The following is a 57,671-nucleotide window of genomic DNA, read 5'->3' on the forward strand; positions in this document are numbered from 1 at the left end:
GAGTGTTTGCGTCCGACTTCCTTCAGATTCCACTTCGCAATGGACACCCTTGTCTTTCGCTAACAGTTCCTACTACCAAGCCTGTAACGGACTTTCACCGTCAAGATGTTACCCATGCCGGGCGCACTAATAAAGAGATCTGAATGCTGCACCATCCAGATCTCTACTAAAGGGAGTCAAAAATACCTTCGTCGTATATATTTAAGGGGTATACTGAATTTAATTAAGAGATGTATTAATTATCGAAGGTATCTCTATTATAACGTACTTTGTGAAAAAATAAACAGATACAAGACGTTGTAAGTGAAGAATTGATGACCATTTATTGACAATACTATGAACATACACGCGATAAAGGAGTGAATATCATGAAAAACTATTTAATCAGTGGTGGCACAGGCATGGTCGGTCGTGCGTTAGTTGAACAACTTACACATACCACAGATGCAATCATCTATATCCTGACAAGAAGTGATAAAACCTCTCAACAGGAAAATGTCCATTATATTAATTGGCATAAAGACGGTTGGGAAGCACAAGTACCTCACATTGATGTCGTGATTAATTTAGCAGGCGCCACATTGAACAAAAGATGGACTTCAAAGCATCAGCAGCTCATGATGACAAGCCGTATTCAATCTACACGTGCATTATTCGACCTTTTTGAACAACGCGAGCAAAAACCTGATGTTTTGTTTAACGCAAGTGCCATGGGGTATTATCCGCCCTCACAGACTGCTGTTTACACAGAAACTTATCAGACGACACCCCATGATTTATTATCAGAAATTGTTTATCAGTGGGAAAAACAGGCCACACTATTTGAAAAGCTAGGGACACGGGTTATTTGTGGGCGCTTTGGTCTTATCCTCTCTCTGAATGGTGGTGCACTTCCAATGATGTCACTGCCCTATCGTTTCTTCGTAGGTGGACGCATCGGCAATGGACGACAATGGTATTCATGGATCCACGTATCAGACTTAGTCCGTGCGATTCAATTTCTCATTCACTCACCTGAGGCTTCAGGACCATTTAACTTATCTGCACCCGCACCCGAAACACAACAACAATTCGGGAAGGTTTTAGGCAATGTCATGCACCGACCTCATTATACTTGGGTGCCTGCGTGGTTTCTACGGCTTGTACTCGGTAAAATGTCGACATTGATACTCGACACACAATACATGTTGCCACAAAAAATATCAGATTTAGGATTTCAATTCGACTATCCGACACTTTCATCAGCTTTAAAAGAATTATATTCAAAGTAAAAACCACTCTGGATGGTAGGAATACACAAAAATTTTTGACGCTATTGATGAAGTGTTTTGTTTAACTTGCCCTTTCTCTGTGAATTGTGTTTTTGATTGCCCGCATGGCTTCGCGTTCTTCCTAGGGACTGGTCCTTCGACTAACTATCGCTTGATTAAACTGTTACATTTGTTGAGGCGCTAGTGGATTCTGGGAGCAGTACAGAAATCTCATGTGCAACAAAGATTTCGTAGTACTGCCCCCGCAAGGCTGACTAGACTTCTCAAAAGTGATCGCATTGAGAAGTCAGACAGCTACTGCGATAAACAGCAACCATGATTAAACATTAGAACTCGCATTAAGCCCTTGTATTATCCCTCAGGAGTCTCAGCCTTCTGGCAATCTTATATCAAATGCAGTCACTTAGGGCAAGTTGATGAAATGAGGACAACCCATAGCATCCAATTATTACGTCCAATTCATCCTCATTTGTGGCTGTTTTATCATCATTAATGGATATAAGTCCTTCAATTGATATGGGTTGGGATAACATAATGTCCCGGCCCCATCTTTTTAGTGGTCTCCATTCACTTTTAAAAGCGTGCGATTCATTTTTCTGTTGACTTTAACTGTTTTTGATAAAATGCAAGATTTAACCAACGTTCAAATTTATAACCGACTTTTTCTAACGTTCCCATATGGTTGAACCCCATTTTTTCATGCAGTTTCAAACTTCCTTCATTGCTATCATCAATACCGGCTACAATCGTTTGATAGCCATTCTCCGTAGCATTTTCAATCACTCCTATTAACAACTGAGAAGCAATCCCTTGTCTCCTTGCGCTAGGACTGACATAGATAGAATGTTCAATGGTGTATTGATAAGCGGGCCAATTTCTAAAAGGACCATAAGTCGCAAAACCTAACACTTCCCCTTCATTTTCATAAACAAAAACAGGATAGCCCTCACGTTGCTTTTGTGCCAACCATTGACACCGCTCTTCCATATGCGTCGGTTCGTATGTATAAACTGCAGTGGTATGTAATATGGCGTGATTATAAATGTCCATGATTGCTTGTAAATCATCAGACGTTGCGAATCTTATATGTTGATGCATCGTCATTCCTCCCTCAATACACATCTTCAATTGTTTCCCATATACCAAAAAAGAGGTGAAACAGTTGTTCCACCTCTCACTTTTCGCATCACTTGATTAAGCTTTTTCTGGTTCCATCACTTCATCGATCAAACCATATTCTTTTGCTTCTTCAGCAGTTAAGAAGTTATCACGGTCTGTATCTTTTTCAATTTTTTCAATCGGTTGACCTGTACGTTCTGATAAGATTTTATTTAATCTTTCACGTGTTCTTAAAATGTGTTTCGCTGCGATTTCAATTTCAGTCGCTTGACCTTGTGCACCGCCGAGTGGTTGGTGAATCATCACTTCTGCGTTTGGTAATGCGAAACGTTTTCCTTTTGCACCTGCAGCTAATAAGAATGATCCCATAGATGCTGCCATACCGATACAAATTGTTTGTACATCAGGTTTAATGTGTTGAATGGTATCGTAAATCGCAAAACCAGCTGTGACACTACCACCTGGTGAATTAATATATAAATAAATGTCTTTCTCCGCGTCTTGCGCTTGTAGGAATAACAATTGTGATACGATTGAGTTTGCCACGTTATCATCAATTGCTGAACCTAACATGATAATACGGTCTTTCAATAAACGTGAATAAATATCGTATGCGCGTTCACCGCGGTTTGTCGTTTCAATAACTGTAGGAATTAAATTCATTGGATGATTCCTCCTAAATTGTTTAATTTATGTTTATTCTAACGCAAAAGTCAAAAATGGTCAAAAACAACGCATTCACGAACGAATTTGCGTTAGGAGTTGACCCTTGAATGCCCGAACGGTACAATGGTGAATAGACTTACGCAATTAACCCCTCGTAGTGTAATGGATAACACATAAGATTCCGGTTCTTACGATAGAGGTTCGATTCCTCTCGAGGGGGCTACTTTTAAACTTCAAATCGTTCCCCACTTCTAATTTTATCAGCCATTTCATTCAATTTTCTCAAACGATGATTAATACCTGATTTGGAAATTGTACCTGTACTGACCATTTCACCTAACTCTTTTAACGAGACATCTTGATGCTCAATACGCAATCTCGCTACTTCTCTTAAACGATCTGGCAGGTTATCAATGCCGATTTCTTGGTCAATCAATTGAATGCTTTCCACTTGTTTCATCGCTGCACTCACTGTCTTATTCAAGTTCGCTGTCTCACAATTGACGAGACGATTCACCGAGTTACGCATATCTCGCACAATTCTCACGTCTTCAAACTTTAATAGCGCTTGGTAACCACCAATTAAACTTAAAAATTCAGCAATACGTTCAGCTTCTTTGAGATATGTAATCCATCCCTTTTTGCGTTCTAAACTTTTCGCATTTAACTCATACGTATTCATCAATTGCGTCAAGCCAGCTGAATGCCCTTCATAAAGCGAGAAAATTTCTAAATGATATGACGATGTTTCTGGATTATTCACGGAGCCACCTGCTAAAAATGCACCACGTAAATAGCTCCGTCTCATTTCATCATCTTTCACCATTTCAGGATCAATTTCATGACTGAACATGCCATTTTTCAAAATACCGAGTTCATCTAGAATTTCTTTCGTCTTCATTTTGATTCGACAAATATAAATATTATTTTTCTTCAACTTCATTTTTTTACGCACTAATATTTCAACTTCTACTTTGAATACAAATTTGATGAGCGAATAAATACGTCGCGCCGTCGTTGCATTCTCAGTTTGAATATTAATCACAAATTGCTGATTGGACAGGCTTAAAGCACCATTCATCCGAATCAACGCACTCAGTTCTGCTTTAGCGTTCTCATGGTCAACTTCAATTCGTGTCAGTTCATTTTTCATTTCAGATGCAAAGCTCATATTGAATCTTTCCCTTTCTATTTGCTATGAATCAAAATGGCTACCATTAGGATTTGAATTGATCAGGATCAAACTGAATTGTACTAATTTCTTGTAGTGCAATTTCATAAATCATTTCTGCTAAAACTTCTGTACGATGTCGGACGTAATCATGTTCAGAAATTTCTACAAGATGTTCCCCGGTCACCAGTTGTACACCGAGATGGTTCAACTCATCCTTATCATAATAAACAGGCTTCGCGCCCTTCGCTTCATATTTTTCAATAATCTGAGGTGAAAATTCTAGCTGATTCGCAATCACAAAGTCAAGCACGTGACCACCGAGTTGTTGATGAATGGCATCGATATGATCCATCACCGTGTATTGATCCGTTTCTCCCGGTTGTGTCATGATATTAGAAACATATAATTTTTTCGCATCACTTTCTACAATCGCTTGGGCAATTCCCTTTACACACAAATTCGAAATGACACTTGTATATAAAGAGCCTGGACCTAACACAATCAAATCCGCTTCACGCAATGCTTCAACCGCTTCGTCCATTGGCTGTACATCGGCTGGTTCTAAAAATACACGCTTAATCTTTTTTTGTTTTCTTGGAATATTAGACTCACCTGTGACAATTTCTCCATCTTCCATTTCAGCATTTAAAGATACACTCGAAATCGTTGACGGAATCACACGTCCTTTAATATTTAAAATTTTACTCAATTCTTTCACAGCATGACCGAAATCGTGTGTAATGTTCGTCAAAGCCGCAATCAGTAGATTCCCCAGAGAGTGTCCGCTAATTTGGTCTTCTTTAAATCGATATTGAAACAGTTGCTCGAGCGTTGGTTCTACATCACTTAAAGCAGCCAAAACGTTACGCACATCTCCTGGTGCCGGAATATCCATTTCATCTCTTATTTTACCCGTGCTGCCCCCATCGTCTGCTACTGTCACAATTGCTGTAATATCTATCGGAAAAGATTTTAATCCTCTTGCCAAAACGGATAAACCAGTACCTCCACCAATCAGTACTAATTTAAGTTGTTTCATTTTACTCGCCACTTTCTATATGTGCATCACGATGATGAACATATACATTATAATCATAAATCTGCTTTAGTTCTTCAGCTAAACGTTGTGCTAGTGCGACTGAGCGATGTTGACCGCCTGTACATCCAATTGCGATAACGAGTTGTGATTTACCTTCTTTTTTATAACCCGGAATCATAAACAACAATAAATCTAATAATTTTTCATAAAATGTATTTGTTTCTTTCCACTTCATGACATATTTATAAACCTCTTCATCCATACCTGTGAGCGGTCTCAATTCAGCCACATAATATGGATTGGGTAAAAAGCGGACATCAAACACTAAATCCGCATCAATTTGAATCCCATGTTTAAATCCAAAACTAGAAACATTGATTGTAAATGTTGATTTATTTTCTTTATTAAAATATTCGTAAACACGTTTTCTTAATGCTTTAGGCGATAATTTCGTTGTATCTAATGTATAATTGGCCAAACTTCTTACTTCTGAAAGTAATTTGCGTTCTTCATTAATCGCTTTGACTAGTGGTAATTCCGTATGTTCTTGTAAAGGATGTTTACGACGTGTTTCTTTATAGCGTGAAATGAGTTTTTCAGTATCCGCATCAACGAATAACACATCGACAATCACATCTTTACGACTCTGTACGGCATCGATTTCGCGTACTAAATATTGGAAAAATTCGCGTCCTCTTAAGTCGATGCCTACCGCGACTTTTTGCATCGAAGGATTACCTTGCTCCATCAACTCTACAAATTTCGGTAGTAAAATCGGCGGTAAATTGTCGACACAAAAATAGCCTAAGTCTTCCAAGCTTTGAATGACTAATGATTTCCCTGCACCAGAAAGACCTGTGACAATAAGGAGTTCGCTTTTTACAATTTCGTTATTTTCTTCATGTTGCATTATTGACCACCATCCAATCATATTCTCTATTAGTTTACATGAAATCAGTCTAAAGTTATAGAGGGATGATACGCATATCTATGTTTTTGGAATAATTGCGATGTGCTAGCCACATTGACCACTTATTCTATATCTAATTTTGTTGAGTTACGGTTAATGCATCCGCGATGAAATTCAATCAACAAATATTTCAGGAATAATTCAGCGCTACAGACACGCCTTTAAATGCTATAAAAAAGGAACTGGAAACGGTGTCCAGCTCCTGTTGATTCAATGTCATCTGTTTAATATTTAGTCATGTAAGCTTTCGATATATTCTTGTGCACTTTGCGCAGCGATACTGCCGTCACTTGTTGCTGTAACGATTTGACGTAAACCTTTTTCACGAACGTCTCCTGCTACAAAAATCCCTTTAATCGCAGTACTCATATCATCGTTTGCAACAATATATCCTGCTTCGTTTGTGATACCTAAATTTTCAAATGGTTGTGTTAGTGGTTTCATACCTACATATACGAATAAACCATCTGCTTCAACTGTTTGTTCAGTTCCATCAACTGTTGAAACAAGTGTTAATGAACCGACTTTACCGTCTTTTTCATTAACAGATTTAAGTGTGTGATTCCAAATAAAATCAATTTTATCATTTTTAAAGGCACGATCTTGTAGGATTTTTTGTGCTCTTAGTTGATCACGACGGTGTACGATTGTGACTTTGCTAGCAAATTTAGTCAAGAATGTTCCTTCTTCCACTGCTGAATCGCCGCCACCGATAACATAAATATTTTTGTTTTTAAAGAAAGCACCATCACATACAGCACAATAGCTGACACCGCGGCCTCCGAGCTGTTCTTCTCCAGGTACGCCAACTTTTTTATATTCCGCACCCGTTGCAATAATAACAGCCGTCGCTTCAAGTGTACTAGAACCAAAATCAATGACTTTATAATCGCCTTTATCTTCGATGCCTTTAATATCGCCATATTTGTACTCAGCGCCGAATTTTTTGGCATGATCAAACATCTTACTTGAAAGGTCAGGTCCTGAAATCATTTCGAAACCTGGGAAGTTTTCGACTTCTTCAGTGTTCGCCATTTGCCCACCAGGCATACCGCGTTCAATCATTACTGTATTTAAATTCGCACGTGAGGCATAAACAGCAGCTGTCATGCCTGCTGGTCCTGCACCAATAATCGCAACATCATATCTTACTTGTTCTGACATGATCTGTTCCTCCTTTAATTTCATCATACGCATTTTACAACATTTAATTCAAGGACTCAAATTTAAATGCTCAACAGATGCTGTAGTGCATGTTCAAAAGCGTCAGTTGCCACATCAAAATGTTCAATAATTTGCGGTTGTGTCATCTCTTCGTCTTCTTTTTGATTGAAAAAGAGATACGCGACAGCAGCAACATAAGCTTCTACTTGTTCGTGGTCGACTTGATCGGCCAATAAACTTTCTGCATAACTAATCCAACTTAAAAATAACGCTGAGTAGGGTTGTGTTTCAGGGAGGCGATAGAGTATCTCCATACCTTGATGAATAAAGTGTAGTTTTGTGAGTTGAAGATTTTGAATGAGATATGAGAGGTACAGTTTTTCATAATCTCCCATTGATTCTAAAATATTCCAAACTTCTTTCGTCATCAAAATTTCTTTACCATTGAGTTGGTTTAATAAAAAGAGTCCATACAAACGTTCATGTTGATCATCACTCAGCAGTAAAGGTTCCACATGTTGATTAAAATAAGTCGCACTTTCTTCAATGACCCATGGCGGAAAACCACGATTCGCTTTTGAAAATTGCGTCAACACTTGCCAAAAGTGCTGACTCTGCTCAATATTTCCTAGGTAATAATAATTAAAAGCTAATGCATGAAATAATTGGAACGTCTGAAATTTCCCTTTTCGGTGTAGAGGTATTAATAACTGTTGAGAAGCTTCATACTGTTTCAAATAACTTAACACGATACCGAGTTTAAAAGACTCTTCATCATTCATCGGCCTAATTTTATTTAATATTTTCACATAATGTTGGAAGCGCGTTTGTCGATTCATGTTGTAAAGCAGTAAAGTGTAATGACATAACGCATGTACATCGGAAGGATCTTCTTTCAACAAGCGCTCGAACATTTCTTGTGCAATTTTGTTTTCATTTAAATAAAGGTAACACATTGCGAGTAAATTGCGGATAATCCGATTGTCTTGAATCTCTTCATCTTGCCTCAACAAATATTCACGGGCTTCTAACAAACGACCCTGACCGAATAAATATTGAAAAATGACCTGTGCGACAAACAATTGACTCTCCTCTTCAAGCGCATGTTCACCATTAAAAGCCACTTCAAACATGTCTTCCAACTCTTCTCGGTATTCTTCATCTTCAGCTAAAAATGCATAACTTAAACCAAACAAATACGCTTTATTCGGTTCGTTAATGTCAATGTTCAACTGACTTAATTCATAGTAAGAAGCTTCCAACTCTGTGCCTTTGCTAATTTCTTCATAATAAATTGCTTCAGCGCGTCGAGGTGCATTTAACTTGATATAGCACGTAGCGAGTTGTTGTTTCGCCTCAAAACAATCTGGTGACAACGCTAACACTTTTTCTAAATAGCGTTGTGCTTTCACATAATCTTGTTGTTGTATTTTTTGTTTTGCTAGACGTTCATAAAGTGCCACATCATCGCTGAATTGTATAATATTTCTTTTTTGTGTCATTCATTGTCACCTCACTTTTTTAATGTTTTGAGTTAATTTGTATCGGATTGCCATACGCCACAGTATGATCAGGAATATCTTTGGAAACAACACTCCCTGCTCCGATTTGCACATAGCTTCCAATTTTCACACCTGGTAAAACGGTCACATTCGCACCAATCATTGTATGGTCCCCTATTTCAATTTCACCGACTCTCATCGATTCTGTTAAAAATTCATGGGTTAACAATGTCGTATTATAACCAATAATAACGTTATGACCAATCTTTATTTTTTCTGGATATAATAAATCCGGCACCGCTTTAAAAGCAAATGCAGTCTGTTCACCAATCGTCATTTTTAATAGATGTCGGTAAATCCACCGCTTCAGCCCCACATGCGGGATGTATCTTGCTATCTCAATAACCAATGTGTTTTTAAATAATCGCGTCACACGGATATAACGATAGAGATAATGTAATGCATTATAACGCGATGTCGGATAAACTTTGAGTCGTCGTTTCAACTTAACGCTTTCCTTTCTTATCAAACGGCCAACTTAACACTTTCGCCTCACGATATAACGGAATGTCTTTTTTAAATCGACGCCATACAATAAAGACAACACCTATGATAATGCATAGAATTGACACCGCCTGCGCAATTCGAATCGTTTCAGTTAACATTAAACTATCTGTACGCAATCCTTCTATGTAAAAACGTCCAATTGAATACCAAATTAAATATACGAAAAATGTTTCGCCAATTCTTAAACGGCGACGTAAAGTAATTAAAATAATAAATCCTATAACATTCCATATCGATTCATATAAAAATGTCGGTTGATAATAAACCCCGTTCACTTGCATGTTTTCAATAATAAATTCAGGTAAGTGGAGAGACTCTAAAAACGAACGACTCACTGGACCACCATGTGCTTCGTGGTTCATAAAGTTACCCCAACGGCCAATCCCTTGTGCTAAAATAATACTTGGCGCTACAATATCACCTAATTGAAACGGATGCCAGTTTTTTCGATAACAGTAGTAAATACCCACTGCAAACGCTCCTATAAGTCCACCATGTATCGCTATACCGCCATGCCAGATCATCGGAATTTCTAGCGGATTTTGGACATAATAATCCAGTTGGAAAGCCACGAAATATAAACGTGCAGTAATAATAGCGACGAATACACAAACTAATAAAATATTCACAAGATCATCTTCGCGGAATCCTACCGACTGAGCACTTTTTTGTGCTATCCAATATCCAATAAGTATCGCACTCGCTATGATAATACCGTACCATTTCACTTCTAAGCCACCTAATGAAAAGGCGACGGGGTCAATGTATCCTATCATCATTCTGTGTCTCCTTTATTTTGTTGACTATTTTTTAATATTTCAGCATTTAAACGTTCGTTAAATTCTTCTGCCGTATTAATGCCCATAATGTTCAAGCGGTAGTTCATTGCCGCCACTTCAATAATGACAGCTACATTTCGACCAGGACGAACGGGAATCGTCTTTTTCGTGATTTCCGTATCTAAAATTTTAAGCGTTTCGTGATTTAAACCGACACGATCGTATAACTTATCTTGATGCCAAGTTTCTAAATTAATATTCAAGCGAATTCTTTTTTGCGTTAAAATCGAACCCGCACCGAACAATGTCATTACATTAATAATGCCCAGGCCTCTAATTTCTAACAAATGTTCGATAATTTTAGGCGCCTTACCGATTAATTGATCTTTCGTAATCTCTTTAATCTCTACATTATCATCTGCGACAAGACGGTGTCCTCGCTTAACAAGTTCTAGAGCCGTCTCACTTTTACCTATACCAGAATCCCCTGTAATTAACACGCCGACACCATATACATCGACAAGGACGCCATGTAACGAAGTCGAATTGGCAAGCTCATGTTCAAGGTACGTCGTTAAACGTCCCATGACACGTGTTGTTGCTTCGTCGACATAAATCAGTGGCGTATCCAACTCCTTTGCCGCCTCTAACAACTCATCCGGTGCATCATGTCCACGCGTAATAATAATTGCTGGTGTTTCTGGACGACAAAGTTTACGCATGCGCCCTTGACGTTCAGCATCTGGTAATAAATTATAGAATGACAGTTCCGTCGTTCCTAAAAGTTGGATACGGTTGGAAGCATAGTGAGAAAAATACCCTGCCATCTCCAAACCGGGTCTAGAAATATCTGTATTATGTATCGGACGATTTAACCCCGCTTCTCCAGCGACAACATTCATATTAAATCGCTTCACTAAATCTTCAGTCGTTAGCATCTAATCACCTCAGTTTTACTGTTTATTTCAAATCGCATTTCATCACACAATCACTTTTTGTGTCTGATTACGCTTTTCATTATACATGAATCTCCGCATTTGAAACACAATTCAACATGTCTGACATTCATCTAAAATCCACATCATCCTACTTTTATCGTGATGTGTAAATCAGGTACAACACTTGACTGTTCCTATTTTACATATCGCGCATTGTAATAATACACATCAAACCATTTTCAAACTATTTTAGATTTAAAAGTATACCACTAAAAAGCGACAAGAGATACTCAACTTTAGTATGAAACCAAAAATAAAATGCCATTTATAATTGTCTTTGGATAATCACTCACTAAAACATTTTAGGAAGCATCATGAACTCACTGCTACAAACGTCTCGATTCAATCTCATATGCGCACAGTGATAGAAATGCAGCACTTGGAAAACAGAACCTATTCAGTTCCCTCGTACTCCTTACATCCACTCATTCAACTAAAAAAGTGAATAGAATCGATGGAGCGTTGAATGGGACTTACACTTTTTATGTATAAATAGCACGTAAGGTGTGATGCTCTTTTGGTTTGCAAGAACCGCACGAGACTCCTGAGCGATAAAGTTAAAAATCAAATTGATAATTTTTAACTTTGACTGTGGTTGCTATTTATCGCAGTAGCTGTCTGACTTCTCAACGCGCCCGCTTTTGAAAAGTCTAGTCAGTCTTGCGGGGGCAGTATTACGAAATCTTGTTTCCACATGAGATTTCTGTACTGCTCCCAAAATCCGCCAACGCTTCAACCATGTTCAGTTCAATCTACTGTTGGCGAGTTGAGACAAGTCGTCAACTTTTATACCTTCTCATTCAATAAGGAAAGCATGCGCGAAAGACAGCGTATAGTGAATGGTACGCTCATTTTTCTGCATGACTCATATTACAGGTGAAGCCACTCCACCTTGATTGCCAAAGCCGTGCAATACTCCTGAGGGATAGAGTTAAAAACAAAATGTCGTCTTTTAACTCTGATAGTGGCTACTGTTTATCGCAGTAGCTGTCTGACTTCTCAATGCTCATGCTTTTGAGAAGTCTAGTCAGCCTTGCGGGGGCAGTACGACGAAATCTTTGTTACTCATAAGATTTCTGTACTGCTCCCAAAATCCAATTCAGCTTCCTTCAATTACGATATAGCTGAATTTAGTCGAAGGTTCAGCCCCTTGGAACGCGCAGCACGGTTAGGCAATCTATGTATTACGACAACCTACTCTATGTTAGTCACATGTCCTAAAAACTAAAGGAAGTGTACCATTCACAGCACACTTCCTCTACACATTAATCTTTCTTCATTTTCTCTCTCACTTCATTCAACGTCTCTTCCACTTTCTTCAAAGCCGCTTGACGCTCACTTTCGCTCATCTCTTTCACTTTATCACGATTCACACTAATAAACTTTTGTCCATGTTTCAAAAGACTCGCTACACTATCTAACGTGCTATTCACAAATCCTTCTACCGTTTCTTCAAAATCACGCGTAGTTTTTTCAGAACGATCGCTTTTATCTTTTTTTGTTGAATGTTCTACTTTTTCTTCCGTTGTCATCGCGTCCAATAATGTCGTTGCTTCTTCTACAGAAATTTTGCCAGCTTGTAACAATTCAAGTACTTTTACTTTAGCTTCTTCCATGGGTTAGCCCTCCATTCGTTCCTTATCACGCGCTAATACAGTTTTGAGATAACGACCGGTATAAGATTCTGGGATAGCGGCAATTTCTTCAGGTGTCCCTGTCGCAAGAATTGTACCACCGCCGTCACCACCTTCAGGACCTAAATCAATTAAGTTATCTGCTGTTTTGATGACATCTAAATTGTGTTCGATAATCACCACTGTGTCACCATTTTCAACGAGTCGATTGAGCACTTTTAATAATCGACTAATATCATCAACGTGTAATCCTGTCGTAGGTTCATCGAGAATATAAATTGAACGCCCAGTCGCACGTTTGTGTAGTTCTGATGCAAGTTTGACACGTTGCGCTTCACCACCTGAAAGTGTCGTTGCAGGTTGTCCAAGCGTGATGTAACCTAATCCAACATCAACTAAAGTTTGTAGTTTGCGCTTGATTTTAGGAATATTTTCAAAAAATTGAGTCGCATCTTCTACAGTCATTTCTAATACGTCAGCAATATTTTTACCTTTATATGTCACTTCTAACGTCTCACGATTGTAACGTTTACCATGACACACTTCACAAGGTACATAAACATCAGGTAGAAAATGCATCTCTATTTTAATAATACCATCACCTTTACACGCTTCACAACGACCACCTTTAACATTGAAACTAAATCGTCCCTTTTGATAACCGCGCACTTTCGCTTCATTTGTTGAGGCAAAGACATCACGAATATCATCAAATACACCTGTATACGTAGCAGGGTTAGAACGCGGTGTACGGCCAATCGGTGACTGATCGATATCAATAATTTTGTCGATTTTATCCATTCCTGTAATTTCATCATGCTCGCCAGGTTTCACTTTCGACTTGTTGATAGCTTTTGCAAGTGACTTATAAAGCACTTCATTTACGAGTGAACTTTTCCCTGAACCAGATACCCCTGTCACCACATTCATGACAGAAAGCGGAAAATCAACATCGACATTTTTAAGGTTATTGCTACGTGCACCTTTGATTGAAATTTTGCGATCTGTCACAGGACGACGATGTTCAGGAACTGGAATGAATTTTTTACCGCTCAAATATTGCCCTGTGAGTGACTTTTTATTACGCATCACTTGTTTCGGCGTACCACTTGCAATCACTTCACCACCATGCTCACCCGCACCAGGACCAATATCAACAAGATAATCCGCCGCAATCATCGTATCTTCGTCGTGTTCTACAACAATTAATGTATTACCTAAATCACGCATTTCTTGTAATGTATGAATTAAACGGTCATTATCTCGTTGATGCAAACCAATAGAAGGCTCATCAAGTACATACAATACGCCCGATAAACGTGACCCAATTTGTGTCGCGAGTCGAATACGTTGCGCCTCACCACCTGACAATGTGCCAGACGAACGATTGAGTGTTAAATAATCGAGTCCTACATTATTTAAAAAGGCTAAACGTGACGTAATTTCTTTTAAAATTAAATGTGCAATTTGTGCATCTTGTTCAGACAACTCGATATTCTCGTAATATGTCAATGCTTCTTTAATGGATTGTTCCACCACTTCACCGACATTTTTACCTGCTACATAAACAGACAATGCTTCACGACTCAAACGTTGACCATGACACGTTTCACACACTTGTTCACCCATATATTTTTGCATCATTTCACGCACATATTCAGAAGGTGATTCGTGGTAACGACGTTCAATATTAGGCACCACTCCTTCAAATGGCATCGTGCGTTTACGTTCTTGACCGAATTTCGATTTGAATGTAAAGTCAATTTCTTTGTCACCTGAACCATATAAAATGATATTTTTTTGGCGTTCAGTCAATTTTTTAAATGGTTTATCCATATTGATTTTGTACACTTCACAAACACGTTTTAACATAGAGGGATAAAAGTCAGAACTTGTCGGCTCCCAAGGTAAAATCGCGCCTTCATTGAGGGTCTTATCTTTATCAGGAACGACTAAATCTAAATCTACAGTTAACTTTTGTCCTAAACCATCACACGTTGGACACGCACCGAATGGACTGTTAAAACTGAACATTCTCGGTTCTAATTCCCCAATTGAAAAGCCACAAATAGGACACGCATGCTTTTCAGAAAACTCTAGCTTATCCCCATCAATAATATCTACGACGAGTCGTCCATCCGCTAATTCGAGTACAGTCTCGATAGAATCTGCTAAACGTGTTTCGATGCCAGGCTTCACTACTAAGCGATCAACTACAATTTCAATCGTATGGTTTTTATTTTTATCGAGCTCCGGCACTTGTGTCACGTCCATAATTTCACCATCAACACGTACACGCACATAACCTTTTTTGCTAATATCCGTTAATAATTTTTCATGTGTCCCTTTACGATGGTTCACAACGGGTGCTAACAATTGAATTTTCGTACGCTCTTCTAGTTCCATAATACGATCAACCATTTGTTGTACTGTTTGTGATTCAATTTCAATACCATGATTTGGACAAAATGGTTTGCCGATACGTGCATATAGAAGACGAATGTAATCGTAAATTTCCGTTACCGTTGCCACAGTTGAACGCGGATTTTTACTCGTCGTCTTTTGATCAATCGATATCGCTGGAGACAAACCTTCAATAGTATCGACGTCTGGTTTATCCATTTGGCCTAAAAACTGACGTGCATATGCGCTTAAAGACTCCACATATCTCCGTTGCCCTTCAGCATAAATCGTATCAAATGCTAATGAAGACTTCCCTGAACCAGATAGCCCCGTCATAACAATGAGTTGATTTTTTGGCAATTCGATATCAACATTTTTTAAATTGTGGGCACGTGCCCCTTTCACTACGATTGATGGTTCTTTCATGCATTTCACCCTTTTGATTTTAGTTCAAATAATAAATCTCTTAATTCGGTTGCTTTTTCGAAATCTAATGCTTTTGCAGCTTCCTTCATTTCTTTTTCTACATTTTCAATCGTTTTCTCACGTTCTTTTTTCGTCATTTTCTTCGGTACTTCTTTGCGTTGATCTTCATTTGTTTCATCCGTTTCAACCGTCGCACTAATGACATCATGAATTTGTTTATTAATCGTTTTTGGTGTAATACCGTGTTTTTCATTGTAAGCCATTTGAATTTCACGACGGCGTTCCGTTTCATCAATTGCGACTTGCATTGAATCTGTTATTTTATCAGCATACATAATCACTTGACCTTTATCGTTACGCGCTGCACGACCTATCGTTTGGATTAATGAACGCTCAGAACGTAAGAACCCTTCTTTATCCGCATCAAGGATTACGACCAATGAGACCTCTGGAATATCAAGACCTTCTCTAAGCAAGTTAATGCCGATGAGTACATCATAAGTGCCCATTCGTAAATCTCGAATAATTTCAATCCGTTCTAACGTTTTAATTTCAGAATGCAAGTAATTAACCTTTACACCCGCTTCTTTCAAATAGGTTGTTAAATCTTCACTCATTTTTTTCGTTAATGTCGTAATGAGCACACGGTCACCTTGTTCAGTACGTTCTTGAATTTCACTGAGTAAATCGTCAATTTGATTTTTCGTAGGGCGGACTTCGATTTTCGGATCTAATAAGCCGGTTGGTCGAATGATTTGTTCGATCATTTCGTCTGTATGTTCGATTTCATATGGACCTGGTGTCGCCGATACATAGACCAGTTGTTTCGCTTTTTGTTCGAACTCTTCAAATTTTAACGGTCTATTGTCTAAAGCACTCGGCAAACGGAAGCCATGCTCGACCAACACTTTCTTACGTGCTTGGTCTCCATTATACATCCCGCGAATTTGAGGTAACGTCACATGAGATTCATCAATCATTACGAGCCAATCATCACCAAAATAATCTAACAAAGTATACGGTGTAGAGCCGAGTGGACGTAACGTGAGATGAACCGAATAGTTTTCAATACCAGAAGTAAAGCCCATTTCACGCATCATCTCTAAATCATAATTCGTCCGTTGTTCTAAACGTTGTGCTTCGAGTAATTTATTTTCACTTCTTAAATGTTCAAGTTGTTCCTCTAATTCTTTTTCAATGCGTTCGATAGCGATTTTCATTTTTTCTTCGCGGGTAACGAAGTGAGAAGCTGGGAATAGCGCAAAGTGTTCGCGTTCTTTTAATACTTCCCCAGTTAAATAATTAATTTCACTAATACGGTCTACTTCATCACCAAAAAATTCCACACGAATACATAACTCTTCACGTGAAGCTGGGAAAATTTCAACGACGTCACCGCGCACTCTAAATGTTCCACGTCTAAAATCAATGTCATTTCGTGTATATTGCACGTCGACGAGCTTTCTTAATAATTCACTTCGGTCCATTTCCATTCCCACACGGATACTCACGACTAAGTCACGATATTCGTCTGGATTACCTAAGCCATATATACAACTCACGCTGGCAATAATAATGACATCATCTCTCTCAAATAGTGCGCTCGTTGCTGAGTGTCTCAATTGGTCAATTTCATCATTAATCGATGCATCTTTTTCAATAAACGTATCGGTAGACGGAACATACGCTTCTGGTTGGTAATAATCGTAGTAACTTACAAAATATTCCACTCTATTTTCAGGAAAGAAGGTTTTGAACTCACTGTACAATTGCCCTGCTAACGTTTTGTTATGTGCAATAATGAGTGTCGGTTTGCCCACTTCTTTAATGACATTACTCATCGTAAACGTTTTACCTGTACCCGTTGCACCGAGTAATGTTTGATGACGTTTCCCTTCTCGTATCCCTTTCGCCAGTGCTTTTATCGCTTGAGGTTGGTCCCCTTGTGGCTCAAAATTTGAAGCAATTTTAAAATCATGATGCTCCATTCACTGTCCGCCTCCTATCTACTTAGTATTCATATTTTAACAGAACACCTCTATAAAATACAAACATTTGTTCGTAATCCAACACAAAGAGGAGTGCTTCTGATAACATTCAAACTGTGTCAGATTCACTCCTGGTGTGACTATGGTCGCTATTTCTAAGCAAGGGGCATACGTGATGTTTGTCACAACAAAACGTTTACATGCCTCCTTCTTTATCATGTTCAATATGATGAATTTTAAGTTCTTCTACAATAGTATAACCTGCTAACAATGATACTACATCAAGGAAAATAATCCATTCATTATGGAAAAAACCTTTATAAACTGAAGCACCAATCACGATTAATGTAATGAGCGTACCCATCCATTTACTTCTCGTTATTGCGCTGAAAATAACCACAAGGACACAAGGAAAAAAAGCGGCCAATAGATACCAAATCAACCCTATCACATCTTTCTTTTATTTAGGATTTGCATCGTCATTTCTTTTAATTCAGTGCGTGGTATAAATCTTTCAGTTAACATTTCTGGAATAATATTTTCAATAAAATCCTGTACAGAAGCCAAGTGATCAAACTGCATAATCGTTTCGAGACTCATCTCATATATTTCAAAAAATAGAGGTTCAGGATTACGCTTTTGGATTTCACCAAATGTTTCATATAATAAATCAATTTTATCAGCGACCGATAGAATTTGTCCTTCTAACGAATCGTCTTTACCTTCTTGTAAGCGGCGGCGATAAATATCCTGGTACTGTTCTGGAATTTCTTCCTTAATGAATGTATCAACCATTTCTTCTTCCACTTGTGAGAACAGTTTTTTCAATTCACCACTTGCATACTTCACAGGCGTTTTGATATCACCGGTGAACACTTCAGCAAAGTCGTGGTTCAATGCTTTTTCGTATAAACTTTTCCAGTCTACAGTCTTACCATGATATTCTTCAACCGTACCTAAATATTGAGCAATTTTCGTAACTTTGAAAGAGTGCGCGGCTACATTATGCTCGAAATATTTAAATTTCCCGGGTAATCGAATAAGTTTTTCTAAATCTGATAATCTTTTAAAATATTGATGAATGCCCATAATCAACCTCCTCTTGTTCATGTTTACATTTGATGTCCATTTGTTGATTATATTAACACATTTATTCTGAAAATATCACTTGTTTCTTAAGCTTATAAAAAATAAATTGGATATCATTCCGAAGTCTATCGGTATCCTGTCCAGGTTAATAGCAAGACCTAGTGTTTCAATCTTGGATAAGCTTTTTTAATTCCGTCATCATCATATAAACAGAGCACTTTCTTCTAATAAAATACACTTCAGGGCTCGGACAATTCCATGCCCCAGCCCTCACTTTGTTATTTTTCTTTTATTGCATTTGATGTCTTAAATACGCTTCGATAAACGGACCGATTTCGCCGTCCATTACCGCATTGACGTTACCTGTTTCTTCATTCGTACGGTGGTCTTTCACCATAGAATAAGGATGGAACACGTAAGAACGAATTTGACTACCCCAGCCAATCTCTTTTTGCTCACCACGAATAGCAGCTAACTCTTGTTCTTTTTGCTCTAACTCAAGTTGATAAAGTTTCGCTTTCAACATTTTCATCGCTGCTTCTCTGTTTTTAATCTGTGAACGCTCATTTTGGTTATTCACAACAATACCCGTCGGATGGTGTGTAATACGGATGGCTGATTCAGTTTTATTGATATGCTGCCCCCCCGCACCAGAAGCACGGAAAGTATCCACAGTAATATCGTCTGGGTTGATTTCAATTTCAATCTTTTCGTTGTTAAATTCAGGAATCACGTCGCATGACGCAAATGACGTATGGCGACGACCTGAAGAATCAAACGGTGAAATACGCACGAGACGATGGACGCCTTTTTCTGCTTTTAAGTAACCATAAGCATTGTGACCTTTGACGAGCATTGTCACACTTTTAACACCTGCTTCATCACCTGCTTGGTAGTCCACGATCTCTACTTTAAAACCTTGTTGTTCACAGTAACGTTGGTACATACGTAACAACATATTTGTCCAGTCTTGAGATTCCGTTCCACCTGCACCAGGATGTAGCTCGAGAATAGCATTGTTCGCATCATGCTCACCATCAAGTAACAGTTGCAACTCGAATTGATCCACTTTCGCTTGGAATCCGATGACTTCTTGTTCTAAGTCATCTTTCATTTCCTCATCGTACTCTTCTTGTAACAATTCATGCGTTGCAACCATCTCTTCAAGTGTTTCAGCCACATTATAGTAACTGTTCACAACAGATTTTAATGCATTGTTTTGGTCGATAATCGTTTGTGCACGATCTTGATCATCCCAAAACTGCGGATCCGCCATCATTTCTTCATATTCTTGGATGTTCGTCTCTTTGTTTTCTAAGTCAAAGAGACCCCCTAAGTTGTTCTAATTTTGTAGCAAAACTATCCATATTGCGTTTAAGTTCGGACAATTCCATCATGTATCGCTCCTTTTAAATATTCAACTATTGCCACTGCTATTTACCGTGACAATTTTTATATTTTTTGCCGCTTCCACATGGACATGGTTCATTACGTCCGACCTCTTGTTCTTTTACAATTGGCTGCGGTTTCACTTTTTCTTTACCATCTTCAGCAGAAACATGTTTGCCTTCTAATTCTTTCGTTTTCTCACGTTCAACATCTTCTTCTACTGTGATGACAGATTTTAAAATGTATTTGCTGACATCTTCTTCAATACTTTGCATCATGATATCAAATAATTGATGTCCTTCATTTTGATAGTCGCGTAATGGATTTTGTTGACCATACGAACGTAAATGAATCCCTTGACGAAGTTGATCCATCGTATCGATATGCGATGTCCAATGATTATCAATAGAGCGTAATAAAATCATACGTTCAAATTCTGGCATACGGTCACCAAGTTGATCTTTTTGACGATTGTATGCAGCTTCAATTTTCGCCCAAATCACTTCAAAAATGTCTTCTCTATCTTTACCATTGATTTCACTTTCTGTTAAGTCACCTTCATGTAAAAAGATGTCTTGAGCATAGTGAATCAGTGGCTCATAATCCATTTTTTCTTCATCTTCATTCACATAATAAAGCAATGCACGGTTTAATGTTGATTTCATCATTTGCATCACAAGTTCCGTGCTATGATCTTCGTCTATAATTTGATTACGTTCTTCATACATGATTTCACGTTGTTTACGTAAGACTTCATCATATTCCAAAATACGTTTACGCGCATCAAAGTTGTTACCTTCTACACGTTTTTGTGCTGATTCAACTGCACGAGAAACCATTTTAGATTCAATCGGCGTCGAATCATCCATTCCTAAACGACTCATCATCGCTTGCATACGCTCTGAACCAAATCGTACCATCAAATCATCTTGTAATGATAAATAGAAACGACTGTCCCCTTTATCACCTTGACGACCTGAACGACCACGCAACTGATCATCAATACGACGTGATTCGTGACGCTCTGTACCAATAACCGCTAGACCGCCTAGCTCTTCAACACCTTCACCCAGTTTAATGTCTGTACCACGTCCGGCCATGTTTGTCGCAATCGTTACGGCACCTCTTTGGCCAGCGCCTGATACGATTTCCGCTTCTCTTTCATGGTTTTTCGCGTTGAGGACACTATGACGAATACCGCGTTTTTTCAATAAATTCGAGATATACTCTGACGTTTCTACTGCCACAGTACCCAATAATACTGGCTGCCCTTTGCGATGTTTTTCAATAACTTCTTCAACTACCGCATCAAATTTACCTTTTTGACTCACATAAATTAAATCTGAACGGTCCACACGCTGTACAGGTCGGTTTGTCGGAATTTGAGTCACTGTCATGTTATAAATATTGCGGAATTCTTCTTCTTCTGTTTTTGCTGTACCTGTCATTCCCGCTAATTTATTGTACATTCTGAAATAGTTCTGGAATGTAATCGAAGCCATTGTCTTAGATTCGTTTTGAATTTGAACATTCTCTTTTGCTTCAATCGCTTGGTGTAAGCCTTCTGAAAAACGACGACCTGGCATCGTACGACCTGTAAATTGGTCGACGATTAAAATTTCGCCACCTGTTACCATGTAGTCTACGTCGCGTTGCATTGTATAGTGTGCGCGTAAAGCAAGGTTAATGTGATGAATAACATCCACATGTTTCACATCGTATAAGTTATCGATTTTAAACATACGTTCTGCTTTATCAATACCTTGCTCTGTCAATTGAATACTCTTCGTTTGCACATCATAGTTATAATCTTCTTCAGCTTTAAGCATTTTAGAAAATACATTCGCTTGTGTATATAAAGACGTTGATTTTTCCGCTTCACCTGAAATGATTAACGGCGTACGGGCCTCATCAATTAAAATAGAGTCCACCTCGTCAATAATCGCAAAATGTAACGGACGCATAACGCGGTCTTCTTTATAATTCACCATATTGTCACGTAAATAGTCAAAACCTAGCTCGTTATTTGTACTGTATGTGATGTCTTTGCTATAGGCTTCACGTTTTTCTACTGTACTTAAACTATTAAGGTTCAAGCCTACTGACAGACCTAAGAAATTGTACAGTTCTGCCATTTCTTCACTTTGAACACTAGATAAATATTCATTCACCGTAATAACGTGTACACCGCGACCAGTTAATGCATTTAAATAGGTTGGCATTGTTGCAGTTAATGTTTTACCTTCACCGGTTCTCATTTCTGCAATATCACCTTTATGAATGGCAATCCCACCCATGATTTGTACTTTATATGGTGTCATATTAAACACACGTTTTGAAGCTTCACGTACAAGCGCAAAGGCTTCTGGTAAAATTTCATCTAATTTATTATTTTGTTTTTTAATATCTTCTATTTGTTGAACTTCTTCTTGAAAAGCTTTCGTCTTCGCTCTCATTTCATCATCAGTTAGCAACGCAATATCTTCTTCTAATGCGATGACTTTATCTGCTAACTTACTTAAACGTTTGACTTCTCGCTTATTACCGTCAATCATTTTAGTTATCAAACCCATTTTGTTCGCTCCTTTAGCCATAAAACTGTGCCGCTTACAACTATCCATCATATCATTTTTCGGTATAAATTTATACTCAAACCACTTATATATGCTCGTATCATTTAACAACTTTATTATAATACTTCATACAGTAAAATAACAATGTACGATACGTCTTCACGCGTCACTTTTAAAATTAAAATCAAATTTCTACTTTATAACCATTCATATTACTCATCAAGTCATCCGCTTTAAGTCAGACATTTGAACGATACACTCAGGATGGTTTCTCTTATTATAAAAGAAGGGACAAGCTAAAAATCTAATTCAACACATTAGACTTTTAACACTTGCCCCATAGATTATTGCACGCATCACAGCGCGTTCAATCAAGATTATTACTTATTGAATTGTGCCGCTATGAACGTGACCACTTTATGTTTAAAGTAGTTATTCCGTTTCAATTAAACCGTATTTACCATCTTTACGACGATAAACAATGCTAGTGCCGTCAGTTTCACGATCATTAAACACGAAGAAGTCATGACCTAATAAGTTCATTTGAAGTACAGCTTCTTCTGAGTCCATTGGTTTTAAGCTAAATGTTTTAGAACGAATAATTTCGATATCAGATGCTGTTGCCTCTTGTTCAGCTTCTGGTTCAACAGCTTCAACATCTGTGAAAACATCTTCTTCATAACCACGGTCTCTGTTTTTACGGTTGACGCGTGTTTTATACTTACGAACTTGACGTTCAAGTTTATTGTTAATTAAATCAATTCCTGCATATAAATCATCGTGTCTTTCTTCTGCACGAAGCGTTACATTTTTCAATGGAATTGTCACTTCGATTTTAGTGCTAGAATTTTGATAAGTTTTGACTTTAACATGCGCTGTTGCATTCGGTACATTAGTGAAGTAGCGCTCTAACTTACCAATTTTCTCCTCAATATAATTTCTAATAGCATCTGTGATTGTGAGGTTGTCTCCATGAATTTCAAAGTTAATCATAGTGCTCGCTCCTTTCAACCTCTTTTTATAATATATTCCTTACTTATATTTTAACATGTTTACGCTATCTCGCAAACGTTAACATACTTAATTTTCTGACTTTTTGTTGTAATAATACATTTCCAGCACAGTGGGCAGTGTGACCAGTCGTGTAAATATCATCAATAAGGAGAATCGTTTTGTTTTCTAGACAAATATCACCATCAAAATAAATGGGGTTATCACTTTCATATCGTTCTGCACGTGATAATGTATATTGTTTCGAGCGAGAGTACATTTTCAAACAGGTGACATAGGGTATTTTCATATGGTTGAGTATTGTTTGAACCGGGTTAAATGTGCGTTGTAAATCATGCTCTGGACTTGAAGGCATCGGTACAATGATTTCATTCGGTTTACGTTGAATACGTATATAGCTGGCAAAAATTTCTGCAATCGCAACATCATTTAAAAATTTATATTGATGCATTAAGGTTTTTACAAAGTGATCATAGTGAAATTGTGCTTCAATGGTATCAAAATGGACACTGCTATCTTTTCGGTTTCGACAATTTTGGCATACCCCAGAATAGTCGAGGTTTCCTTTACAATATGAACATCTATTCGTCTCATCAAAACGACAATGCTCTATCAATGCGCGACATTTCGAACATAACGTATGACTTCGTGAAAATAAATGGGCGATTAAAATATCTTCACGCATTGTATTCATACAAAATAGACATCGCTTCATATGATCCATCCTCGTTTCCTTGCTTGTTGATTCATTTCCATAATTTCACGTCGCGCTTGATACATCGCTTTTGTACGCCCTTCATGCAAAAACAGAACTTCTCCATCTGGACAAACTACTTTTCGTCCCACACGTCCTGCTATTTGTATTAAGGCCGTTGAGGTATAGCGATGACTGTCAACGACCCACACATCTAAATATGGCATCGTAAATCCTCTTTCTAATATTGTAGTCGTGAGCATCACATCATACACCCCATTTCTTAAATCCTCTACTTTCTGTAATCGTTCAGGGTCTTCACTATAAACAAATCCTAATCGTGCCACTAAGGTCGTGTAGGTTTTAAAAAATTGCTTCATTTCACAAATATCACTAAAAAATATTAATGTCGTACGTTGTTGGCGTTGTTGTTCTTTCATGCGCTTTAATAAATAGAACTGTACTTTGTTCACACGGAGCTTAAAGTATTTAAAAATGGGTGTCACTAATGGATGTTGATGGAATCTTGCTGGTAATGTTAGTGTATGCGCATCATCAAATTGCGCTTTTAAAGTAACGGGTGGTGTTGCTGTCATATATATGAGCGCTTTTTCTGTTTTCGCTGCATTTTCTATCGTTTGCATTAAAGAAGGATCCATAGCGAGAGGAAAAGCATCGACTTCATCAATAAAAATGACATGAAAGTGCCGTTTAAACCGATACAATTGATGCACCGTTGAAATGACAAAATGCGCATCAAATTGTTGACGACTCGCTTGATGTAAAATATCAATCGTTTCATTTAAAAAAGTCTGCTTGATACGCGCACTCACTTCAATCACAACATCTAGCCGTGGTGAAACGACCGCGACATTGTAGCCTTGGCGTCGTGCTTCTGCAATGGCTTCAAACATCATTTCAGTTTTACCCGCGCCAGTCACCGCATGGAGTAATAAAGATTCCTTGTGCAACACTGCTTGGACAATGTGATTAGAGGCATATTGCTGCTGTTCTGACAGTTGAAAAGGTAAATGGTATTCTGCTTCTGAACGACAACTTAAGCTCTTCATCGTATAAACGTTCGTAACACTGTCCATCCGCCCCATTTGAATACAATGACGACAGTAAGTGATTGTGTCATCCACATGACTTTGATATTGATAAAAATGATAAGGCGCTTCCGTTGCACATCGCGTACATTTCATTCCTGTTCGCGTTTGTATCACACCTTTTTCAACCTTAATAATTTGTTCTTGAGAAAATGAAGTTGCATCTGTGATGAGTTGACCATTAGGGTACATTGTTAAGCTCCTTTCATTAAGGTACACGTTCCAAACGATGATTTTACTTTTTTTATTTCAACTTTTTTTGCTACACGTATACATATGAAAAATACGCTGGCAAAAAGCCCACACACTAGATTTCTCCAAATAAAAAAACAGCCTCCTTTTCTAGCTAGGAAACTGTTTTAAAATCATTCGCGCTTTATCGTTCAACATTGACTGAGTCAGGGACATCGATATGGCGGTTGACGACACCAATCCCAAATCCACCTAATCCTAAATGTGAAGTAATTACTGGTCCGAGTTCTGAAAAGGCTAAATTTTTGTCCGGATACTTCTCTTTAAGGCCTTGATAAACACTTTGAGATTCTTCTCTATCATCGCCACCAATAACCATAATCGTTGACGCCTCATATTGATTCGATAACTCAACGGCTTTATCTTCAATTAACTTTAATGCTCTTTTTTTCGTACGTACTTTTTCGTAAGGGACAATCAAGCCATCTTCAAACGTCAGCACAGGTTTCATTTTTAATAAATTTCCAATCCATGCTTGTGCACCTGTAATCCGACCACTTTTATGTAAGTTTTTCAAATCATCCACAACTAAAAATGCACCCACATGTTGGACCATATCGTCTAAATCTGATAATATCGCTTCAACGTCTAATCCTTGCTTAATTAAATCTAAAGCACGGAGTACAAGCGAACCTTCAGGTAGACATGCAATTTTTGAATCGACTGGGTGAACACGAATCCCGTCTACCATTGTTGAAGCTTGTACAGCAGTTTGATATGCACCACTGATGCCACTTGAAAGATGTACAGCGATAACATCTGTATAGCCTTCATCTCTGTACGCTTCATAAGCACTAATCATTTCACCGATTGCCGGTTGACTTGTTGTTGGAATAGTTGTCGAAGTTCTTAAGATTTCATGAAATTCGTCTGCAAAGATTGAAATGTTTTCTTTGTAGTTTTCACCGTTTTCTAATGTCACACTTAACGGCACAACACGAATATTATTTTTTTCTAATATATGTTGAGGGATATAGCTTGTTGAATCAGTCATTACAGCTATTTTCATGTTTTCTTCCTCCTCTAAAGCAAACACTAAATTTTAATCATGAATATGTGCAAAACCATTCACCAATGAAAATCATCACACTTGGATATGAATGTTTCTTGATAGTCTATTATATAACAAATTTCGTCATTGAACGCTATCTTTTCGTGCTTTCTTTTATCGTGAAATTCTTTATATTCACATATGCTACTATGATACTACATTTTGCAAAATCATGTCGCATACTTTCTCATCTTTATGTTACATCTAAATATAGTATAATGAATTAAGCAATTATTACAATAAAGGGTGACCTGTATGACAGATTCAGTAATTACAATTAAAGAGGAACATATTATAGAAAACGTCATTAGTAAATCTCGTTTCATTGCTCATATCAAACCGGTTCACGATGAGGATGAGGCAAAAGCATTTATCGAAGCGAAGAAAAAAGAACATCGAGAGGCAACACACAATTGTTCAGCATATACAATTGGCGATACGATGTTAATTCAAAAGGCACATGATGATGGGGAGCCTAGTGGGACGGCGGGTGTTCCAATGTTAGAAATGTTAAAAAAGCTTGATGTCCATGATGTGGCAGTCGTTGTTACACGATATTTCGGTGGCATTAAGTTAGGCACAGGCGGTCTCATACGTGCATATGGCGGCGCTGTACGCGATGTGATTCAAGATGTTGGTCGTGTGGCATTACGCCCTGCCATTCCTGTACGCATTTCGATGTCTTATGATTTAACTGGAAAATTTGAATACGAACTTCAATCAACAACTTTTATGCTACGCGATACAACATATACAGACCAAGTAACGTATCGTATCGATGTGCTTGAAGAAGAATATGAATCATTCGTTCAATTTGCGAACCAACATACGCAAGGTAAATATACGTTAGAAGCGGATCCTGTCATGCGCTTACCTTTTGATATAGACTAGATCTTGTTTCTAAAAACGGCAATCTTGAGCGACACTTTCTCCCTATGACTGTTAGTGTTTTGTTCAAGATTGCGTTTCAATTAAACATATAATCATGTAACTCGCTACTACGTCTCAGCCACTGACAACCACCATTACACTTAAAATGTTGCTCCATTGATAAATGGGCTGGGAGATTGAGTCTTCCCAGCCCATTTCCTACTCATGATTCTTATAAACATTTGTACTGACTATTTCTTACTTCTTAATCGCTTCCGTTTCGCTATGAAATCAAGTAACGGGCGATAATCATCATCTATTAAACCGGTAAATTCAACAATCAATTCAATCGTAATGACAATGAGTATAACCATTAAAAAGACGCCCCATGGCTGAGACAGGTACAAAATAATGCTCACGACACTAAACATAAACGCGATGGAATAGATTAAAATAACGGTTTGTCGATGTGTATAACCGAGATCTAACAATTTATGATGTAAGTGAGATTTATCTGCTTGCATAATATGTTGTCCTTTTTTGACACGGCGAATCATCGCAAAGAGTGTATCAATAAATGGAACAGCTAAAATAACAATTGGGAAAAACAAAGAAATAAAAGTAATGTTTTTAAAGCCGAGTAGCGATACAAATCCGATAATAAAACCGATACACAATGCACCGCTGTCTCCCAAAAAGATTTTAGCCGGATGAAAATTAAAAGCAAGAAATCCAAAAAGTGAACCAATCAGAACACTACAAATCATAATAATAAAAATATTGCCTTGCAAAATCGCAATAAACGCAATGGTCACAAGCGCAATCACAGAGACGCCTGCTGCAAGTCCATCTAAGCCATCAATTAAGTTAATCGCATTAGTAATGGCTACAATCCAAAATATGGTAATTGGAATACTCAACCATCCAAAGTAAATTGTTGGGCCAATAGGAATGGAAATAAAATCAATGGTCACACCATATGAAACAACGACTAACGCTGCTGCAATTTGACCTATTAATTTAAGTATCGGTTTTAAATCGTATAAATCATCTATTAATCCAACAAAATACATAACAATCGCACCAAGTAATAGTGGCTTAATTTCTCGTTCAATCGGATGTCCAAGCCAAATTCCTATTAAGAAAGATAATAATATTGCCGTTCCCCCAAGCATTGAAATGGGTTTAGTATGTATTTTACGGAAGTTAGGCTTATCTACAATATCCAGCTTTTTAGAAACTGCTATTACAATTGGTGTAATTATTAAACTGACTATCATTGAGACGCCAATGAGTGTTAAAGTATACATCAGTTCACCTACATTACACGGAAATTTTCTTCATAAGTCGTTCAACAATGGCAAAGTTCATTTAAAATATAGAGATGGGACATAAAAGTTTTTTGTGCTATTGATGCAGTATTTTATTTAACTTGCCCTCTTCCTACGATTTGTGTTTTGGGAGCAGTATGTACTATTTCCCTTAGGAGTGTCAGCCTTCTGGGCAATCTTATATCGCATACAGGAAACTGAAAGCAAGTTTTTGAAATGAAAAAATCAATAGCATCTAATTTGCATGTCAAACTCATTCTCATTTTCCAACTGCTTTATAGTTGTCTATGTATAATAAAACCATAAGCACGCAAAAAGATGAGAAAACTTAATGTCTCAGCCCCACATAACAACAAATCACCTATTGATTAAACAACTTTAGCGCATTCATTAAATACAAGACAACACATAATAAGTGATTCTACACTAACTATTTTTTATTATATAAGCATTGTCAATATATTTATTTTACATTAAATTCGAGTCACATTAAACCCATCAATTAAATTGAATGATGTATGTATATTTCAATAAAATAAGCTCGTTGATAAGGTTCAAACACATGTCTATCTTATCACATCTTGGCACTCAAATTCCTTTAAAAACATTTCTCATCTCATAAATCTTTACTCGTTATAAAAATTGATGACAAATTGTAACATTTCACATACAATAACTAATGGTAAAGAAAAGGAGTCGCTTAATTATGATTGAAGCTATTATTTATAATATTTCAGTAACTATCGCTGGAATATATTTATTTCACCGTCTTCAATATGCCGAATCTCATGACTTTAGATTCTCAAAAAGTTACATTACAGTATTGATGACTATCGTTGGATTGTTACTTGCATTTCAACCTATTCCAATTGAAAGCTATACGATTCAACTTTCTTTCGTCCCTTTACTCTTTTTAGGCAGATATACGAATTCATTTTACACAGTATTCGCTGCAGTCATTATCGCTTTAGTCGGTTACTTTGTACTATCTACTACATTAACTTACGCCGTGTCATTGTTGGTCATTGCGGCCATTGTAAGTACAATTGGACCGTTTCTTAAGCAAAATCATGTCGTTGCGATTCAAATCTTAAATATATTAAGCATTATTATTTTAGCGATTATTGCAATGATTATGCCGTCATTTGATATCGTAGAAGTGCTCTATTTAATCCCTATTTCTATGATTGCAACATTAGTCACAGCTGTATTTTATGTGGACTTACTTAGATTTTTCTCGCTCATTGAACGTTACGAAAATGAGGATACTGTGGATTACTTAACTGGTTTAGGAAATGTAAAAGAATTTGATCGTCATTTAAATGAGATGGCACGTCTAGCAGAAAATGAGCAACAAAGTTTAGCGTTACTATTAATTGATATTGATGGTTTTAAAGACGTTAATGATGCTTATACACATCACGCTGGCGATGCCGTATTAAAGCAAATGTCTCACCTTTTACAAAATTATGTGCCTAAAAAAACACGCATTTTCCGTAACGGTGGCGAAGAGTTTTCTATCGTCTTACGTGATCATTCTTTAGACGAATGTGTGAAACTCGCTGAAAGTATTCGTAAAGCCGTAGAAAAATCAAATTTCCACTTACCTGAAAAAATTGTGATTAAACTTTCCGTGTCTATTGGTGTCGGTTATTTAACAAGCGAAAGCCATAAATCACAACGAAAATTATTTAAAGATGCTGATGATATGCTACATGTCGCTAAAAATGAAGGTCGTAACAAAGTCATGTTCAGCCCAATTATCAGCCCACAATAACAATTAAAAGTCACCTTTCTCAAATTTACAGAGAGGTGACTTTCCTTTTATGCTTTAATTCAATATTTTATTGGTTTTAGGGTCTAGGATAACGTTCCAATCACCCACGCCTTCACAAAAACAAATGCGTGAAATAGCCTGTAATATCAATGTATTGAAGCACCATGCTAAAGATTGCAAAAATCGGGCAAGACTTCTGAGGGATAAAACAAAAGCTAAAATACCGTTTCCGATGTTTAATAGTAACTCATGTTTATCACAATCTGGGTCTAACTTCTCAATGCGCCCGATTTTGAGAAGCCTAGTTAGCCTAGCGGGGAGCAGTAATACGAAATCTTAGTTTTGTGATAACTTCTAACTTATCTTTCACCTCTCACTTCATTCCCATTCATTTCTTAAATCATACTTTTGAAAGTTTCATAAAAACTAAGTATTAAGTATTGCAAGTGTTATTATTCCCATGTAGACTGACTATTGATTGAGATGAAAGGAGACAGAGCCATGGCAGAAGCACTCACGATTATTGATGAAAACAAAGTCATCGATGTCGTCTTACTTGCTGGTAAAGTTTTGTTAGAAAGTGGCGCAGAAACATATCGTGTAGAAGATACTATGGGCCGTATTGCAGCGAGCTTTGGTCTGGACGATACATATGCGTTTGTAACATCAACAGCGATTATCTTTTCACTTAATGACCGGACAAACACACGCCTGGTTCGGGTGCGTGAACGGACGACCGACTTAGAAAAGATTGCACTCGCCAACAATATTTCAAGAAAAATCTCTCGTAATGCATTAACGTTAGATGAAGCAAAAGCAGAACTCATTCATTTAGAACATGCTTCATTACAATATTCATCAATTATTAAGTTTTTAGCTGCATCTATCGCATGTGGTTTCTTTTTATTTATGTTCGGTGGTGTACGACACGATTTTATTTATGCTGTTATTGCAGGAGGCGCTGCATTTTTAACATTCGATATCATACAACGATTTATTCAAATTAAATTTTTCTCAGAATTTATTAGTGCGACAGTGGTGATTGCAGTGGCCGCCTTTTTCACTAAAATTGGATGGGCGACGAATCAAGATATTATTACCATCGCTGGTGTCATGCCACTTGTACCAGGGATTTTAATTACTAATGCCATTCGTGATTTAATGGCTGGCGAACTTTTAGCCGGTATGTCACGTGGTGTAGAAGCTGCCCTTACCGCATTTGCTATCGGGGCCGGTGTTGCGATTGTATTACTCATTTTTTAGAAAGGTGTGTGGACATTGACTTTTATTTTTCACTATGTTGCTCAGTTTTTAATCAGCTTTGTTTCAACAATGTTATTTTCAATCATTTTCAATGCACCGAAACGCCTTTTAGTCGCATCAGGCTTTGTCGGTGCAATGGGATGGTCAATTTATAAATTCACAGTGGATATGAACTATGGGATTGTCATGGCTGCTTTTTTAGGAAGCTTCATCCTTGCGATAATGAGTCATGCGATGAGCCGTCGTTATAAGCGACCAGTCATCATTTTTATTGTACCGGGTATCATTCCGTTAGTGCCTGGTGGTGCAGCCTATGAAGCCACTCGTCTACTCGTAACAAATGCTTATACGCCTGCCGTCAACCAATTTTTAGAGGTGACTTTAACATCTGGTGCCATTGCATTTGGTATTCTTTGTGCCGAAATCTTCTACTACATCTATACACGACTTAAACATGCCTATGGTAAACTTAAAGGAAAGCATTATCGTAAAGGATACCATATGAATAATCGTATCTAATAGATAAAGAAGGAGTGTTAATATGAAAGAACAAATTATCGAAAGACTCTCACGTTATGTCAAAATCAACACACAATCTGATCCTAATAGCGAGACAACCCCTTCAACTGAACGTCAATGGGATTTGCTTCATCTTTTGGAAGAAGAATTAAAAGCAATGGGTCTCGCTACTGATATAGATAACAACGGTTACCTTTTCGCAACATTAGAAGCGAATATTGAAACGGATGCGCCGACGCTTGGATTTTTAGCACACGTGGATACATCACCTGATTTCAATGCTGCAAATGTTAATCCTCAGATTATAGACTCATATGATGGCGGCATCATTACTTTAGGTACATCTGGTCGCGAAATAAATCCTGAAGTCTTCCCTGATATCGTTAAAGTAAAAGGTCATACACTCATGACAACAGATGGGACTTCATTACTCGGCGCTGATGATAAAGCAGGTGTCGTTGAAATTATGGAAGCACTCCAATATTTGATTGAACATCCAGAAATTAAACATGGCCGTATTCGTGTCGGCTTTACACCAGATGAAGAAATTGGTCGTGGCCCTCATAAATTCGACGTCGAACGCTTTGATGCGGATTTCGCGTATACTATGGACGGCAGTCAATTGGGCGAATTACAATTTGAAAGTTTTAACGCTGCTGAAGCTAAAATTACTTTTGAAGGTGTGAATGTTCATCCTGGTTCTGCCAAAGATAAAATGGTCAATGCATTGAATTTAGCTAACGCATTCCACCAAGCGTTACCAGCCAATGAAGTGCCAGAACACACTGAAGGTTACGAAGGTTTCTTCCACCTCATGGAAATGAACGGTAACGTAGAAAAAGCAACTGCACAGTATATTATTCGTGACCATGATAGCACTTCTTTTGAACATCGAAAGCAACAACTCATTGCAATTCAAAAAGATATCAATTCACGTTATTATTACGACCCTGTTCATCTTGTTATCAATGATCAATACCGTAATATGGCAGAAAAAATCACACCGCTTCAACATATTATCGACATTCCTAAAGCGGTTTATGCTGAACTGAACATTACACCGAATACTGCACCGATTCGTGGTGGTACAGATGGCTCACAACTTTCTTTTATGGGCTTACCGACACCTAACCTATTTACTGGTTGCGATAACTTCCATGGTCCTTATGAATACGCATCGATTGATGTGATGACACAAGCCGTACAAGTCATCGTAGGCATCGTACAAAAAGTAGTTGAAAAATAGTGGATGATAAAGAAGAGACTGGGGTTGCTTCCCAGTCTCTTCCTTTTTTTATGCTTATTGACCGAACGACCACATACGCATGCCATAACAATTTATATGTGATCCTTCTTCAGTCATATTTCTAATTAAATGGTGTACGCAACAATCGAACAGCTTGCACCGCATAACTTCTCAACTGTACACCCATTTTAAAATCAGTCAATGTTTTAGGCATATCAATAAATGTATTAAACATACCTGTGACGCCTAACGCTTCAAATCGTTCAAATTTATCAGCTGTACCGCACAATGCGATGGCTGGCTTGTCGTATTGTTGGCATAATTCAGCAATTCTTAGCGAAGATGTTTCTATCATTTCGTCTTGTTCATCAATCCCTTCACCAAATACAACCAAGTCGGCTTGTTTAACTAATTGATTCAATCCTGTAATTTGATCAACTAATTCATGACTCGTATGAATATCTGCATTAAACAGTGCATGCATCGTCGCCGCAATACCGCCACCAGCACCGCCTCTTTCAATTGTACCTAGCACTAGACGATGATTGTGTTTAAACAATTCGCTCCAATACCAAAGTAAATTATCAATAATCACTGCTTCTTCTCTGTCTATTTGAAGATTTTGATATGTTTTCATCACGGCACTCTGCTTACCGTACAATTTACTCTCAAAATCTGTCACAATTTGAATACGACAATGTTTCAAACCCTCGTGCAATTCTTGTATATCAATACGACGTACATGCTTGATTTGGCCGCCACCTTTCGTCATATCGACCTTTCGACCTTCATCATCATAAAATTGCGCACCTAAAGCTTGTAACATTCCCGCACCACCATCAAACGTATCAATGGCGCCGACCGAAATCACCATATGTTTTGTATTTTTATCTAAAGCATGACGCATCACTTCGCCTAAACCATAACTCGTTTGTTCAACAAGAGGTAACGTGCCTTTTAAAAATTGCCCTGCTTCAATAATCGTCATGCCATCATCTGTTTGACCATACGTTGCATCTACAGCGTTCATTGCTGCATCATGTACTGAAATTTGGTATTGTGTTCCAGATTTCCATAAAAAGACCGCGTTTAATAGTTCTCTTCTTCCATTAAAAAGTGGCACTTGTACAATATCCGCACCTTCAATTTGACTCGCCACACCTTCTTCTACATAGCGATTCGCATCATAACTCGAAATAATGTGATTAAATTCATCCATAGCTACTAATACTTTCATGTGGTCACCCTCTTATCTCTCAAATATTTATCATTAACATCTCAATTTAAATTCGACATTTTATTCATATGATATATCTTTATAAATCCCATTATTCTATATTATAGCCTTGACCTTCAAAAGTGTACAAACGAACCGAATGAAATGATTTTATACATATCGCCTAACTCCCTTCATTCTCTCAACGATACGCCCTATACACTTATGCTGCTCATCATAACAAAAAGCAACACATTCTGCGTCATCGCGTGTGTTGCTTTCATATATTTTCAAATTTTCCTTATCATTTCAAACGATGCTCTCACGTTATCTAGGTCTATCGATCATGACACACCATCACATCAATTCAACCATCATCAAACAACGCTAGTCTATTCCTCAGCTTTCGCAAGTGAAGAGACATTTACATTATTATGACTGTCGTGCCATTTTAATTCACCGTTCACAAAATAAAGCGCTTGGGGTGATTCATGTTGGACACCTGTCTTGTCTGCAATATAATCCGATAATTCACGCGCTTCTTGAACAATTAAATAATAACCATCCATATCACGCTCATATAAAAATTTATTGAATTGGTCGAAAGCGTTTTCCGAAATCGGACAAGTATTGCTATGCTTTAAAATAAAAATATATGGATTCTCTTCAATAATTTGTTCGAATTGGTCAATCGAAGTTAGCTTAATCGCCATTCTCTTCACCTCTAAGTAGATTTTCTGTTTGTCTTTATCTAAAATAAAAAAGTACTTTTCTCAATGTTTACCATTATACACACATAATATAGGCTTGTTAACCTTTAATTTTTAATCCGTTTCTATTGTGCCTTAACTATCTACCATAAACAGAATGGCCGATTAGTTTGAATTAAGCTGATCGCGCTGATTTTCATACGCTTCATTATAACTATCTAAATCTTTAGCTTTAGTAATTAATTTGCGCACACTCATTTCAGCTAACTTTTGATTATATTCGATCGTTTTGACACGTTCTTGATAATAGCGCTCAAGACTGTAATACATTTGGACTGCATTTTGACGTGCACGGTTCGTCGTATCATCTCTCAATTGCATTTCATTTAAATCTTTAATCTGCGCTTGTACTAACGGAATGATTTCATCTTGAATCGCCTTCATTTGATCTTTGCCGTCTTTTTCACGAATAGACGTTTCTGCTTTATCTTTAATTCGACTGTTATTTTCATCAAGTTGCGCCTCTAATTTTGCACTATCTTCTACCCCTTGAGTTGTTTGTTTTGCACTACTCATTTGCGACTCAACACGACTGCGATACTTTTCAAATTGCTGTGTAAATTCAAGAATATTTTCATTCGCTTGTATCGAATCTTGACAGAGTACGACAAACTGGTCTAGCTTTTCTATTACTTCTTCTTTACCCGCTATTCCCTCTAAATATGTAGACTTCAAAGCTTTCAAATTTTTATTTTCTTCGGGAAGTGCTTTGGCCGCTTCGTGATACTCTCGCATAGCTGGCTTTAACTTGTTATCAATTTGCGCTTTCATTTGGTCAAAAGCTTTCTTGTTCGCATCTGTTGTATCGGTTTGACTGAGATCATAAAGTTGATTCAAATTCATTTTTTCCAATATTTGATTCACAATGCGTTCTTTTTTTGTGACTGTCATCATTTGCTTATCGAATGCATGCATCTGCTTTTCAGATGATTCCATACATGCTGTGAGACTGCCGATTATCAGGAAACTTAAAATTATCATTTTTACCCATTTTTTCATCGCTGCACCTCTTATTCAATTCGTATTATACATAAACGTATTTAACTTGAAAATAATATATGATATAGTAATGCAGAATTACGCAAAAGGACACTAAAGGAGGTCCCTATATGTATCGTCATGTCCAACCTTTTATGACTGAAAATCAACAGTTATTTTTTGCAACACAATACGAAAAATACCGACAAATTTTGTTCGATCTCTTAGATTCACCTGTTAAGTTCACACAACATATCGGCGGTACTTTTCATTTTAATTACCCTACTGAACCTATTTTAGATATTTTAGTAGGTGTTGAAAATCTACATGATATTACAGCTTTAGATGAAAAAAGATTAAACTATGCCGGATTCTATCGTCTACATCACGCTTATGAAAAGAAAGTCGTTATGGCTAAATTTAATAATCTGAATGAATTGAAACAAGAAGTTCGTTTACATATTATTCAAATGCACACGCCTACTTTCCAAAAATACCAACAATATCATGAATTATTAACCCATCATCCAGCAGCCATTCAATTTTTCCAAGCCCAGAAAACCTCTCTCGAACAACAGTTAATGCCTATCCGAGATTATGAAAAATTAAAAACGCAATGGTTTAATCAACTCCAACAATACACGTCATAAAAAAGGTTCATACATGACGCGTTCTATTAAAACAGTTAAAATATAATTAAGTCTAAAATTGCCAAAACTGCTTTATAGAGAGCTTCAAATACGAAAAATCGATTTATAGTTGGCAAGAATGCTATTGATTACTATGTAAAGAAAGGATGTTATTTGTGAATCATTCTAGCATCTTACAGGATTTAGAAAAACTTATTCCTGCAAGTATTATTAAGGTGGATGAACCACTCAAACGCTATACTTATACTGAAACAGGTGGAAAAGCAGATTTTTATATCTCACCTGAACGTTATGAAGATGTACAAAAAGTCGTCAAATATGCTTACGAACATGATATACCCGTGACCTATTTAGGCAATGGTTCAAACATTATTATCAGAGACGGTGGCATTCGAGGGATTGTATTGAGCTTACTGTCTTTAAATCATATCGTCACTTCTGATGCGACAATTATTGCAGGTAGTGGTGCAGCGATTATCGATGTTTCTCGAAAAGCACGCGATGTCTCATTAACAGGGCTCGAGTTTGCGTGCGGTATCCCAGGTTCTATTGGCGGCGCTGTTTATATGAATGCTGGCGCTTATGGGGGCGAAGTGAAAGATGTAATCGATTATGCCCTTGTCATTAATGAGCGCGGCGATTTAATCAAATTAACACATAACGAACTTGAATTAGATTATCGTAACAGTATTATCCAAAAACAGCATTATGTCGTTTTAGAAGCTGCTTTCACATTAACGCCTGGTAAACAGGAGGCAATCCAAGAGAAAATGGATGATTTAACTGAACGACGCGAATCCAAACAACCCCTTGAATATCCATCATGCGGCAGTGTTTTCCGTCGTCCTCCTGGTCATTTTGCGGGCCAACTTATCCAAAATGCCGACTTACAGGGGCATCGTATCGGCGGCGTCGAAGTGTCTCGCAAACATGCCGGATTCATGGTTAATGTGGATCACGGAACAGCCACAGACTATGAAAACTTAATTCGTCATGTCCAAAATGTTGTCAAAGAAAAATTTGATATTGAATTAGAAAGAGAAGTTCGTATTATTGGGGAAGATTTAGAGAATTAATGAAAATGTGAGGAGCGAATGCCATGCAGAAAGTTTATGGTGCGACTGTCGACCAAGAAACACGTTGTACACACTACAATACGCCATTCGATGTTATCGCAATTAAGTTTAAATGCTGTAATAAATATTATCCTTGCTTCAAATGTCATAATGAATCTGAAAAGCATCGTCCGAAGCGTTGGCATTCGGACGAGTTTCATGAGCGTGCCATTTTATGTGGTGTTTGCGGTTATGAAATGCCGATTGAAACATATATGATGACCGAATCTTGTCCACATTGTGGTGCGCACTTTAACAATCGTTGTAAGTTTCATTATCATCATTATTTCGAAATTTAGTATATTTTGGGATTAGGGCTGGGAAACTCCATTGTGTCTCAGCCCTAATCTTTTTTCTTCATAATTTCCCCTTTCTCTTACTTAAAATCACTTCCATTTTTCTCAAAAAGCAAGTGTATCAAAAAAGAGCGAAACAACATGATGTCCTTTCGAACGTACTGTTGTTCCACTCTTCTTTTATACTTTAATCATTAAAAAATGAAATCTTCATCTTGCAATGATTCTACATTCAATGCAAGAACATAACCATCACCTTTAACCGAGAAGAAGTCATGGTTTTTCGTTGATGTGTCTAACGCATTTTCAATAATCGGGCTGAATTCACGTTCTTCAAAATAAGGTTCGAATCCTAAGTTTGAAAGTGCTTTGTTGGCATTGTAGCGCACATAGTTCATCACATCATCAGCTAAGCCAATCGGTTCATATAAGCTATGTGTATAAGATTCTTCATTTGCATATAAATCTTCTAATAGCTTATACATTTCTGTGTCAGCTTTTTGTTTTTCACTTTCTGATAATTCATTACGTAAACTTTGTGCATCTAAACCAGTGAACACACCGTGAATAGACTCATCTAATAAAATTTTACGAATGATTTCTCCTGATGTCGTCATACGGCCTTGTCCAGCCAAATATAACGGGTAGTAAAAGCCTGAATAAAATAGGAAAGTTTCTAAAAAGACACTCGAAACACGTGCCATATATTGATCATAAATAGAAGCTTCTTTCCCCCAAAGTTTATGGTAATTGCTAATGATTTTATCAGATTTGTACTTTAAATGCGGCTCTTCAATCACCCATTTATCTAATAATTCATTCGTTTCTTTGGAAGGTAACAACGTCGTAAAAATATGCGAATAACTCTTAGCATGGATTTGTTCCATCATCCCCATGAATGCGTACACGGCTTTTTTACGCAAATCTTTCGTGTGTAGCATGATTAAAGGCATACCATCATCTGCTTGGTGTGTGTCCAATCCAGTTAAACCTGCCAATGCTTTTTTAAATGCTTCTTGTTCTGCTTCTGTTAAAGTTTTCCAACTTGCGATATCTTTAGAGACTTTAAATTCCGTTTCTACCCACATTTGAGCGATGTTCTGACGCCAAAACATATTCGTTGTGTCTTCTTGTGTATTCCAATTTACAGCTATCATTGACCTTCTCTGCTCCTATCTTTTATATGATGTATGACAAATGGGACAAACTCGTGCCCCATTCCCTAAATTCTTTTAAAGTTACGAGCGGGACAGCCATCTCATAATGCACCGTCCCACTCTGGCAAGGATGACTGAACGATTCAAATAGAGGTCTCATTAAGTCATTGCCCGCCCCCACATACGGTTACTTCTATTTGGGCTAGAACATAATTGCGTTTTCTCAACCCCATTCCTCACAATAAGCGCAATCAAATTATGGAAATGTAAAATCAGTTAAGATTAATGGCAATCAAAAAATTTCATGTCCTAGCCCACTTCTCATAGCTTTTGTGCCTATGAATGCTATTAAAGTAACCAAGAATCTTAATTGGACATATAAATTTATGTCTCTTCGTTAATTGATATAAACATTAAATAGCACAGCTTGTACATTCTTCTACACTCAATAATTTATTACGTGTATAATACAATGATTTTAAGCCTTTATGATGTGCATATACGTATAAACGTGACAATTCACGTGTTGAAATTTCTGAATTCACATATAAAATCGTTGAAATTCCTTGATCAATATGTGTTTGAATCGTTGCAATTAAATCAATCAGTTTCATTTGATCGATATTGAAAGCCGATTTGTAATACCACATTGTTTGTGGTGATAAAAATGGCATTGGGTAAAATGTTTCTGAGTTACCGTAAGTACGACGTTCAATTTGGTCTACAATTGGCATCACTGAACTTGTCGCGTTTTGTACATATGAAATACTCTGTGTTGGCGCAATTGCTAAACGGTATGCGTGGTATAAACCATATTTTTCTACTTCTGCTTGTAATGCTTTCCAATCTTCACGTGTAGGAATTGGATGGTTTTCAAACAATGCCTTCACCTTTTCAGATTGTGGCAAGAAGTCTTCAGAAGTATAGCGTTCAAAATAACGACCATTTGCATAATCTGACTTATCAAAATCTGCAAATGCTTCACCACGTTCTTTAGCAATTTGCATTGAACGTTCGATTGAGTAATAGTTCATCATCATGAAGAACACATTCGCAAAATCTTTCGCTTCTTCTGATTCATAACTGATATGATTTTTAGCTAAATAACCATGCAAGTTCATGACACCAAGACCTACTGAGTGCAGTTCACTGTTCGCTTTTTTCACACCTGGCGCATTTTGAATATTCGCTTCATCACTTACGACTGTTAACGCGTCCATACCTGTATGTACAGAAGCTCTAAATTGATCTGACTCCATCACATTCACAATATTTAATGAACCTAGGTTACAAGAAATATCGCGTTTAATTTCGTCTTCCACACCGTAGTCGTTAATCACTGAAGTCTCTTGTAGTTGGAAAATTTCTGTACATAAGTTACTCATTTTAATTTGACCGATTTGAGCGTTAGGATGCACACGGTTCGCATTATCTTTAAACATTAAATAAGGATAGCCCGATTGCAATTGTGTTTGTGCAATCATATTTAACATTTCACGTGCATCTCTACTTTTCTTCATAATATTTGGATTTGCGACAAGTTCATCGTAGTAATCCTCAATATTAATGTCATCTAGTGTTACGCCATATTCTTTTTCCACAGTGTGGGGCGCAAACATGAAGAAATCTTTACCTTCTTTAGCGAGATCGAAAAACTTAGACGGCACGATTAAACCTGTTGAAATCGTTGCAAGACGTAAATCTTCGTCCGCGTTAATTTTTTTCGTATCTAAAAATTCTTCTACATCATAGTGGAAAATGTTAAGGTACACTGCGCCCGCACCTGGACGTTGACCTAACTGATCGGCATAACTAAAGCCACCTTCAAGCGCTTTTGCAATCGGTAACACACCTTTTGCCACGCCTTTAATGCCTTTAATCGCTTCACCTCTCGCACGTAATTTAGAAAGGTTGATAGCGACACCGCCACCAATTTTACTCAATTGCTTAGCTGTTGAATCAATAAAGTTAATAGAGTTTAAACTGTCATCTACTTCTAGTAAGAAACATGAAACTAACTCGCCTCTACGTGCACGGCCAGCGTTTAAAAATGTTGGCGTCGCTGGTTGGTAACGTTGCTCGACCATCGCTTGGATTAATTGTTTAGCAAGTTCAACGTTCCCTTTTGCAAGGTAGAGTGACACAATGAACACATGTTGATGATAGTCTTCAAGATATTGTGACTTATCATTCGTTTTTAATGCATAATCTTTGAAAAATTTACTTGCTGACATATAACTTGCAAAGCGAAATGGAATCGCTGTTGCAAATGCGATTAATTCAACAAGCTGTGCTTCACTGTATTCTTCAAACACATTGTAATAAAAGTTATTGTCAACCAAAAAGTGAAGGCGTTCAAGTTCGCTGTCGAAATGAACGGTTTTGTCTTGAATCTCTTCTAAATAAATCTCAAGTGCTTCTTGGTCTTTCTCAAGTTGAAAAAAGCCGTTTTCATTTCTTTTAGTCACTTGGTTGTTAAGTTCAATATGCTTGTACTGTTTTTGTTCCATAGTTTTCATAAAAATTGACCACCTTCTCTTTAAATTCCGTTGTATCTTGGGTATTACCGTGTAGTTCAAATTTCATAAGTAAAGGGACGTGGTACGTATTGGCAATCGTTGTACCTGCTTTCGCAAAGTTGCTTCCCCAATTACGATTTCCACTCGCTGCAACACCCTTTAAATTTTCATGGTTTATTTCTAAAAATTTTTGGACTGGTTGAGGTACCTCACCAAAACCAATAGTCCCTGTTACAATAACAAATGGCTCTGTAATTTCTTCTGAGGCATTCGTTTCATTAATCTCTAGTGTGTTATCAAGTTCTGTGCGTTTAACGAATCGTCTGACATTACCAGTAAAAGAATAAAATACCACTTTCATCCTGAATAACCACCTTTCTTCCGAGATAAATGACTCACGTATCATTCAGTATGACTTTCTCTCATTCGCAATATAAATGTTATTGAATAAAGTACGAACATATATTTGCTATAGTTCTATTTTTAAAATAAGTTAAAAAGTTGCTAATACGTCATTATTGCCGTACAATAATAACTTACATTTTTTCAACTACAATATGTAGATTATCAAAGAAATAGAATGTTCAAAATCGTGTAAACCTCCATTGATTTTGTCCATTCTTGTGATGTTACTCACCTATCAAACACAACATATTGTGTTTGATTTCGTTCGCTCATACTATATTATGTGTTTCATTATACAGAACTCTATTCTTAATTTAAAGAGATAAATTGGAACTTTTGTCACCCATTGTCATCAAAAGCGATGATATCAACCACTTTGAAGAATAAAAAAATTTTTTCAGATTGAAAGTTCATTTCTCACTTGACTTTCTTGGCTGAAAGGTTTATATATAACTAAAATTAAGAACATACGTTCTCTTTTATTGTATAACCTTTTAGTAAAATTGCAAGATATAATGCAAGTTGTATCATTTTGTGCTACTATGTATAAGTCAAATTTTTATCAATAAGAGGCGATATCATGAATACTAAAGTGAAAGGAATCATCGCTATTTTAATTTCTGCTATTGGTTTTAGTTTTATGGCAGTTTTTTTTCGTCTATCTGGCGACTTACCCATATTTCAAAAATCACTCGCTCGAAATTTCGTTGCCATGTTTATTCCGTTATTCTTTATTCTTAAATATAAACAGCCCTTCTTCGGTAAACTCAGCAGTCAACCTTTATTAGTCACACGGTCTGTCTTAGGTTTAATGGGCGTCCTGTTAAACATTTACGCGATTGATCACATGGTGTTAAGTGATGCTGACATTCTTATGAAATTGAATCCTTTTTGGACGATATTGTTAAGCCTCATCTTTTTAAAAGAATTTATTCAAAAATATCAAATCACCTCAATGGTCGTCGCAATTATTGGTATGCTTTTTGTCGTTAAACCTGAATTTTCATCTGATGTCATTCCGGCGATAGTTGGACTCTTATCAGGTGTTTTCGCAGCTTCAGCATATACCGCTGTACGTGCTTTAAGTACACGAGAAGCCCCATACACGATCGTATTTTATTTCTCATTATTTTCGGTGATTGTGCTGATACCGTTCGTCGCATTTACATTTGAACCGATGAGCATGATTCAAATCATTTACTTAATTTTGGCAGGTCTGTCCGCTGCAGTAGGCCAAATTGGTATTACCGTCGCATATAGTTACGCTCCGGCAAAAGATATTTCGATTTTTACTTATGCGTCAATCATTTTCACAGCGATTATCGGCTTTATCTTATTTAATGAATCACCTGATTTTTACGCTATTATCGGTTATATCATTATTTTAAGTGCAAGCTACTATATGTTCGAAAAAGCACGACGCTCGACACGTTCTAAGCATCGTCAACAACCATCAAAATAATATAAAGGAGGCCTTCCTCATGGCAGAAGGACGTTCAAAAGACGAATTACAAGATATTACACTTCTCGGCAATCAAAATAACACTTACAACTTTGATTACCGCCCAGATGTTTTAGAAACATTTGATAATAAACACCAAAATCGTGATTACTTTGTTAAATTTAACTGTCCTGAGTTCACATCTTTATGTCCAATTACGGGGCAACCTGATTTTGCTACCATTTACATTTCATATATTCCAAATGTCAAAATGGTCGAATCTAAATCTTTAAAACTTTATTTATTCAGTTTCCGTAACCACGGTGACTTTCATGAAGACTGTATGAATATTATTATGAACGACTTAATTGAGTTAATGGACCCACACTATATTGAGGTATGGGGCAAGTTCACACCACGAGGCGGCATTTCAATCGATCCATACACTAACTACGGTCGTCCAAATTCGAAATATGAAAAAATGGCAGAACATCGTCTGATGAATCATGACATGTATCCAGAAAAAATCGACAATCGATAAAAATTAAACTATTAAGAGCGCGGCGGACCAATCTCATGTTCTAGCCGTTCTCTTTTTATTTTTTACTTCATAAAATCATTACATCACTTCTTTTTGAAAACGCTAAATTTATATCGTCAACAATTTTTCTACTATTATATATACAAAATCTTATTAATATGACTATATACACCTTAGCCCCCTATTTATATCCAACTCCAAATTTTTTCTTTCAAATCTTTTCATAGCAAAAAATTTAAATTTAGCCTTGTGATATCCATTTTTTAATTTGCTTACAAATACAATCGGCCTAAATTTTCAATACATTTTACTGTCAACTAGAAAAATGCTATGCGCAAATCGATAAAGTCTAGTGAATATATCGGAATATACATCAAAAAAATTAGTTAACTATATATCAAGACTAAAACTATATATATTAACTTAACCATAAAAATATATTATAAAATGTTCTTTGCATTAAAAAATTCTTGTCTCCCATACCATTAAGTTATAAAATAAGTCTAACTTGATTTGAATGGGGGGAAAGTAGTCAATGAGTTCACATTATACAAAAGAAGAGATCCTTAACAGTACACCTCGTTCAGGATTCTTCGGTCATCCAAAAGGGTTAAGCACGCTTGTATTTACAGAATTTTGGGAACGGTTTAGCTACTACGGAATGAAAGGGATTTTGGCTTTCTATATTTATTATTCAGTAGCTAAAGGTGGATTCGGTCTAGATCAAGGTGTCGCACTTCAAATCGTTTCTATATACGGCGCTTTAGTTTATATGAGTGGGGTCATCGGGGGTTGGATTGCTGACCGTATTACAGGAACACGTCACGCACTGTTTTATGGTGCTGTTTTAATTATGGTCGGTCACATTTTAATGTCACTACCGAACAGTCTCGTTTTATTACTTATCGCCTTACTCTTTTTAATTATGGGGACAGGTCTATTAAAGCCGAATATCTCTTCAACAGTAGGCTTATTATACGATAAGAATGACGCACGTATGGATTCGGCGTTCACTATCTTTTATATGAGTATCAATTTAGGGGCTTTATTATCACCACTTATCATCGGATGGGTGCAAGTCAATATCGGTTTCCATGTCGGCTTTGCAATTGCGGCTGTAGGGATGTTTTTCGGTTTATTGGCATATTTACTCACAAATAAAAAGTCACTCGGTCTTGCGGGTGTAGAAGTACCTAATCCATTAACGAAGGAAGAACGTTCAAAACTTATCAAAATTGTCGGTAGCATTGTCGTTGTGCTTCTCGTGATTGGCGTTGTACTTCAACAAACAGGTCATTTAACAATTGGCACGTTCTCGAACATCATTACATTTTTAGGTGTACTCCTACCGATTCTCTTATTTACGAAAATTATTTTAAGTAAGAAAACAGCAGATTTTGAACGTAAACGTGTTTTTGCGTATATTCCGTTGTTCATTGCGTCTGTTGCCTTTTGGATGATTCAAGAGCAAGGATCAACGGTGTTAGCACAGTTCTCAGATACGAAAACAGAGCTTGAGTTAGCTAAAGTTACAGGTGGATTAATTGATTTTCATATCCCACCTGCATGGTTCCAATCTTTAAATCCATTTTTCATTATTATTTTGGCGCCAATTTTCTCAACATTATGGGTAAGACTTGGTCGTTATAATCCACCAACTGTTGTTAAATTTGCGCTCGGTGTTATTTTAGCTGGTCTTTCGTATTTAATTATGATTATTCCAGATACCAACAGTTTGATTAATCCATTCTGGTTAGTTGCGAGTTTCTTGCTTGTTACATTCGGTGAACTCTGTTTATCGCCTATCGGTTTATCGACAACAACAAAACTTGCACCTGAAGCTTTTGCTGGACAAATGATGAGTATATGGTTTTTATCTAATGCCATGGCACAAGGTTTAAACACAAAAATGGTTAATCTTTATGTCCACATGAGCACAGACCAGTATTTCCTTTATTCAGGGTTATTCGCAGTGGCCATCGGTATCATTTTAATTTTCGTTTCACCATTTATTAAAAACTTAATGCAAGGTGTGAAATAAGTTAAACACTTTTTCATAGATATCAGAGGTTGGGACAAGGTCGTTCTCAACCTCTGATATTATTTTCAAAAAACTTTCTTATTACACTACATCGCCCATTTCGTTTTTTCAATATCAAAATAAGCATATTCGATAAAAGATGAATGCTCCTATTTTCTTTTATTTATCTAATATATTCCATATGTTAGCCCAAAACTATACCGCTACGCATAGTGTATAACTTAACCATATATAACTTTATATTTTGTCTGAATTTTTAAAATTTTATTATTTTTAAAAAACTAATTGCTATTTATTTTCATCAGGCGTAAACTTTCTATTATATGTTTTGTTCAGATAGGAAGGATTGATTGAAATGTCAGAATTATCACACGAAAAAGCTGTACAAGAGATTCCTCAAAAAGGATTCTTCGGCCATCCTCGTGGTTTAGGCGTATTATATACCGTAGAATTCTGGGAGAGATTTAGTTATTACGGTATGCGTGCCCTATTGATTTACTACATTTACTACAACGTAAGTCAGGGTGGTTTAGGGCTCGAAAAAACATTCGCTCAATCGTTGATAGCTGTGTATGGCTCGTTAATCTTCATGACATCTATTTTAGGGGGCTGGGTAGCTGACCGAATACTCGGAACAAGACGCTCGATGTTTTATGGCGCTGTTTTAATTATTATCGGTCATGTTTGTTTGAGCTTACCATTTGGTTTAACAGGATTACTGTCATCGATGTTCTTTATTATCATCGGTTCAGGTCTAATGAAACCGAACATTTCAAATATTGTAGGTCGTCTCTATCCTAAAGATGATAGCCGTGTTGATTCAGGTTTCGTTATTTTCTATATGGCGGTGAATATGGGGGCTTTTATTTCTCCGCTCGTTTTAGACCATTTTAGAGGCGTTGGAAACTTCCACGGTGGCTTTTTAATTGCTGCCATTGGTATGGGAATTTCACTCCTATTCTACCTTTTATTCCATAAGCGTAATTTAGGTCGAATCGGGGTTGACGCACCGAATCCTTTAAGCCCAGCAGAAAAGAAAAAGTATGGCGTGATTTTTGGTGTGATTATCGCTGCTATCGTATTAGTAGTGCTCATCTCATACATGACGGGTACACTTTCTTTTAATTTAGTGAGTTTAATCGTATTAGTTTTAGGTTTTGCATTACCTTTTGTTTATTTTACGATTATGATTGTGAGTAAAGATACAACAGATATTGAGCGTTCACGTGTTATCGCATTTATTCCTTTATTTGTTGTCGGTGTTATTTTCTGGTCGATTCAAGAACAAGGTGCTAACGTACTTGCTGTCTATGCGGATGAAAAAGCAGACCTTGCCTTTAACTTATTCGGTTGGGAAAGTGTATTCCCTGTGACATGGTTCCAATCGATTAACCCATTTTTCATTGTTGTCTTTGCACCAGTGATTTCTTGGTTATGGAGAAGATTAGGTCGCTTTGAACCAAGCTTACCGATTAAGTTTGCTTTAGGTTTATTTTTAGCAGGTGGCTCATTCATACTGATGATGTTTGTCATTTATGCATACAATGGCAATAATATTTGGTTTGTGTGGATTATCTTGTCATATATCATTTGTGTGATTGGTGAGCTTTGTATTTCACCTACAGGAAACAGTTCAGCTGTTAAACTTGCACCAGAAAACTTCAACTCTCAAATGATGAGTTTATGGTTGTTAACAAACGCAACAGCACAAGCGATTAATGCACAACTTGTGAAACTTCAGCCTATTATTGGAGACCAAAACTATTTCGGTCTTATCGGTGGTATTGCGGTCGTTGTCGCTATATTGGCAGTGATCGGTTCACCATTTATTTTAAGAGCAATGAAAGGCATCCGTTAATATTAAAAGGGTGAGTATACGATTGGGTTATTCCTCGTACGCTCACCCTATTTTTTCGCTCGTTTGAAATTACTATGATTAACATGACGACAATTGCGGTATACAGGTAAGTGTATGCGAATTGAAAGGAGCATTCTTATGGCACCACAATACGAGCACGGCGTTCTTTTTTATCACCAACATTCAGGACTCAACAAAATACACGAAGGCTTGGGCGAAGTAACAGTAGCGCTCACCCAACTCTGCAAAAGATTTACCATTCAATTAAGTGAAAATGAAGGTGACATTGAAAAATACTGTCAACATATTCAAGCACAAGGCAATTCTGAACATATCGATGTCCTGTTCATTTTAGGTGGCGATGGAACGGTCAATGAATTAATTAATGGTGTCTTAAAATATGACTTAAACCTCCCAGTCGGTATTATTCCAGGCGGTACGTTTAACGACTTTGCCAAAACACTCAACTTATCTACTAAAGCAGGCCCAGCAAGTCATGACCTCTTGCTCTCATCACCGCAAAAATATGATGTGATGAAAGTTGAAGATCGTTATGTATTAAACTTTGCAGGTATTGGTTTGATGGTCCAAAATGCTGAAAATGTCCAAGGTAAATCTAAAGACTTGTTTGGCAAATTAAGTTATATTACTTCAACACTTAAAACACTTTCGAATCCAAAACCATTTAACTATACATTAGATATTGACGGACAAACGTATACGGGTGAGACATCCATGTTGTTAATTGCAAACGGTCGGTTCATTGGTGGCGGCAAAATCCCACTTATGGAAATGTCTCCTAGTGATGGCGAACTGAATACATTTATCTTTAATAACTATAGTATGAGCATTCTTAAAGATATCTTTAGTTTACGAGATAGTATGACGTGGAGTGAAATTAGTGACAATATCCAACACATTCCGAGCCGCCATATTCACGTGCATACTGAGCCAACAATGCGTGTCGATATCGATGGTGAAATTGCTTTAGAAACACCGGTTGATATTGAAATCATTCCACAAGCGATTGAATTACTGACGGTTGAACCGGGACAAGCCAATGATAACTAGAGTTTAAAACAATAAAAAAGAGGCGTTCAGGAAAGTAACTGCCCGAGCGCCTCTTTTTATGATGTTCAGAAACAATGTAAAATCTGTTCCCGCAATTTTTTAAATACTATGCTTCTTTACCGAAAAAGTAAGCTTCTACTTCTTTCCAATTATTCACACGTTCAAAATCGGTATTCCCTTCATTATGCGGTGCTGAAAACATCAACGGCTTCCCAGTATGTCCCCCTAATTGACGCGGATTGTCATCAATTAAATAGTCTGTTGCGACAATATCTTTACGCCCACAGAACACAAATTGTTGTGAATCCAAAAATGGGAAATGTTTCAGTAACCATTCATATTTATCGTGGAAAGATGTCGGTACATCCATCGCAGCTGTGACAATGTAGATATCATAGTGCTTGGATAACTTTTCAACGACCTCTTGTGCATCTTTCATCACATCTAAACGACCGAAAAAGCCATCTGATGCCAAAATATCACGGATTTCTTTCGTATGTTCTGGCATGATTTCATAAATTCTTTTTCCAGCGATTTGATCGATTGTCACACCTAATTGTGTACGGCGATTCAACTCATCTAAAATCGCGCCCATCGTATCTGCCAGTACTTCATCCATATCTATCCCTATTGAAGTTCTCATGTTATCGCTCCTTGTATACATTCATCTCACCGCTTTATCATAACATACTTTTTCTCGATGCTTGATGATTCCCGCACACGATAAGGATGCTATTTTTTAGGATTAAAATGATTTCAATACATTGCGAATAACTTCATTTTGTTCTGGGAAACCTAATGAAATGCGGACACCAGTTGGGAAAAGACGCGCAATAATGCCGTTACGTAACAATGTTTCATCCAATTCTTTCGCACGGTCTGTCTCTACAAAGACAAAGTTCGTTTGAGACGGATAAATTTTTAAAGATGTTTCAAGATTTACGAACTTTTCTCTTTCAACACGGTTCGTTTCTACGACTTGTTGTAAATACGCTTGGTCTTCTAACGCTTTCAATGCCGCTTGTTCAGATAAACGTGTCGTATTAAATGGCGGACGAATCACATTTAATTGTGCAGCTAATTCTGGCGTAGAAATGAGATAGCCGATACGTAATCCTGCTAAACCATAGGCCTTGGAGAACGTACGCATTAACGCGACATTATCATATTGCTTCATTAATTCTAACGTTTTTGGGTAATCTTCAGCAGTCACATATTCCGCATAAGCCTCATCCATAAATACTGGAATGTGTGAAGGAATCTTTTCTAAAAACGCCACGATGTCATCATGTGTATGGTATGTACCAGTTGGATTGTTCGGGTTACAAATCCATACCGCTGCTGTTTTATCATTCACTGCTGCTGCAATACCGTCTAAATCAAACGCCCCATCAATGAGTGGCACTTGAATCGTCTCCGCATCTTCTACGACTGCATTGTGAAGATATTGGCCAAATGTACCCGCACTCGTCACAATATTGTCTCCTGCGCGCACTAAAGTTCTAGAAATAATAATAATCATTTCATCAAGGCCCGCGCCAAAAAGAACTTGTGCTTTATCAACACCATAATGCGCGGCAATCGCTTCTTGTAACAACGGCGCATTCGGTTCAGGATATAAAAAGAGGTCATCCACATGATCTTTAATCGCTTGTTTCGCTTTAGGAGATGGACCAAATAAATTTTCATTAGAAGCATGTTTGTGAAGTTCACCCTCAACCCCATACTTTTCTTTTAACTTCTCCGGTGACAATCCAGGTTGATATGCACTTAATTTAGAAATTTGAGACTTCATTTCTAAACCTCCCATAAATCAGAATTTTTAAAATATACATACTAGTATAGCGATTTTCACCTTAAATTGCTAGACTCACAACCAATCAAAATAGATGAAATCTAAAACACGACTCAACTAAAAAATTTTACAATTCAGAAGTAAAAATGATTGCTCACACGTGTATCATAACGAAAACACGTCAATACCATTAATATAGCAAAGCTGGACCATCACTTATCTTCAAAAGTTCGAAAAGTAGAAATGGTCCAGCCTTCTATAATATTTCAATCAGGTCCAACAAAGTGAACACATCACCCATAAACACATTAACAACAGCAACTGGAAAAATATGTTTATTTTTCAATCAAACCTTGTTTCTCGAGATATTCTTTTGCAACTTCATACGGATCCTCATCTTTTTCAGCTACACGATAATTCATCTCTTGCATCTCTTCATCAGAAATTTTACCTTCTAATTGATTTAACGCTTTCTCAACACCTGGGTGCTTCTCAATAAATGACTTTTTAAACAATGGTGCACCTTGATACGGTGGGAAAACTTTGCGGTCATCATCGAGAACGACCATATCATATTGTTTTAATTCTGCATCTGTCGAATACGCATCAATTAGGTTAATATCGCCACTTTCAATAGCTTGATAACGCAACTTAGGTTCCATCTTTTTCACATTTTGGAAGTTTAAGTGATACGCTTTTTGAATTGCAGGATAACCATCTTCACGGTCATTAAATTCAAGTGTAAAGCCTGGCTTGATGTCATCTTCAACTTTTTTCAAGTCGCTAATCGTTTTAATGTTGTGTGCCTCAGCAAAGTCTCGCTTCACTGCTAATGCATACGTATTATTGTATTGCATAGGTTTCAACAATGTCATATCAAATTTTTTCTCTAAGCTTGCGTTCGCTTGTTGATACACTTCTTTTTCGTCTTTAGATTTCGGTGTTTCTTTCGTCAATTCACCTAATACAGTTCCGGTAAATTCTAAATAACCATCAATATCGTCTGATTTTAATGCATTGAATAAAAATGTTGTTTTACCCATGCCGTCTTTCACTGACACGGTATAGTCTGTTTGGTCTTCAATTAAAATCTTGTACATATTCGTAATAATTGATGGCTCTGTTCCTAACTTTCCTGCAATCGTAATTCGTTCATTTTGACTAGAAAAAAGTGGTGCAATCGTAACCATCAACATGAGCAGTAAAATCACACCAAGTGTTGCTAACATTTTACGATAAGAGATGTGGCTTAAAATTCTTAAAACTACATCGAATAAAATGGCTAATATCGCTGCTGGAATCGCTCCAATTAAAATTAATGACGTATTGTTACGGTCAATACCTAATAAAATTAAGTCACCTAAACCCCCCGCACCGATTAATGCTGCTAATGTAGCTGTACCGATGATGAGCACCATAGCTGTACGAATCCCTGCCATCATCACAGGCATCGCTAGTGGTAATTCTACTTTAGTCAAACGACGTAACGGCTTCATACCAATCCCTTTTGCAGCTTCTACTAACGAACTATCAACACCTGTAATCCCCGTATATGTATTACGTAAAATCGGTAATAGTGCGTAAACAACGAGCGCAATGACAGCAGGTACCGTTCCAATACCGAATAAAGGAATCATCAAACCGAGTAAAGCAAGTGACGGAATGGTTTGTAAGACCGCTGCAATGTTAATCACCACTTCAGATATTTTTTTCGTTTTCGTTAACAAAATGCCGAGAGGTACACCGATTAACACGGCAATCAGTAGTGCAACAAATGAAAGTTGAATATGTTCAAGTAAGGCAGCAAATAACTCACCTTTTCGACTATTCAATGTCTCTAAAAATGTATTCATGCTGTCTCACCTGCCTGATTTTTTGATAAAAAGCTAAAGATGTCTTGGCGTGATAAAGACCACTGTTCACCTTCAACTGGTACAATAACCGCTTCATGTTGTACAAGCGCATCATAAACATCACTCACTGTTTGATCAGCATGGACGACAGGATACTGGCTCAGCTGCTCCTCTGTTGCTTTTTCACCAGCAAGTTCTACTACTTTACCAAGTGAAAAATGATTCAGTACAACGCTCGTCAAGTCACCCAAAAATTGGCAAACGAAATCATTTTTGGGTGATTTAATAAAGTCATTAGGCGTCCCAATTTGTTCCACATGACCATGATTCAGTAGACAAATACGGTCTCCTAATTTGAATGCTTCTTCGATATCATGTGTAACGAATACAATCGTTTTCTTAATTTGATTTTGTAATTTTAACAAGTCATCTTGTAATTTTTCTCGTGTAATCGGATCTAAAGCGCTAAACGGTTCGTCCATTAAAATGACAGGTGGATCAACTGCGAGCGCACGGACGACACCTACACGTTGACGTTGACCTCCTGATAATTCTTCAGGTTTTCGGTCTCTAAACTGTTCTGGGTCCAGTCCAACCATCGACAATAGTTCATCGACGCGTGCATCAATCTTTTCTTTTGTCCAACCTTTCATCAACGGTACTTGTGCGATATTGTCACGTATTGTCATATGCGGAAATAAGGCAATTTGTTGTAGCACATACCCCATATCCCAACGCATTTCATATACTGAATAATCACTAATCGGACGGTCTTTAAAATAGATGTAACCTTCAGATAATGGTATTAAGCGGTTAATCATTTTCATTGTTGTTGTTTTACCTGAGCCAGACGGACCAATCAAGACGAAAAATTCACCTTCACTAATTTGCAAATCAACTTGATTGACGACGACTCGGTCATCATAACGCTTAGAAACATTGCTAAATTTTATCATACAATCCCTCTATCTTTTCGTTTTCATTTCATTTTATTTTTACACATTTTCAATTACCCTAAATAGTTAGGCATAATACTCATTAAAGCACAATTTATTGTAAAAATAACTTGATTTGCACTTAAAAATTTTAAACATATGAAAACGACATGTCGTATCCTTTGCTACCTTTCTTTTCATCGCTATTTCGTCTCATAATTGAACGTTCAGTCAAAAAGGAAAGCTAGGACACAATTAAGTTTTCCTAGCTTTAAAAACCTCGACATATCCAACCAATTTTTGTTTTAACTCTATTAAATACGTTACGAATTATGCATTTTATATTCTTGTATCGCTTCTAAAAATTCAGGACAATAGTGCTTCAATTTATAACTGCCCACACCATCAATCTGAATCATTTCTTGTTTCGTAACAGGCTTTCTTTTCGCAAATGCCTCTAGCGTATAATCTGTAAAAATATTCGTAGGTGGCATATTTAAACGCTCACTCATTTCACGTCTGACTTCTACAAGCTTTTCAAATAACGTACGGTCGACCCCTTCTACAGTATTAATATGCACTGTTTCTTTCGATTTACGTTTGAAAGGCGTTGTATAAACTTGTGTATCTTCACTCAATAATTTTTCTACTGATGCATCACACATCAATACTTCGTCATGTTCATTCAAGAAACCTTTAAAGCGCAGTTCATCAATTAAATGGTGCAACTCTCCAGTCGTATAGTCTTTCATAATGCCGTACGTCGATAAGTTTTCATATCCTTGATGGCGAATATAGTCCGAAACTTCTCCACGCAAGACTTGAATCACTGTTTGATAGCCTTCGCGTTGACGTAAACGAGCGACACCGCTAATAATCATTTTCGCTTCTTTTGTCATATTGTATGTTTTATTTTTATCGATACAATTACTACATTGCTGACATTCTTCCAGCTTTTCATTCGGCTCAAAATAATGCACTAACGTTGCTTCAAGACATTTACTTGTTTTCGTATATTGAATCATTTTTGTTAACTTTTCACCCATACGTTCCTTGTAATCGTCATCCGCTTTTGAAGCACTAATAAAATATTGATGTAAACCAATATCTCGGTCACTGTATAGTAAAATACAATCACTATCTAGACCATCTCGACCTGCACGCCCTGCCTCTTGGTAATAAGACTCCAAATCACCTGGCATATTGTAATGAATGACGTAACGGACATTGGATTTATCAATACCCATACCGAATGCGTTAGTCGCTACAACGACACGCGTCCGATCATATAAAAAGTCATTCTGCGCTTCATCTCTTTGCTTCGCTGTCATTCCCGCATGATAGTATGTCACTGGCACATCCGCTTCTTCTAACGCTTCATACAAGGCTTCCACTTGTTTACGTGTCGAACAGTAGACAATGCCCGCCATTTGACTGTGATTTTGAATATACTCGAGTACAAACTTTTGACGTTGATATGTGCCATTCACTTGAAACTTTAAATTACGACGGCGAATGCTCGTTTTAACTAAGTGTTGGCGTTGAATCATCAACCGTTCCATAATATCTTGTTGTACTTCTGTCGTCGCTGTAGCAGTCAAAGCGACAATCGAAAACTGCTGAGGAATGGCTAATACACGTTGAATGACTGCTTGATAACTCGGTCGAAAATCGTGTCCCCATTTTGAAATACAGTGCGCTTCATCAAAAGCGACTAAGGAAATGTCAACGCGTCGTAATAACATTTCAAAATATGTTTGTTCAAAACGTTCCGGTGCGATGTATAAAAATTTCAGTTCACCATTAACTAACTGTGCTTCGATATCTTTTTGGGCTTGTGTACTTAAACTACTATTCAAATATGCTGCAGATATGCCCATCGCTGTCAATTGATCCACTTGGTCTTTCATTAACGAAATTAAAGGACTAATGACAATGGTCGTTCCTTTAAACATTAATCCTGGCACTTGGTAACATAATGACTTCCCACCACCTGTCGGTAAAACACCTAACGTATGATGATGATTCAATACGCGTTCAATAATCTCTTTTTGACCAGGACGAAAAGTTTTGTATCCAAAATAATGCGACAATGTTTGCTCCATGCTATCCCTCTATTGTTCTAATATTTCTTCTAGTTCACTCCACCGCGTGATGTCGGTATCATATTGAGCTTCGAGCGTTTCTTTCTCTTCATTTAATGCTTTGATTTTGGCATAATCTGCGTTCGCTTCGATCATTTCTGCGTCAATTTCACTTAGACGCGTTTCAGTTTCATCAATGCGAACTAATAACATTTCATATTCTCGTTTTTCGTTGTAAGATAATCCTTTTTTCTTCTTTGGTTGCTCTGTTGACTGTTGCTTCACATACTCTACTTTTGTTGCTGCCTGTTCAAGTTGCTTTTGATATGCTAAATAATCCTCAAACCGACCTAAAATCATGTCAATTTGACCATCATGAATATACCAATAACAATCTACTACTTTATCTAAAAAGTAACGGTCATGGCTCACAGTAATCACGGTGCCACCGAATGTTTGAATATAGTCTTCTAAAATCGTTAACGTCTCAGTATCTAAGTCATTTGTCGGCTCGTCTAGCAACAACACATTAGGCTGATGCACTAACAACTTTAATAAATACAGACGCTTTTGCTCGCCACCTGAAAGTTTGAACACTTTCTTACCATGTGTCGCACTCGGAAATAAAAAGCGTTCTAACAATTGCGTGACAGAAACCGTCGTCCCATCTTTTTGACGTGCCAACTCGCTTTCTTCGCGCAAGAAATCAATGACACGGATATCCCGATTCAGACGTTCATCAGTTTGTTTAAAATAAGCCACTTTAACCGTTTGACCTACTTTTAATACACCGTCATATTGCTGGTCCTCACCTGCTAAAATGTTCAGCATCGTTGTTTTACCAACACCATTCGGACCTACAATGCCGATTTGCACGCCCTTTTGAATCAATGTCGTCACGTTTTCAAACAATGTACGATTATCAATTCGTTTCGTGATATTTTCAAGTTCAAATACTTGTTTGCCTAATCGTGAATAAGCAAGATTCAATGACCCCTTCTCTTGCGTTTGATGAGACTGTACTTGTTCTTTTAATTCATGAAAACGATCTTGTCTTGCTTGTTGCTTCGTT

48 protein-coding genes and 1 tRNA gene (1 of these 49 running past the window's edge) are annotated in these 57,671 nt (G+C 37.2%); 15 read left to right on the plus strand and 34 right to left on the minus strand.

Features of this window, described 5'->3' with window-relative positions:
• Positions 1-368: 368 nt before the first annotated feature.
• Positions 369-1,271, plus strand: coding sequence for a TIGR01777 family oxidoreductase (locus CCE82_RS04595; protein WP_086428247.1), 903 nt, complete (start codon positions 369-371; stop codon positions 1,269-1,271).
• 588 nt (positions 1,272-1,859) lie between these two features.
• On the opposite strand, the gene CCE82_RS04600 is transcribed toward CCE82_RS04595, so the two are convergent.
• The gene (locus tag CCE82_RS04600) at positions 1,860-2,369 is read right to left on the minus strand and encodes a GNAT family N-acetyltransferase (RefSeq protein WP_086428248.1); all 510 of its coding nucleotides are present in this window, start codon (positions 2,367-2,369) and stop codon (positions 1,860-1,862) included.
• A gap of 96 nt (positions 2,370-2,465) precedes the next feature.
• On the minus strand, positions 2,466-3,053 hold the full coding sequence (clpP, locus tag CCE82_RS04605; protein WP_086428249.1) for an ATP-dependent Clp endopeptidase proteolytic subunit ClpP: 588 nt from the start codon (positions 3,051-3,053) through the stop codon (positions 2,466-2,468).
• 151 nt (positions 3,054-3,204) lie between these two features.
• Here clpP and CCE82_RS04610 point away from each other — a divergent pair.
• Positions 3,205-3,276, plus strand: a tRNA-Arg gene (locus tag CCE82_RS04610).
• A 6-nt stretch (positions 3,277-3,282) separates the two neighbouring features.
• Here CCE82_RS04610 and whiA read toward each other — a convergent pair.
• The 19 genes from whiA to fakB1 all read right to left on the minus strand — a co-directional run bounded on the left by whiA (position 3,283) and on the right by fakB1 (position 26,826).
• Positions 3,283-4,227 carry a DNA-binding protein WhiA gene (gene whiA / locus CCE82_RS04615; RefSeq protein WP_086428250.1) on the minus strand — a complete coding sequence of 315 codons (945 nt, stop codon included), beginning with the start codon at positions 4,225-4,227 and terminating at the stop codon, positions 3,283-3,285.
• A gap of 46 nt (positions 4,228-4,273) precedes the next feature.
• Complete coding sequence (locus tag CCE82_RS04620) at positions 4,274-5,269, minus strand: gluconeogenesis factor YvcK family protein (protein WP_086428251.1); 996 nt, start codon at positions 5,267-5,269, stop codon at positions 4,274-4,276.
• Position 5,270: 1 nt separating this feature from the next.
• Positions 5,271-6,179, minus strand: coding sequence for an RNase adapter RapZ (gene rapZ, locus CCE82_RS04625; RefSeq protein WP_086428252.1), 909 nt, complete (start codon positions 6,177-6,179; stop codon positions 5,271-5,273).
• Positions 6,180-6,470: 291 nt separating this feature from the next.
• Positions 6,471-7,403 carry a thioredoxin-disulfide reductase gene (trxB, locus tag CCE82_RS04630; protein ID WP_014614494.1) on the minus strand — a complete coding sequence of 311 codons (933 nt, stop codon included), beginning with the start codon at positions 7,401-7,403 and terminating at the stop codon, positions 6,471-6,473.
• Positions 7,404-7,465: 62 nt separating this feature from the next.
• Positions 7,466-8,905 carry a tetratricopeptide repeat protein gene (locus tag CCE82_RS04635; RefSeq protein ID WP_086428253.1) on the minus strand — a complete coding sequence of 480 codons (1,440 nt, stop codon included), beginning with the start codon at positions 8,903-8,905 and terminating at the stop codon, positions 7,466-7,468.
• Positions 8,906-8,924: 19 nt separating this feature from the next.
• A complete protein-coding gene (locus CCE82_RS04640; protein WP_086428254.1) occupies positions 8,925-9,410 on the minus strand; it encodes an acyltransferase in 486 nt (161 codons plus the stop codon).
• Position 9,411: 1 nt separating this feature from the next.
• Positions 9,412-10,248 (minus strand): prolipoprotein diacylglyceryl transferase, encoded by an 837-nt coding sequence (lgt, locus tag CCE82_RS04645; protein ID WP_086428514.1) that lies wholly within the window; start codon positions 10,246-10,248, stop codon positions 9,412-9,414.
• Positions 10,248-11,189, minus strand: a complete 942-nt coding sequence (gene hprK / locus CCE82_RS04650) for an HPr(Ser) kinase/phosphatase (protein ID WP_086428255.1) — start codon at positions 11,187-11,189, stop codon at positions 10,248-10,250. The genes lgt and hprK overlap by 1 nt, the downstream gene beginning before the upstream one ends.
• 1,325 nt (positions 11,190-12,514) lie before the next feature.
• On the minus strand, positions 12,515-12,865 hold the full coding sequence (locus tag CCE82_RS04655) for an SHOCT-like domain-containing protein (protein ID WP_086428256.1): 351 nt from the start codon (positions 12,863-12,865) through the stop codon (positions 12,515-12,517).
• Positions 12,866-12,868: 3 nt separating this feature from the next.
• A complete protein-coding gene (gene uvrA / locus CCE82_RS04660; protein ID WP_086428257.1) occupies positions 12,869-15,712 on the minus strand; it encodes an excinuclease ABC subunit UvrA in 2,844 nt (947 codons plus the stop codon).
• A gap of 5 nt (positions 15,713-15,717) precedes the next feature.
• A complete protein-coding gene (gene uvrB, locus CCE82_RS04665) occupies positions 15,718-17,700 on the minus strand; it encodes an excinuclease ABC subunit UvrB (RefSeq protein ID WP_086428258.1) in 1,983 nt (660 codons plus the stop codon).
• Between the two features lie 196 nt (positions 17,701-17,896).
• A complete protein-coding gene (locus CCE82_RS04670; RefSeq protein ID WP_086428259.1) occupies positions 17,897-18,142 on the minus strand; it encodes a CsbA family protein in 246 nt (81 codons plus the stop codon).
• Positions 18,143-18,147: 5 nt separating this feature from the next.
• Positions 18,148-18,789 (minus strand): YfbR-like 5'-deoxynucleotidase, encoded by a 642-nt coding sequence (locus CCE82_RS04675; RefSeq protein ID WP_019168503.1) that lies wholly within the window; start codon positions 18,787-18,789, stop codon positions 18,148-18,150.
• A gap of 289 nt (positions 18,790-19,078) precedes the next feature.
• Positions 19,079-20,183, minus strand: a protein-coding gene (gene prfB, locus CCE82_RS04680) for a peptide chain release factor 2 (RefSeq protein WP_119184401.1) whose coding sequence is annotated in 2 segments (ribosomal slippage) — positions 19,079-20,110 and positions 20,112-20,183 — 1,104 coding nt in all. Because the reading frame shifts where the segments join, the coding sequence is not laid out codon by codon here.
• Between the two features lie 39 nt (positions 20,184-20,222).
• A complete protein-coding gene (secA, locus tag CCE82_RS04685) occupies positions 20,223-22,751 on the minus strand; it encodes a preprotein translocase subunit SecA (protein WP_086428261.1) in 2,529 nt (842 codons plus the stop codon).
• 432 nt (positions 22,752-23,183) lie between these two features.
• Positions 23,184-23,744 carry a ribosome hibernation-promoting factor, HPF/YfiA family gene (gene hpf / locus CCE82_RS04690; RefSeq protein ID WP_086428262.1) on the minus strand — a complete coding sequence of 187 codons (561 nt, stop codon included), beginning with the start codon at positions 23,742-23,744 and terminating at the stop codon, positions 23,184-23,186.
• Positions 23,745-23,808: 64 nt separating this feature from the next.
• Entirely contained in the window at positions 23,809-24,477 is a 669-nt protein-coding gene (locus CCE82_RS04695) for a ComF family protein (RefSeq protein WP_086428263.1), read from the minus strand.
• Positions 24,474-25,757 carry a DEAD/DEAH box helicase family protein gene (locus CCE82_RS04700; RefSeq protein WP_086428264.1) on the minus strand — a complete coding sequence of 428 codons (1,284 nt, stop codon included), beginning with the start codon at positions 25,755-25,757 and terminating at the stop codon, positions 24,474-24,476. Before CCE82_RS04700 ends, CCE82_RS04695 begins: the two co-directional genes overlap by 4 nt.
• Before the next feature lie 184 nt (positions 25,758-25,941).
• Positions 25,942-26,826: a fatty acid kinase binding subunit FakB1 gene (gene fakB1, locus CCE82_RS04705; protein WP_086428265.1), complete on the minus strand. Its 885-nt coding sequence runs from the start codon at positions 26,824-26,826 to the stop codon at positions 25,942-25,944.
• Between the two features lie 297 nt (positions 26,827-27,123).
• On the opposite strand from fakB1, the gene CCE82_RS04710 reads away from it, so the two are divergent.
• Positions 27,124-27,759: a YigZ family protein gene (locus tag CCE82_RS04710; RefSeq protein ID WP_086428266.1), complete on the plus strand. Its 636-nt coding sequence runs from the start codon at positions 27,124-27,126 to the stop codon at positions 27,757-27,759.
• Positions 27,760-27,989: 230 nt separating this feature from the next.
• Here the strand turns inward: CCE82_RS04710 and CCE82_RS04715 are convergent, their stop codons facing one another.
• Positions 27,990-29,048 carry a glycosyltransferase family 4 protein gene (locus CCE82_RS04715; protein ID WP_086428267.1) on the minus strand — a complete coding sequence of 353 codons (1,059 nt, stop codon included), beginning with the start codon at positions 29,046-29,048 and terminating at the stop codon, positions 27,990-27,992.
• Positions 29,049-29,775: 727 nt separating this feature from the next.
• On the opposite strand from CCE82_RS04715, the gene gdpS reads away from it, so the two are divergent.
• The 4 genes from gdpS (at position 29,776) to pepT (ending at position 33,874) form a co-directional block, all read left to right on the plus strand.
• Positions 29,776-30,846 (plus strand): GGDEF domain-containing protein GdpS, encoded by a 1,071-nt coding sequence (gene gdpS, locus CCE82_RS04720; RefSeq protein WP_086428268.1) that lies wholly within the window; start codon positions 29,776-29,778, stop codon positions 30,844-30,846.
• A gap of 501 nt (positions 30,847-31,347) precedes the next feature.
• Positions 31,348-32,109, plus strand: coding sequence for a threonine/serine exporter family protein (locus CCE82_RS04725; RefSeq protein ID WP_086428269.1), 762 nt, complete (start codon positions 31,348-31,350; stop codon positions 32,107-32,109).
• Positions 32,110-32,124: 15 nt separating this feature from the next.
• Positions 32,125-32,628, plus strand: a complete 504-nt coding sequence (locus CCE82_RS04730) for a threonine/serine exporter family protein (protein WP_086428270.1) — start codon at positions 32,125-32,127, stop codon at positions 32,626-32,628.
• A 22-nt stretch (positions 32,629-32,650) separates the two neighbouring features.
• Positions 32,651-33,874 carry a peptidase T gene (pepT, locus tag CCE82_RS04735; RefSeq protein WP_086428271.1) on the plus strand — a complete coding sequence of 408 codons (1,224 nt, stop codon included), beginning with the start codon at positions 32,651-32,653 and terminating at the stop codon, positions 33,872-33,874.
• A 121-nt stretch (positions 33,875-33,995) separates the two neighbouring features.
• Here pepT and CCE82_RS04740 read toward each other — a convergent pair whose 3' ends face one another.
• The 3 genes from CCE82_RS04740 to CCE82_RS04750 form a co-directional block, all read right to left on the minus strand.
• Positions 33,996-35,111, minus strand: coding sequence for a glycerate kinase (locus tag CCE82_RS04740; RefSeq protein WP_086428272.1), 1,116 nt, complete (start codon positions 35,109-35,111; stop codon positions 33,996-33,998).
• 371 nt (positions 35,112-35,482) lie between these two features.
• Positions 35,483-35,803 (minus strand): bacillithiol system redox-active protein YtxJ, encoded by a 321-nt coding sequence (gene ytxJ / locus CCE82_RS04745; protein WP_086428273.1) that lies wholly within the window; start codon positions 35,801-35,803, stop codon positions 35,483-35,485.
• 162 nt (positions 35,804-35,965) lie between these two features.
• Positions 35,966-36,859, minus strand: coding sequence for an EMYY motif lipoprotein (locus tag CCE82_RS04750; protein ID WP_086428274.1), 894 nt, complete (start codon positions 36,857-36,859; stop codon positions 35,966-35,968).
• Positions 36,860-36,969: 110 nt separating this feature from the next.
• Here CCE82_RS04750 and CCE82_RS04755 point away from each other — a divergent pair, with 110 nt between their 5' ends.
• From CCE82_RS04755 to CCE82_RS04765, 3 genes are all read left to right on the plus strand, one after another.
• Positions 36,970-37,488: a GrpB family protein gene (locus CCE82_RS04755; protein ID WP_086428275.1), complete on the plus strand. Its 519-nt coding sequence runs from the start codon at positions 36,970-36,972 to the stop codon at positions 37,486-37,488.
• Positions 37,489-37,634: 146 nt separating this feature from the next.
• Positions 37,635-38,564 (plus strand): UDP-N-acetylmuramate dehydrogenase, encoded by a 930-nt coding sequence (murB, locus tag CCE82_RS04760; protein WP_086428276.1) that lies wholly within the window; start codon positions 37,635-37,637, stop codon positions 38,562-38,564.
• A gap of 23 nt (positions 38,565-38,587) precedes the next feature.
• Entirely contained in the window at positions 38,588-38,902 is a 315-nt protein-coding gene (locus tag CCE82_RS04765; RefSeq protein WP_086428277.1) for a CHY zinc finger protein, read from the plus strand.
• A 191-nt stretch (positions 38,903-39,093) separates the two neighbouring features.
• On the opposite strand, the gene nrdF is transcribed toward CCE82_RS04765, so the two are convergent.
• From nrdF to nrdI, 3 genes are all read right to left on the minus strand, one after another.
• A complete protein-coding gene (nrdF, locus tag CCE82_RS04770) occupies positions 39,094-40,056 on the minus strand; it encodes a class 1b ribonucleoside-diphosphate reductase subunit beta (RefSeq protein ID WP_086428278.1) in 963 nt (320 codons plus the stop codon).
• A 413-nt stretch (positions 40,057-40,469) separates the two neighbouring features.
• Complete coding sequence (gene nrdE, locus CCE82_RS04775) at positions 40,470-42,575, minus strand: class 1b ribonucleoside-diphosphate reductase subunit alpha (RefSeq protein ID WP_086428279.1); 2,106 nt, start codon at positions 42,573-42,575, stop codon at positions 40,470-40,472.
• Entirely contained in the window at positions 42,538-42,936 is a 399-nt protein-coding gene (nrdI, locus tag CCE82_RS04780) for a class Ib ribonucleoside-diphosphate reductase assembly flavoprotein NrdI (protein WP_086428280.1), read from the minus strand. The genes nrdE and nrdI overlap by 38 nt, the downstream gene beginning before the upstream one ends.
• A gap of 624 nt (positions 42,937-43,560) precedes the next feature.
• Between nrdI and CCE82_RS04785 the strand changes: the two genes are divergently transcribed.
• The 5 genes from CCE82_RS04785 (at position 43,561) to CCE82_RS04805 (ending at position 49,932) form a co-directional block, all read left to right on the plus strand.
• Complete coding sequence (locus tag CCE82_RS04785; RefSeq protein WP_086428281.1) at positions 43,561-44,442, plus strand: DMT family transporter; 882 nt, start codon at positions 43,561-43,563, stop codon at positions 44,440-44,442.
• Between the two features lie 19 nt (positions 44,443-44,461).
• Positions 44,462-44,962: a preQ(1) synthase gene (queF, locus tag CCE82_RS04790; RefSeq protein ID WP_086428282.1), complete on the plus strand. Its 501-nt coding sequence runs from the start codon at positions 44,462-44,464 to the stop codon at positions 44,960-44,962.
• 535 nt (positions 44,963-45,497) lie between these two features.
• Positions 45,498-47,003, plus strand: coding sequence for a peptide MFS transporter (locus CCE82_RS04795; RefSeq protein ID WP_086428283.1), 1,506 nt, complete (start codon positions 45,498-45,500; stop codon positions 47,001-47,003).
• Positions 47,004-47,358: 355 nt separating this feature from the next.
• The gene (locus tag CCE82_RS04800; RefSeq protein ID WP_086428284.1) at positions 47,359-48,861 is read left to right on the plus strand and encodes a peptide MFS transporter; all 1,503 of its coding nucleotides are present in this window, start codon (positions 47,359-47,361) and stop codon (positions 48,859-48,861) included.
• A 138-nt stretch (positions 48,862-48,999) separates the two neighbouring features.
• Positions 49,000-49,932, plus strand: a complete 933-nt coding sequence (locus CCE82_RS04805) for a diacylglycerol/lipid kinase family protein (RefSeq protein WP_086428285.1) — start codon at positions 49,000-49,002, stop codon at positions 49,930-49,932.
• 106 nt (positions 49,933-50,038) lie between these two features.
• Here the strand turns inward: CCE82_RS04805 and CCE82_RS04810 are convergent, their stop codons facing one another.
• The 6 genes from CCE82_RS04810 to CCE82_RS04835 all read right to left on the minus strand — a co-directional run.
• A complete protein-coding gene (locus CCE82_RS04810) occupies positions 50,039-50,575 on the minus strand; it encodes a 5' nucleotidase, NT5C type (RefSeq protein WP_086428286.1) in 537 nt (178 codons plus the stop codon).
• Between the two features lie 102 nt (positions 50,576-50,677).
• Complete coding sequence (gene hisC / locus CCE82_RS04815; protein WP_086428287.1) at positions 50,678-51,727, minus strand: histidinol-phosphate transaminase; 1,050 nt, start codon at positions 51,725-51,727, stop codon at positions 50,678-50,680.
• A gap of 335 nt (positions 51,728-52,062) precedes the next feature.
• A complete protein-coding gene (locus CCE82_RS04820; RefSeq protein ID WP_086428288.1) occupies positions 52,063-53,580 on the minus strand; it encodes an ABC transporter permease/substrate-binding protein in 1,518 nt (505 codons plus the stop codon).
• On the minus strand, positions 53,577-54,536 hold the full coding sequence (locus CCE82_RS04825) for an ABC transporter ATP-binding protein (protein ID WP_086428289.1): 960 nt from the start codon (positions 54,534-54,536) through the stop codon (positions 53,577-53,579). Before CCE82_RS04825 ends, CCE82_RS04820 begins: the two co-directional genes overlap by 4 nt.
• Positions 54,537-54,838: 302 nt before the next feature.
• Positions 54,839-56,620: a DNA helicase RecQ gene (recQ, locus tag CCE82_RS04830; RefSeq protein ID WP_086428290.1), complete on the minus strand. Its 1,782-nt coding sequence runs from the start codon at positions 56,618-56,620 to the stop codon at positions 54,839-54,841.
• A gap of 9 nt (positions 56,621-56,629) precedes the next feature.
• Positions 56,630-57,671, minus strand: partial view of an ABC-F family ATP-binding cassette domain-containing protein gene (locus CCE82_RS04835; protein ID WP_086428291.1) — the 3' portion only. The gene runs 836 nt beyond the window's last position; the window shows 1,042 of its 1,878 coding nt (coding positions 837-1,878); its start codon lies off the right edge, out of view; its stop codon occupies positions 56,630-56,632.

It is taken from the genome of Staphylococcus cornubiensis, assembly GCF_900183575.1.
In the GTDB taxonomy this organism is placed as follows: Bacteria; Bacillota; Bacilli; order Staphylococcales; family Staphylococcaceae; genus Staphylococcus; species Staphylococcus cornubiensis.

Bases quoted from the DNA above. Each gene is read 5' to 3' on its own strand.
- CCE82_RS04595 (WP_086428247.1), top strand. From the start codon at position 369: ATGAAAAACTATTTAATCAGTGGTGGCACAGGCATGGTCGGTCGTGCG.
- nrdE (WP_086428279.1), bottom strand. From the start codon at position 42,575: ATGAAAACTATGGAACAAAAACAGTACAAGCATATTGAACTTAACAAC.
- pepT (WP_086428271.1), top strand. From the start codon at position 32,651: ATGAAAGAACAAATTATCGAAAGACTCTCACGTTATGTCAAAATCAAC.
- uvrB (WP_086428258.1), bottom strand. From the start codon at position 17,700: ATGGAGCATCATGATTTTAAAATTGCTTCAAATTTTGAGCCACAAGGG.
- clpP (WP_086428249.1), bottom strand. From the start codon at position 3,053: ATGAATTTAATTCCTACAGTTATTGAAACGACAAACCGCGGTGAACGC.
- CCE82_RS04755 (WP_086428275.1), top strand. From the start codon at position 36,970: ATGTATCGTCATGTCCAACCTTTTATGACTGAAAATCAACAGTTATTT.
- hprK (WP_086428255.1), bottom strand. From the start codon at position 11,189: ATGCTAACGACTGAAGATTTAGTGAAGCGATTTAATATGAATGTTGTC.
- whiA (WP_086428250.1), bottom strand. From the start codon at position 4,227: ATGAGCTTTGCATCTGAAATGAAAAATGAACTGACACGAATTGAAGTT.
- nrdI (WP_086428280.1), bottom strand. From the start codon at position 42,936: ATGAAAGTGGTATTTTATTCTTTTACTGGTAATGTCAGACGATTCGTT.
- secA (WP_086428261.1), bottom strand. From the start codon at position 22,751: ATGGGTTTGATAACTAAAATGATTGACGGTAATAAGCGAGAAGTCAAA.
- CCE82_RS04700 (WP_086428264.1), bottom strand. From the start codon at position 25,757: ATGTACCCTAATGGTCAACTCATCACAGATGCAACTTCATTTTCTCAA.
- lgt (WP_086428514.1), bottom strand. From the start codon at position 10,248: ATGATAGGATACATTGACCCCGTCGCCTTTTCATTAGGTGGCTTAGAA.
- CCE82_RS04715 (WP_086428267.1), bottom strand. From the start codon at position 29,048: ATGTATACTTTAACACTCATTGGCGTCTCAATGATAGTCAGTTTAATA.
- CCE82_RS04765 (WP_086428277.1), top strand. From the start codon at position 38,588: ATGCAGAAAGTTTATGGTGCGACTGTCGACCAAGAAACACGTTGTACA.
- CCE82_RS04655 (WP_086428256.1), bottom strand. From the start codon at position 12,865: ATGGAAGAAGCTAAAGTAAAAGTACTTGAATTGTTACAAGCTGGCAAA.
- hpf (WP_086428262.1), bottom strand. From the start codon at position 23,744: ATGATTAACTTTGAAATTCATGGAGACAACCTCACAATCACAGATGCT.
- CCE82_RS04820 (WP_086428288.1), bottom strand. From the start codon at position 53,580: ATGAATACATTTTTAGAGACATTGAATAGTCGAAAAGGTGAGTTATTT.
- CCE82_RS04620 (WP_086428251.1), bottom strand. From the start codon at position 5,269: ATGAAACAACTTAAATTAGTACTGATTGGTGGAGGTACTGGTTTATCC.
- murB (WP_086428276.1), top strand. From the start codon at position 37,635: ATGTTATTTGTGAATCATTCTAGCATCTTACAGGATTTAGAAAAACTT.
- trxB (WP_014614494.1), bottom strand. From the start codon at position 7,403: ATGTCAGAACAAGTAAGATATGATGTTGCGATTATTGGTGCAGGACCA.
- CCE82_RS04785 (WP_086428281.1), top strand. From the start codon at position 43,561: ATGAATACTAAAGTGAAAGGAATCATCGCTATTTTAATTTCTGCTATT.
- CCE82_RS04825 (WP_086428289.1), bottom strand. From the start codon at position 54,536: ATGATAAAATTTAGCAATGTTTCTAAGCGTTATGATGACCGAGTCGTC.
- CCE82_RS04800 (WP_086428284.1), top strand. From the start codon at position 47,359: ATGTCAGAATTATCACACGAAAAAGCTGTACAAGAGATTCCTCAAAAA.
- nrdF (WP_086428278.1), bottom strand. From the start codon at position 40,056: ATGATAGCTGTAAATTGGAATACACAAGAAGACACAACGAATATGTTT.
- CCE82_RS04695 (WP_086428263.1), bottom strand. From the start codon at position 24,477: ATGAAGCGATGTCTATTTTGTATGAATACAATGCGTGAAGATATTTTA.
- CCE82_RS04710 (WP_086428266.1), top strand. From the start codon at position 27,124: ATGACAGATTCAGTAATTACAATTAAAGAGGAACATATTATAGAAAAC.
- CCE82_RS04675 (WP_019168503.1), bottom strand. From the start codon at position 18,789: ATGGGCATTCATCAATATTTTAAAAGATTATCAGATTTAGAAAAACTT.
- ytxJ (WP_086428273.1), bottom strand. From the start codon at position 35,803: ATGGCGATTAAGCTAACTTCGATTGACCAATTCGAACAAATTATTGAA.
- fakB1 (WP_086428265.1), bottom strand. From the start codon at position 26,826: ATGAAAATAGCTGTAATGACTGATTCAACAAGCTATATCCCTCAACAT.
- CCE82_RS04805 (WP_086428285.1), top strand. From the start codon at position 49,000: ATGGCACCACAATACGAGCACGGCGTTCTTTTTTATCACCAACATTCA.
- CCE82_RS04725 (WP_086428269.1), top strand. From the start codon at position 31,348: ATGGCAGAAGCACTCACGATTATTGATGAAAACAAAGTCATCGATGTC.
- recQ (WP_086428290.1), bottom strand. From the start codon at position 56,620: ATGGAGCAAACATTGTCGCATTATTTTGGATACAAAACTTTTCGTCCT.
- rapZ (WP_086428252.1), bottom strand. From the start codon at position 6,179: ATGCAACATGAAGAAAATAACGAAATTGTAAAAAGCGAACTCCTTATT.
- hisC (WP_086428287.1), bottom strand. From the start codon at position 51,727: ATGAAGTCTCAAATTTCTAAATTAAGTGCATATCAACCTGGATTGTCA.
- gdpS (WP_086428268.1), top strand. From the start codon at position 29,776: ATGATTGAAGCTATTATTTATAATATTTCAGTAACTATCGCTGGAATA.
- CCE82_RS04635 (WP_086428253.1), bottom strand. From the start codon at position 8,905: ATGACACAAAAAAGAAATATTATACAATTCAGCGATGATGTGGCACTT.
- CCE82_RS04810 (WP_086428286.1), bottom strand. From the start codon at position 50,575: ATGAGAACTTCAATAGGGATAGATATGGATGAAGTACTGGCAGATACG.
- CCE82_RS04740 (WP_086428272.1), bottom strand. From the start codon at position 35,111: ATGAAAGTATTAGTAGCTATGGATGAATTTAATCACATTATTTCGAGT.
- CCE82_RS04750 (WP_086428274.1), bottom strand. From the start codon at position 36,859: ATGAAAAAATGGGTAAAAATGATAATTTTAAGTTTCCTGATAATCGGC.
- uvrA (WP_086428257.1), bottom strand. From the start codon at position 15,712: ATGAAAGAACCATCAATCGTAGTGAAAGGGGCACGTGCCCACAATTTA.
- queF (WP_086428282.1), top strand. From the start codon at position 44,462: ATGGCAGAAGGACGTTCAAAAGACGAATTACAAGATATTACACTTCTC.
- CCE82_RS04600 (WP_086428248.1), bottom strand. From the start codon at position 2,369: ATGCATCAACATATAAGATTCGCAACGTCTGATGATTTACAAGCAATC.
- CCE82_RS04795 (WP_086428283.1), top strand. From the start codon at position 45,498: ATGAGTTCACATTATACAAAAGAAGAGATCCTTAACAGTACACCTCGT.